The organism is Rhizobium sp. 21-4511-3d, assembly GCF_053522545.1.
Genome location: NZ_JBNWCF010000004.1, coordinates 336,211 through 393,710, shown reverse-complemented (window position 1 = coordinate 393,710; position 57,500 = coordinate 336,211). Strand labels below are relative to the sequence as shown.

The window sequence follows — 57,500 nt, the reverse complement described above, 5'->3', positions numbered from 1 at the left end:
AATCAGATGCTCGAGTCCTTCCCACTACAGAAGCCAGCTCGCGCGAGACCTGGGCTGCCTGCTCGACGTTGACGAAGAAGTCGTCGCCTGGTGCTGCCGGCCCTACGGCATGGATGACGTACTCCTTGATATCGGCTGGAAGGGGCCTCCTCCAGATTTCCTGGCGACATACAGGGATGGCCGAGAGGAATTCTTGCATGCGGCGGAGGGAGCCGGAGATCCGGAAGTCACCGAAGCGGCGGCGTGCCGCAGGATGCGGCACCGTTTCGTCACAATGTCCGAGATCCGGCAGGGCTACCGGCTGCAGAATGCCAAGGATCTCCTGCGGTACTCTTCATACCAGACTCCTTTAGGTGATCGAATTCGGCTCCTCGCGGCTTTGGAGCAGGAGGGCTCTGCCACGGTGGCGGAATGCCTGCCAATCTTCAGAGAGGTCAGCCCGGTCGCGGGTCTCTCGTCACTCGTCCTGCACCGTTGGATCACGGTGGACCTAGATGCCGAGCCGATCGCCCCGCACACAGTCGTCAAGCCGGCGAGGAGCAGATCATGAGCCGAAATCCTCGAGCAATGTCGGAGGTCGCTGCCTCGGCGACCGCACTGGCTAGAACCGCATGTGTGCTTGCTCTTCGCGAAACCTTGTTTAATCACCCGCCTGTCTTCTCCGGTCGGCCCTTTACGCTCGCGCTCGTGGTGCCAGCGGATCTTAGAAAGGATCTTCAGAGCGCCTACCTCACGTTGATCCGCGACGAGCCTGTGTTGCACGACGTGGACTTGGCCGAGCCTGTGACGCGGACCAGGGGCGGGCCGGATTACTCGCCAGTTCAGGTCTATTTGCGAACAAGCAGGAGGTTGATTATTTTGCTTGATCGTCCCGAGACCGTGCCCCCATTCGTCGTCGCGGCGGCTGATGCCGTTATCCCGATCCGGCGGATCGACGCGAATGTTCTGACCCTCGCGTTTCGAATTGTCGAGAGAGAGGAGCTTGCGCTGAAAGACGCCAATTCCATGGCGTCGTATCCCATCGCGGACGTGCTGGCAGCAGCGCGGCCGGGCCGGTCGGCCAAAGACGTCCTCCTCAGGTTGGCGGCCGCGCATGAAGCCAAAATCGATCGAGGCGTCCCGCCGGTCGAAGCGCTCGCGGGATATGGAGACGCAGCCGCCTGGGCGGGAACTCTCGTCGCCGAACTTGCCGCATGGAAGAGAGGCGAACTCCCTTGGACGGATCTCGACGCGGCCGCGCTGCTCAGTGGGCCGCCTGGGGTGGGCAAGACGTTGTTCGCACGTGCCTTGGCGAAAAGCTGTGGCTGCACCTTCATAGATGCATCTCTGGCGCAGTGGCAGTCGACGGGACACCTTGGCGATCTGCTCTCTGCGATGCGTGCATCTTTTAAGAAGGCAACCGACCGGGCCCCCGCTGTCCTCCTGATCGACGAATTCGACAGCATCGGTGACCGATCCAAGTTCTCAGGCCCGAACGCGCAGTACACCACCGAAGTCGTCGCGGGCCTTTTGGAATGCCTCGATGGCGCACACCGGCGCGAAGGCGTCGTGGTCGTAGGTGCCTGCAACAACCCTGAAAGGATCGATAGCGCGCTGCTGCGCCCTGGGCGACTTGGCCGCCACTTCAGACTATCGCTCCCCGACGCCGCCGCCCGCAAGGGAATAATCCGGTTCCACATAGGCGACGCATTAGACGAAACTGGCACCGACCGTATTGTCGCGGCGACGGCCGGGTGTACCGGAGCGGACATCGGACAGCTAGCGGCCGACGCCCGGCGCAGGTCGCGAACGAGCGACCGTCCCCTTCGGCTGGAAGACGTCTTGTCTTGCCTGCCGCAGGCCGAACGGATCGCGGGAGAAATGCGGAGGAGGGTCTGCGTCCACGAAGCCGGTCACGCCGCCGCGATCCTGGCATTGGACGTTGGACGCCTGAGCGGTGTGGTCGTCATGGACGAGGTGCCGGCAAGGCTTCGCATCGGAGGCGGTGCAATCTTCGAGCGGGAGGCGCGCCTTCCTACGAGCGAGTTCTACAGGAACAGCATTGTCGTCCAGCTCGCCGGCATGGCAGCAGAGGTCGAAGTCTTCGGCACGCATCTGGAAGGCGCCGGGGGAGGCCGGGGCACGGACCTGAACAGAGCTGCCGACATCGCCACGACCATGATCGCCCAGCTCGGTATGGGGGGACTCAACTATTTAGATGCCGGGGACGAGATGGATCTCGAGCAGATCAGACGCTCCATGCCTGACGTAAATCGGCGGGTCGAGGAAATGCTGACGCAGCAGTTCGAGCGCGCTAAAGCAGTGATACGCAACAACTTGTCCTTCATCGACCAGCTCGCCGGCTTGCTCGATGTGGAGGGACGGCTCGCGGGCGAGCGCGTGGCCGCGATGTTCGCACAGAGGAGCACGGTCCATGCGGAGTAGATGGAGCAAGGACCTGAGCCTCCTACGGAAGCTTCCCCACGAAGACAGAGGTACGGCGTTTCGCGCCTTCATTTCGAAGGAATGTGGTCAGGCACTCAATGTGCGCGAAGCCAGGTCCAGACTGTTCATGATCACCTGCGGCGCATTGGAGGGAAGACCCAGTCTGATAGCGGTGGACGACGCCCAAGCTATCTTGATGTCCTTGGCAGACCTGCAGGCAGTTCTCCTGGACATTTCGCTAGCCGGTTTCTTGGAAGGACTCCAGAGGCTGCCGAAACGGCGAGTGAACAACCGTTAACCTGAAAAGGCCGCAGGAGCGAGCGATCTCGTTATGGGTTCGGTCGGTCCAAATCTGGGACTAGCAGATGTCAACGGCAGATTTCATGTTTTCCAAGCGTCAGCAGAAGATGCTGGCTGCATTGCTACTACATCCGGATCGGTGGTACGGCACCAACGAACTTGTCTCAATCGGAGGAAATGGGACCGGAGCCGGGCGCCGGGTGATCGAAGGACTCAAAAGCTCGGGTATTGTGCGAAGATCCGTCCGCGGAAATCAGGTGGTCTACAGGATAGATCCGGACAACCCGATCTTCGTCGAGCTGCATTCCATCTGCGTAAAGACGTTTGGAATCGCGGAGGTCGTTCGCGAAGAACTCGCCGCGCATCGTGATCGTATAACCGTGGCCTTCATCTTTGGTTCGATAGCTGCGGGACGGGAACGAGCCAACAGCGATGTTGATCTCATCGTTGTCGGAGATATGGACATTTTCGAGCTGGGCGAACCGATACAGCGGATGCAGCAGGCATTTGGCAGGGTCGTCGATCTGAATCTTTACACTGCCTTGGAGTGGGAGCGCCTGGAGGATAACCGAGTTGTTGACGCAATCATGAAGGCGCCACGGATCGTGATCTGGGATAAATCTTAAGGTACCTGGGCAGCCTGTGATTCTGCTTGAGCTGCATCGATCTTCCCCGCGTTTTCTTCTTTAGAAAAGTGTGCCAACTTGCGAATATCATAGGCTTATTTGTTAATGTTCTGTGCCAGGGAACATTAATGTGTTCGTTGAGGTTTTACCCCGGCAGGCTTGTCATTCATGCCTACGACAGCAAGCTCGGGTCTTTGACCATATTAATTCAAGCCCGGCCAATCGCTCTCGAAAGAACCGGGTGTCTTCTCCTCTGGACGCAGGCCCGAACAAAGGTCTCAACGATCCAAACGAGAAACCCTGACCATTTCACATGTCGCCATCGGACCCGCGATCCTTTACCTCGGTACGCCCGTTGTGCTGATCAGCACCGTTAACGAAGACCGCACGTTCAACATCGCTCCATTGTCTTCCGCATGGTGGCTCGGCTGGCGCTGCATGCTCAGGCTTCAGACTCTGTCGCTGACACCGCAGAATATGATCCGGACGGGCCAATGCGTGCTGAACCTACGGTCGGGCTCGGTCGCGTCTTCGGTCGCCGGCCAACTGGTATGCTTTTTCATTTTCGTTTGCATCTTGGAGCTAATGCCCGCGATGCCCTATTGTTAAATCCTCGGCGTCATTATCGGTTCGCTGCTATCTGGGGCCGCGGCCGCAGGTGCATGCATCCTTTACAAGTCCCTTTAATATGCCGCGAGTTTATAGAGGGGCGGCCCGCAAGCTTGGTAGCCTCTTCCCGGCGAGCGGAACTGGCTGCATCACGTTAACGCGTACCCGTTGTCCAGGCGACGGAGCAGGGACTACATCGCTAGATCGCGGGCCTGCGCCGATGCCTGGATCAGCCCCGCGTCGACTGTCTTTGCTTTCGCCGCCGATGCCTTTAACCGGGTAAGATTCAAGTAAGAACGTTCCTCATCAGAATCATCTCGGGAATACATTGCCGGGTGGGATAACCTTCTATTCACCAGCCCTGTTTAGTAGTGCGCTGAACGGCCTCCGGGCCTCTTAGCGCGACCGGGCGAAAATGGAACTTGATCACCTTACGGTAGACGAACTGCACCAACGGGTTGTTGGTGATGACAACGTTCAATACGTTGCGGAAGCCGTACGGTGCTACCACGCGAAGGCATACCGGGCCTGCATTATCATGTCGTCCAACGCGGTTCACGATACCCTACGAAGGCTCGTTGCGGATCTCTCTGAAATCTCGTCCGTGGCGAAAGGCATTACGAAAACGGTCGAGGAACTCCGCGATAAAAACAAGGGGTATGAAACCCGTCTCGTGGATGAGCTTATCGAAAATAAACTCCTGGACCGCGATCGCTTGAACGCGCTAGCCCGCATTTCGACCTTCCGTCATCAAGCGGCACACCCTACCGAGGTCAATCCATCCGAGGCCGACGCTAAGTACATTCTTCGCACGGCAGTTGAGCATTTCCTAGCCGCGCAACTTGCTCCTGCCGATATGGCGATTACGAGATTGATGGCGGCCTTGGGCCACGACAACTTCTTTCCGGCTTCGGATAGCCTTGCGGTTGCTGAAATCGTGGGAGAGGAATTTCTGCTGGTCGAGCAGCCGGGGTGGCCACGTTTGATCGACAATCTTGTCAAGGCCGCGGAAAATCAGGCGTCCGACAACCGAACTCAGGCGGCTAATGCTAGAGCTTTCCTATGCGGTCTGGTGGCAAATCATCCAGGTGAAATTATTGAGCTGGTTTTCAAGAAGGCCATGGAACGTCCGAAGGTTTTTGATGCCAGACACTACTATTTGTTGCAGTTGATCGCTTCAAACGCCGAGATCACGCGATCATCGTCCGATGCGACCCTGAAGCGCCTGGACGCCGCGCTCGCGGCGGCCATAGAAAATGCACCCGCGGTTGATGATAGGAGCCCACTCCATCCGCAATGGTTCCTTAGAGGGCTGACGAATGAATTTGGCCGGGATGAAATACGCGATGCAGAAGATGCTTTCAAATTAACAATCCGGGCTATCGTCCACAAGTTCTGGTATCACGACGTGATACCGCAATCGAATGCCGCCGGGATCTACCGGCCAATTCTCGATATGATTGCTAGCAAGATCGATACCGCGGTCGATATGGAGGAAGATCGCTTGGCAGCACTTCTTATAAAAGGCGATCACCTATTTCAGCGCGGGATCAATGAACGAGACGCCTACAAGCTTCTTGTGGCTATGCAAACCGGCCCCTTCAAAGGGCCGATACGCGAGTTGGTATCTAGCGGCTTTGTGAAGATTCCCCGCCTCGCCGCGATGGCAAGGCGTCACGCGCGCCATTGCGAGATTGCAGATCCCACGTCTACGAGGTCTACAGCGGCATGACCTTTGAGATTCAAAATTAACGCCAACCGAGGGCGGGCAGCCCCGGCGACATTAGCTTGTCTAGCTCCTCTTCGCTCGTGACGCATTCGTACTCGGCACTTTCGAAAATGAACCGAAGCATTGCCTGGTACTCGGCTGTAGTGAAGCCTATCCTCTCGATGTCCGATAACGAGAAGAACCCGACGCCCTCTTCGGCGATCGTGCGCTCAGAGACCCAAGTCTCATTGGTCTCGACATCTCTCATCAAGTAATGACTGTTGAATCGATCATTGACAAAGTCGACGGGTTCTCCGGCATCGTTTAGCCAAGCCACGAATTCCATGCATTTGTAGAAGTCGGTTCGAGCGTTTCTCATGAGCGGTTCCTCCTGGATGTACTCCAAGCATGTCTGCAGGAACTGCAAGTGAGAAATGCCTGTTCGGACCGCCGGCGAGCCTCTCGCCTTGGCTCACATTTAAAATGGGCGCCTTAATCATGGGACTGCGAAGTTGGCTGAAATTTTCGGTCGTCCATCAACTGGTCAGCTACTATGGTTCTTCTCCAAGGCGACGAGCCGTTTCCAAATGACTGGCTTCCGGTGTCAGGCGCCTCGAGCGCCCGAGGCTCCAACCAATCTGTATACCAGACCTCCCCAAGATTGATCCTGCCACTCGCTAGCTGAATCTCCTTTGTTTGGAAATCGTCGCGGCGACGCGGGCCCTCACGGATGAAGAGCAGATGGTGCAAACAACGTGTGGAATCGAACCTCATGGAGATCGGCATCATTCGAGTAGGGCGAGGATCGATCCGCAGACCAATCGCTTGGGTCAGGTCTACTAAACCTCAGCCTTGGAACCACGCCTCCCGAATGCTGATCGTCCCGCTCGCCAGATCGTGTCCGCGACCCAACGCATCGTTGATCAAGTCCAGACGATCATCTTCTGCGAAAACCTGCGCACGGGTAATCTGTGCGGTCACGGCATCCCATAACTTTTGTGGCCGAATGTCTGGTCCATGAAGGTGAACGTCGCTCAGCGTGCCTGCGCAGACATTATCAAAGGCGATCACCGTCAGTGTATCGACCAAGGCATGAGGCGGTAAAGCGCTCAACTCGGGACGCCCTCCCATCATCTCGATGATTGCTTCTCTCCTCGATCGGACTGCATCAAAGACTCCGATTGGATTGGTTTTCATGCTGACGTCTTCGTTATTCATCGCGCTCTCCTGTCACCTCAAAATGCTCGGTCCATTGTTAGGGTTGGTCAAGAGCTTCGTGTTGCTGGTGATCAGCATCCGAGCGTGGTCCCTGTCAACAGCGAACTTGCCGGCCGCGTGGTGGTGTTCTCCCGCTTTGCACCCGTGGATGCGGCGATCGCCTGAGGTCGATCTCATTGTCCGATCGCTGGTCTGGGGACGCTTCAGAGGCAAAGTGCGGGATAAGTTCCGATCAAGAAGGTGCGCACACTTAGGCTTGAAGCGGAAGCTACTTGAGTGGCAAGGGGCAAAAATGTCGTCTTTAGTGTCGCAGTGTCAAGTCGAGTGTCGCCCTATATAGGTCGCCGAATTATTCGAGGCGGTCTCCTCAAGCACCTCTTCCGGGATATCGTCAAAGGAAGCGTAGTTAAGATTGTAGAGCCGCGAATAGAGCTTGCCGTTCTTCATCAGCTGATTGTGATTGCCGCTCTCGATCAGCTCGCCGTTCTGCAGCACGATGATGCGGTCGGCTTCGCGGATGGTGGCAAGGCGGTGGGCGATGACGAGGCCGGTGCGGTTTTCGAGAAGCTTTACCAGCGCCTTCTGGATCAGCATCTCGGTATAGCTGTCGATATTCGCTGTGGCTTCGTCGAGAACGAGGATCTTCGCGTCCGCCACCAGCGCGCGGGCGAAGGAGAGCAGTTGGCGCTGCCCAAGCGACAGGTTGCCGCCGCGTTCGCCGAGCATGCTGTCATAGCCCTGCGGCAGCCGCATGATGAAATCATGCGCGCCGACGGCCTTGGCCGCCTCGATCACTTGCTCGCGCGTCGCCTTGGTCTTGTGATAGCGGATGTTTTCGAAGACGGTGCCGGTGAAGAGGAACGGCTCCTGCAGCACCATGGCGATCTGGTCGCCGAGCGAATCCTGCGTCAGCTCGCGCACATCATGGCCGCCGACGACGACCTGGCCTTGCTGCACATCGTAGAAACGGTGGATGAGCGACATGCAGCTGGATTTGCCGGAGCCGGTCGGCCCGACCAGCGCGACAGTCTCGCCCGGGTTTACCCGGAAGCTGACGTGTTTCAGCACCGGATGCTTCGGATTGTAGCCGAAGACGACGTCGCGGAACTCGACCGAACCGTCCATGTCCTTCGACAGCACCTTGGCGTCAGGCGCATCCTTGATATCGACAGGCACGTCGAGAACTTCGGTCAGCCGCTGGCCGGATGCCATGGCGCGCTGCATGACGGAATATTGCAGCGTCAGCGAGCGGATCGGGTCGAAGAAGCGCTGGATATAGAAGAGGAAGGCGACGAGCACGCCGACGTCGAGCGCCTGGTTGAGCACCCGCGCACCGCCGACGACGATGACCAGCGCCATGGCGACACCCGTCAGGCTATCGACGATCGGCACCATGACCTGCGCATAGCGCGCTGCCGTCAGGTGGGTCAGCAGGTTGGCATGCGCCTTGTCGTCGTAGAGGGTGAAGTTGACGCCCTGGCGGTCCATGCTCTGGACGGCGCGGACACCATGAATGGCTTCGGCGAGCGCACCGGCCGCCACCGAGTTCGTCTCGTGCGCGGCCATGAAGGATTTGCGGGCGAGCGGCAGCCAGAACAGGCGCACGACAAAGAGCACGGGGAGGACGGAGAGCGTCAGCAGGCCGAGCTTGAAGTCGAGATAGAGCATCACGAAGACGATGCCGAAGAGCAGGGCGATGTCGCCGACCGAGAGAACCGAGGTTTCCAGGAATTCCTGCATCGAGTTGACGTCGCCCTGCAGGCGCGACATCAGGCGGCCGACTTCCGTCTTGTCCATGAAGGAGAGCGAGACGCGCTGCAGATGCGAGAACATCGCCTTGCGCATGTCGAAGAGCACGTTTTCGGCGACGCCGCCGACCAGCGTTTCCTGCGCATAGCTTGCGGCATAGTTGACGAGGATGGCGCAGAGGAAGGCGACGATCGCCCAGGTCAGCGCCGAGGAATTGCTGCCCGGCTGCATGCCGTGGTCGATGGCATAGCGGATGATCAGCGGGATTGTCAGCTGCATTGCCGTGAAGGTGAGCACGGCGACGACAGACCAGACGATCTTGTCGCGATAGGGATGAACGAAAGCCCAGATGCGCTTGACGATATTGCCGTCGAAGGCCTTGCCGAACATCTCTTCCTCGACACGATGCGACCCGACCACCGCCCGCGGCGGCCGCCTGCCGTCTTCGCGCGGATCCGGACGCTCGGTTTCCATCTCCTCGGCCATGCCATTCCTCCCGCGGCCATTTCTTGTAGTGGCCGGCATTTCGTTTTATTTCCTTTCTCCCCGCTGGGGAGAAGGAACTTCATGCACTCAGCGCCTCATCACCCGGCCGGATCTGCAGGTCGTAAAGCGCCTTGTAGCGCCCTCCGAGGGCCAGCAGCTCCGCATGCGTGCCGCGCTCGACGATCCGGCCTTCCTCGACGAAGAGAATCTGGTCGGCATGCATCAGCGAGCTCAGGCGGTGGGCGACGATGAGGGTGACGCGGTCGGCGGCATATTTGCGCATGGCGGCGCGGATGCGCTGCTCGGTCGCCGCATCGATCGCCGCCGTGGAATCGTCGAAGACCATCACGGCCGGCCGCAGCATCAGGGCGCGGGCGATCGACAGGCGCTGACGCTGGCCGCCGGAGAGCGACACGCCGCGTTCGCCGACGACAGTGTCATAGCCCGTCGGCAGGCCCAGCACGTAATTATGCAGTTGGGCGCTTTCGGCGGCGCGCTCGATGCGCTGTTCCTTCGCCCATGGGTCGCCATAGGCGATGTTGTTCTCGATCGAGGTGGTGAACAGGAAGGAATCCTGCTGGACGACGGCGACCGAACGGCGCAGCGACTGCAACGTCGCCTGGCGGATATCCTGTCCGTCGATGGTGATCTTGCCGCGGGTCACGTCGTAGAAGCGCGGGATCAGATGCGCGATCGTCGACTTGCCGCTGCCGGGCGGGCCGACGATGCCGACAGTCTCGCCGCGCTTCGCCTCAAAGCTGATATCGTAGAGCACCTGATGCATGTCCGAGCTCGGATAGGCGAACTCGACATGCTCGAAGCGCAGCGTGCCCTCGGTGACCTTCAGCTCTTTCGCGTCGGGCGCATCGCGCACCGCGATCTCAAGATCGAGCAGGTTGAACAGTCGGGTTCCGCAGGTGGAGGCGCGGGCAAAGGCATTGACCATCAGACCGAGCTGGCGCACCGGCATCTGCAGAATGGTCATGAAGGTCAGGAACGAGGCGAGCGTCCCGACGGTGATCTCGCCGGACATGACCTTGCCGCCGCCGACCCAGAGCACCAGGCCCATCGAGGCGAAGAAGGAGAAGGTCATGGCGCTGGTATTGGCAACGCGGATGCCGACGCGCTCATGGGCAAGCTCGACGGCATTGGTCGAGGCAGCCTCGAACTTCGCCATCTCGTGATCCTGCGCCGCGAAGGCGCGCACGACGCGGATACCGCCGAGATTTTCTTCCATGATGCGGGTGAGAACCGAGAGCCGTTCCTGCAGCTCCAGCCAGGTGGCACGCAGCTTCAGCTGCGTCACCGAGGACCGCCAGCCGACGAAGGGCACGAAGGACAGCGCCAGAAGCCCGAGCACCACATCCGTCGAGATCAGCATATAGGCACCGATGCCGATCAGCATCGACAGCAGGAAGACACGCACGAGCGCCGTCGAGAAATACATGCGCACGCCTTCGAGATCGAGAAGGCCGACAGTGATCAGATCGCCGGAATGGACGGTGTCGTGAAAGCTGAAGGAGAGGCGCTGGATCTTCTCGTAGCAGGCGAGCCGCAGCTCGTAGCCCATATGGTGGCCGACGCTCTCGGAATAGTAGTTCTGGATCATCGTGAAGATGCCGCGCAACACGCTGGCACCGAGCAGCATGAGTGCGGTCGTCAATAGCGCATCCTGCGCCATCTGGCCCGCCGTCCCGCCGCTCAATGCAACCTGCGTGTGGTCCACGGCCTGGCCGAGAAGCCGGGGAATCAGCAGCTGAAACGTCGATGCGACAAGCGTCGCACCGATCGCAAAACCTGACTGCCAGGGATGACGGAAGGCCATGACGGTAATGCGGACCAGCGTAAAGAGGCCCTTACCCCAGCCCGCCGCAGTCGCTTTCGCCAGCGAAGCCGAAGGCTTCGTGACGCTCATAGACGCATCGCTGCTCACGGTAATGATTCCAAATAGATGTGTGTGTCCGGACGGTGGCCCGAAAAGACGGCAATTCCATGAAGGGATTGATAGTACGCTTACTTTTGCCGATTCCATTCGGCCGTTCAAGTAAAGAATTCACCAACTGGTTATTTTATCGTGAGGGGAAGATCCGGCGGCGGGCGCGCGTGAAAGACAGCTGGCTTTCCGTTCGCCTTCTGGTGGAAATCGCTGTTGTCTTGGCGGTGTGCCGGAAAAAGGGAAAGTCCGCATCGGGATCAACGGGTTAGCATGTCGCGTGAGGGCTTCGTGGGCGAGGGGGTTGCCAGCCGCATCATTTTCCGCTCTCATACACGACCAGTTTGATAGACTATGGACGGCAGCGATTGCTCCCCTAGTTCTTCCTCCGGCGCGTGCCGGACAACCGCTTGTATGGCGGCGCGAACCCTGGCCGACGCAGCGCGATTTTTCTGCGTCGATACCCTGATCGAGACACGGATGCGGCGATGACCGCGAGGAGTTGAGATGACGGTTCAAGGACTTTTCTCTGCGAAGGCCGCGGCGGCGGCGAAGCCTTCCGCCATTCCGCGCATCGCCATTGTCGGGCGCGGCTTTTCCGGGATGATGACGGCGATTGCGCTGATGAAGACGGTTCGCACACCGTTCCATCTGCAGCTCTTCGATCCCAATTCCTCCGTCAGCGGCGGGCAGGCGCTGTCCTCGGCCCGGCGCTCGGCGATCCTCAACACCCGCGTTCGCGATCTCTCTGTCTCGACCGGGGATGCCGATGATTTCAACGACTGGCTCTGTAGCAACGCGGAGTTCCGCGCTGCGGTGCCCGCGGCGATCCCGGGATTCCGCCAGATCTTCGTGCCCAAGGAAATTTTCAGCGATTACGTTTACCAGCGCTTTTCCGAAGCGCTCGCCACCCGCAAGGACATCACCGTCCAGGTCAGCCACGAACCCGTCGTGGCGATCCGCAGGAGCCACGGCCACCGCTTCCTTCTCGAACATGCCGGTCCTGCCAATCCGCTCTTCGATACCGTTTTCCTGGCGACCGGCTACGGGCTCCCGCAGGCCGATCTGCTCTCCGGCGAAGGTGCGCCCGTGCGCGCCCAGCGCCTCGTTGGCCGCCCGCATACGATTCTTCTCGGCAGCGGCATCCGCGTCGTCGACCAATTGCTGCAGCTGCGCGACGAAGGCTATGGTGGTCAGATCACCATCGTCTCCAAACACGGCTTCCTGCCGCAGAGCCATACGCCGAACTCCGCCGAGCCGGTTTTCCCTGCAGAAGAACTGCCGAAGGATCTGCCTGACATCCTGCGCTTTATCCGCAATGCCTGCCGTGAGGCGGAGGAGGCGGGGCGCAGCTGGCAGTCGGTGATGAACGGCTTGCGCAAACATGCCCGCTCGCTCTGGCGGGCGCTGCCGGGGCGCCAGAAGCAGCAGTTTAACCGGCATCTGCGCGCCATCTATGACAGCCACCGCAATCGTTTGCCCGAAGCCATGTATCTGCGTCTGAAGCGCGAGCTCGCCGGTGGCAATACCGTGCTTCGCCGCGGCATTGCCGGGCGGCAGGGACTGAGCGGCATCTTCTTTACGCCGGCGGGATCGGCCGCTGAGGAAGTGATCCATGCAGAGCGGGTCATCGATTGCCGCTGCCGCGCGGCGGATCTTGAGGCGCCCCTGCTGCAGAGCCTCTTTGCTGCAGGGCTCGCGATGCCTGACGAGCTCGGTCTCGGCATTGCCGTGAACCAGAGGGGCGAGCCCTATCTTGAGGATGGTTCGGCGGTGGATGGCATCTTTGCGATTGGTCCGCTCGGTCTCGGCAGCCTGCCGGATATCGATCTGGTGCCGGAGATCGTCAGCCAAGCCTATGCCGCGGCGGAAGAGGTCGCGGCCCGCGCCTTCCCGCAATGCCGGGCGATGTGATTAGCGGCGGCGCAGCTCGTTGCGGATGACGACGGCGAGCAGCCCGGCCATCATGATCGCCATGGCGAACCAGGTGATCGCGTAGCTTAGGTGACTGTTCGGGAAGACGACGCGGGTCAGCCCGCCGACCGGCGAACCGCCGGGATTGGGCGTCGCATCGGCATCGATGAAATAGGGCTCTGCCTTCGCGACGCTCTTGTCGGCGGTGATCGCCGCGACGTCGCGCGAATACCACCGTCCCGTCGCGGGATTGTTGGATTGCAGCAGCGAGCCTTTCGGCTCGGTCGGCCGCAGCAGGCCGGTGATGGTCACCGTGCCGGAGAGCTGCCCTTCGGCGCGGGTCTTGGGATCGCGCTTTTCGGAGGGTACGAAGCCGCGGTTGATCAGGATGGCATTGCCATCCGCCAGCATCAGCGGCGTCATCACCCAATAGCCGGGGCCGAGTTCCGTCGAGGTATAGACGAAGGTTTCCTTGCTGTTATCCAGCGTGCCGGTTGCCTTGACGCGCAGATATTCGTCTTCGGCGGGATTGATGTTGCGCCCTTCTGGTGCCGCGACCGGTTCGGCATGGATGCGCTGGTCGACGCGGGCGATCAGGTCGAGCTTCCAGTAAAGCCGCTCGATCTGCCAGATGCCGAGGGCTACAAATGCGGCCATGGCAACGAAGATCAGGCCGCAGAGCGCAAAGAGCTTAACGGGCGAACGGCGGCTGTCGGGCTTGGTGTCGGAAAGATCGGTCATGGCAAAAAGAGCGGGCGGCTCATCGCCGCCCGCGTCATGCTCAGGGCATGTTCTTCATCATTTCGGGGCTCATCGGCATCATGTTGGTGTTCAGATGATGCATGACCCAGAAGGTACCGGCGAGGGCGATGGCGACGATGACGATCGTGAAGATCAGCGCCATGATGGTCCAACCGCCTTCAGAACGCGTGTTCATATGCAGGAAGTAGATCATGTGGACAACGATCTGGATCGCGCCGAGGATCATCACGGCGGTTGCCGTGACAAGCGGGTTTTCGAAGACGCCGGCCATGACGAGCCAGAAGGGGATTGCCGTCAGGATGACCGACAGGACGAACCCGATCATGTAGCTCTTGAACGAGCCGTGATCGGCCTCGTGACCGCCGTGACCGTGGCCGCCATGGCCATGGTCGTGATGTGCGTCGTGGGCGTGAGTGTTCGAGCTCATCCGAGAACTCCCAGCAGATAGACCAAGGAAAAGACGCCGATCCAGACGACATCGAGGAAGTGCCAAAACATCGACAGGCACATCAGGCGGCGCTTGTTGGCTTCGATCAGGCCGTGCATCGAGACCTGGATCATCAGCGTGATCAGCCAAATGATACCGAAGGTGACGTGCAGACCGTGGGTGCCGACCAGCGTGAAGAAGGCCGACAGGAAGGCGCTGCGCGTCGGGCCTGCGCCCTCATGGATCAGATGCGCGAACTCATAGAGTTCGAGGCCGATGAAGGCTGCGCCGAACAGGCCGGTGACGGCCAGCCAGAACAGCACGCCGGCCTTGTAGCCACGCATCATCTGCAGCATCGCAAAGCCGTAGGTGATCGAGGACAGCAGCAGCATGGAGGTGTTGATTGCCACCAGCGGCAGATCGAACAGATCCTTCGGCGACGGGCCGGCCGCATAGTTGCGGCCGAGCACGCCATAGGTGGCGAAGAGCACTGCGAACATCAGGCAGTCGCTCATCAGGTAGAGCCAGAAACCGAGATTGGTGCTGCTCTCCGGATGATGCTCCTCGGTGAGGTAGAAAACGGGCTTCTCGGCCGTGTCGATTGTGTGATCGGTCATGGTCGTCATCCCTGCGCCGCGGCAAGCTGCTGCGTGCGCTTGTCTTCCGTATTGGTGACTTCTTCCACGGGAATGTAGAAGTCACGCTTGTAGTTGAATGTGTGGACGATCGACACGAGGACGATCGCGGCGAAGGACAGGATCGCCAGCCACCACATGTACCAGATCAGGCCGAAGGCGAGGCCGATGCTGAGCGCCGAGAGGATCGCGCCAGTGCCGGTGTTCTTCGGCATGTGGATCGGCTTGAAGCCCTCGAGCGGACGGACATAGCCGCGCTTCTTCATGTCGTACCAGCTGTCGTGATCGTGGACGACCGGCGTGAACGCGAAGTTGTAATCCGGCGGCGGCGAAGAGGTCGCCCATTCCAGCGTACGGCCATCCCACGGGTCGCCGGTCTCGTCCTTCAGCGCTTCGCGCTTGCGGAAGCTGACGAAGATCTGGATGAGGAACGAGGCGATGCCGATGGCGATCAGGCCGGCGCCGAAGGCGGCGATGATGAACCAGATCTGCAGCGACGGATCTTCGAACTGCGAGACGCGGCGCGTGACACCCATCAGGCCGAGCACGTAGAGCGGCATGAAGGCGAAGAAGAAGCCGATCTGCCAGAACCAGAAGCTCATCTTGCCCCAGAACGGGTCGAGCTTGAAGCCGAAGGCCTTCGGGAACCAGTAGTTGACGCCTGCGAAGAGGCCGAACAGCACGCCGCCGATGATCACATTATGGAAGTGGGCGATCAGGAACAGCGAGTTGTGCAGCACGAAGTCGGCCGGCGGGATGGCGAGCATGACGCCGGTCATACCACCGATGACGAAGGTCACCATGAAGCCGACGGTCCAGAGCATCGGCACTTCGTAGCGGATGCGGCCGCGATACATCGTGAACAGCCAGTTGAACATCTTGGCCCCTGTCGGGATCGAGATGATCATCGTAGTTATGCCGAAGAACGAGTTGACGCTGGCGCCCGAACCCATCGTGAAGAAGTGGTGCAGCCACACGAGGTAGGAGAGGATCATGATGACGCAGGTGGCGTAAACCATCGAGGCGTAGCCGAAGAGGCGCTTGCCCGAGAAAGTGGCGACCACTTCCGAGAAGATGCCGAAGGCGGGCAGTACGAGGATGTAGACTTCCGGGTGGCCCCAGATCCAGATGAGGTTCACATACATCATCGGGTTACCGCCGAGATCGTTCGTGAAGAAGTTCGTGCCGGCATAGCGGTCGAGCGACAGCAGAACGAGGGTCGCGGTTAGGATCGGGAAAGAGGCGACGATCAGCACGTTGGTGCAGAGCGAGGTCCAGGTGAAGACCGGCATCTTCATGAACGTCATGCCGGGCGCGCGCATCTTGACGATTGTCGCGATCAGGTTGATCCCCGACAGCGTCGTGCCGACGCCGGCGACCTGCAGGCCCCAGATATAATAGTCGACACCGACGCCGGGACTGTAGTCCGCGCCCGAAAGCGGCGGATAGGCAAGCCAGCCGGTCCGTGCGAATTCACCGATGAAGAGCGAGATCATGATGATGATCGCGCCGGCGGTGGTCATCCAGAACGAGAAGTTGTTGAGGAACGGGAAGGAGACGTCGCGGGCGCCGATCTGCAGCGGCACGACGAAGTTCATCAGGCCGGTGACGAAGGGCATCGCCACGAAGAAGATCATGATGACGCCATGCGCCGTGAAGATCTGGTCGTAGTGATGTGGCGGCAGATAGCCTTCCGAACCATTGAAGGCGATCGCCTGCTGGATACGCATCAGGATGGCGTCGGAAAAGCCGCGCAGCAGCATGATGACGGCGAGGATCACATACATGATGCCGATCTTCTTGTGATCGACGCTGGTGATCCAGTCGCGCCAGAGCGGTCCCCAGAACTTGAAATAGGTGATGAGCCCCACGACGGCGATGCCGCCGATCGCAACGCCGATGAAGGTGAAGATCAGGATCGGCTCGTGATAGGGGATCGCATCGAGGGTCAACCGGCCGAAGATGAACTTCAGGAGGTCAGGATTGGAAAACATGGAGTAACCCGTTCATTGGTGTCTTAGCGACGCAAAGCGCCAGGTTTAATTGTTGCTCGGCTGGGCTGGTGCCGGATCGCCGCTGCCGTGGTTCATGCCCGGCATCGAATGGCCGTCGTGGCCGCTGCCGCTCATGTCCATACCGGGCATGTTCTGCATGTCCTGCTGATTGCCGTTTGCAGCATCTGCCGGCTTCTGATCGCTGGAAGCAGGCGTAGCGGCCGCGGGGACTGCTTCGGCTTCTGCGCCATGGCCTTCGCCGACGTGGCGGTTGTCATACTCCAGCTTTTCGCGGTTCTCGGCGCTTTCCTTGCCGCCGCCACCCATCATGTCGATATGCATCATATCGCTCATGCACATCTTGCCCGGCGTGGCGCAGAGGTTGAGGATCGCCTGGTAGAGGTCCTTGTCGGCGGTCGCGTAGTAGCGGACCGGCTCGCGCTCGGACGGCTTTTCAAGCTTGAGATAGGCGTCACGGTTCAGCGCCGTGCCCTGGCTCTTCACCTTGGCGACCCAATCGTCGAAGCCCCGCTGGTTCAGGCCATGGAACTTGAAGCGCATATGCGAGAAGCCTTCGCCGCTGTAATTGGCGGAAAAGCCCTCATACTCGCCTTCCTTGTTGATGACGGCATGAAGCTGCGTCTGCATGCCGGGCATCGCGTAGATCTGGCCGGCAAGTGCGGGAATGTAGAAGGAGTTCATGACCGAGGATGCGGTGATCCTGAAATTGATCGGCACATCGACCGGCGCCGCCAGCTCATTGACCGTCGCAATGCCGAGCTCCGGATAGAAGAACAGCCACTTCCAATCGAGCGCGACGACTTCGACAGTCATCGGCTTGACGTTCTCAGGGATGCTGCGCTCGGCATCGATGCGATCGAGCGGACGGTAGGGATCGAGCTTGTGAGTCGAAATCCAGGTGATGGCGCCAAGGGCGATGATGATGGCCAGCGGTGCCGACCAGATAACCACTTCCAGCCGTGTCGAGTGATGCCATTCCGGATCATAGGTCGCTGCCGTATTCGAACGCCGGTAACGCCAGGCGAAGAAGAACGTCAGGAACAGGACCGGCACGATGATCAGCAGCATCAGGAAGGTGGAGACCAGAATGAGGTCTGCCTGCTGACTTGCGATATCGCCCGACGGCGACATCACGACCATATTGCATCCTGCCAGCATCATCAGCGGCAACACGGATAGAAGGCGGGAAAACTTCACGAGTTTTTGCACGTCTCTAAGCTCTTGTTGTTTCGTCCAAACCGCGACTAAAGCACTGAACCTGATGGCAACATGAGGTGTTTGGTCGCACTGCAGCAAACATGCCGCAGCGCGGCAAAGAATGTAAGGCGCTACGGCGTTGAAATCCTGATAAGTTTCGGAAGGATTTGGCCCCAGCGCATGCTTTTGTGCGGCATAATATATCCGCGAAAACGAAAACGGCCACTTGAAAGGCCGCGAATCGGGCGATCACGCTCAATTTCTCATCCACATCTAATTTTGAGAATGGATGATGAACTATTTACGTCCGTCAGACTTGATAACCTTGCAGGTTTGATCAAGATCGTCTTGAGGCGCTTTGCCGCAAGCGTCTCGACGAGGGAGGCGTTTAATGACTGCAGCACACTATGGACCATCGTCCACGACACTCGAACGTGACGCAAGACAGATTCATGCCGGCGAAAAGGTTTCGCCTGGAAGTATTGCTCTTGGCGTCATCATCGGGCGAATGTCCGAATTCTTCGATTTCTTTGTTTATGGCCTGGCCTCTGTCCTGGTCTTCCCGCAGCTGATCTTTCCCTTTGCACCGGACAGGCTGACGGGGACGCTCTATTCGTTCGCGATCTTTTCGCTGGCCTTCTTGGCGCGTCCGGTCGGCTCCGTCGTCTTCATGACGATCGACCGATTCTATGGCCGCGGCACGAAGCTGACGATCGCGCTGTTCCTGCTCGGCGGCTCGACCGCTTCGATCGCGTTCCTGCCCGGTTATAACGAGATTGGCTATTGGGCGATCGCGCTTCTGGCGCTCTTCCGGCTCGGCCAGGGCTTCGCGCTCGGCGGCGCCTGGGATGGTCTCGCCTCGCTTCTGGCGCTGAACGCGCCGCAGAACAAGCGCGGCTGGTACGCGATGATCCCGCAGCTCGGTGCGCCGATCGGCTTCGCGCTGGCGAGCACTATCTTCGGCTTCTTCATTGCCAATCTCTCCAACGAGGATTTCCTCTCCTGGGGCTGGCGCTATCCGTTCTTCGTCGCTTTCGCGATCAACGTCGTGGCGCTCTTTGCGCGCCTGCGTCTGGTCATGACGCAGGAGTTCGGCACGCTTCTGGAACAGCACGAACTTGAAGCCGCGCCGATCGGCAAGGTTTTGAAAATCCACGGCCGCGATATCCTGATCGGCGCCTTCGTGCCGCTCGCGAGCTTCGCGATGTTCCACCTCGTCACCATCTTCCCGCTCGGCTGGATGAGCCTCTACGGCACGCAGCCGCTCGACACTTTCATGGTGGTGCAGATCATCGGCGCGCTTGTCGGCATCGTTGCGATCATCGCGTCGGGCCTGATCGCCGACCGAATCGGCCGCCGTGCTCAGCTGGCCGTCTGTGCGGTGCTGATCGCGATCTTCTCCTTCGTTGGTCCGATGCTGATCGCTTCGGGTGATGCCGGTCAGGATGCCTTCGTCATCATCGGCTTCGGCGTGCTCGGCCTGTCCTTCGGCCAGGCGACCGGCTCGATCTCCTCGCGCTTCGGCCGTGGCTACCGCTACACAGGCGCTGCCTTCACGTCCGACCTCGCCTGGCTCGTCGGCGCCGGTTTTGCGCCGTTGGTGGCGCTCAGCCTCTCCAGCAGCTTCGGCCTGACCTTCGTTGGCTACTACCTGCTCTCAGGTGCCATCTGCACGCTGGCAGCGCTCGCCTTCAGCAGGGCGCTGGAGCAGCGGGAATAGGTTAGGGGCCGCGCCAGGTCGATTCGAAAAGCCCGGTTTCGACCGGGCTTTTTATTGATCGATGCGTTGCAAATTATAATTGATTGCATATCCTTCTCTACGAAGGAGATGCCGCCATGACCCGTTCCACGATCGACCATGCAACGCTCGCCCAACTGGCCGGCGCCGGTGCCATCGAAAAGACGCTTGTCGTCGGCCAGACAGGCGGCTGGTCCATCGTCGTGCGCTACGGAAAGAGCGAGCATCCGCTTGCGGCGCAGCGCAGCCGTCAGGTCAGGCTCTTCAAGAAGATGGAGACGCTGGTGTCTTATCTCCGGGACGTCGGCATCTCCCAGTTCGACGTCGACGCCAGCGATTATGCCGCCGAGCCCGCCAAGCGTCCCGATCGCGCCGACGCTCTGAAGCGCGCGCATGAGGCGGCCGAGCATGACCGGTGGTTTCGCGAGCAGGTCCAGATCGGTCTTCGCGAAGCGGACGATCCGAATACGGTCTGGATCAGCGATGAAGAGGCCAACAAGGAAATGGACGAGTTGCTGACTAGCCTGAGGTCGCGCTTGCCAGGTGATCAGCAGTGATCGTCAGATGGCTGCCGCGCGCTCTGAACGATCGCCGAAACCAAGTGTCTTATATATTCCAACGAAACCCTCAGGCAGCAGTCCGTTTGGAAACGCTTGTACGCAGCCAGAGCGACCTCCTGCGCAGTTACCCTCTCGCTGGCCGAATTGGTCGCCAGAAAGGCACGCGGGAGCTCGTTGTTCCCAACAGCTCCTACGTCATCATCTATCGTATCGACGAGAAAGCCCAGCAGGTACACATCCTGCGCCTGCTTCACGGCGCCCAGCAATGGCCGCCGGAAGAGGAGTGAGGCTGGTTAGCGAGCGACGGCTTCCGGCTGCTTGGCGCGGGCGGCGGTCAGTTCGGCGGTCGTGTGGTTAAGGCGGTCGGCCAGCACGCGCATGATCTCGACGGCCATTTCAGGGAAGTCGCTCAGGAGCTTCAGGAAGTGTTCCTTGCTGATGCGCAGGACTTCGAGGCCCGAGGTGGCGCGCACGGTTGCCGTACGCGAGACGTCGCAGAGAATGGCGATTTCGCCGACGATGGAATTGAGCTCGACATCGGCGACCTTGATGTCGCCGGCGGGCGAGTGGACGAGAATATCGGCCGTGCCCGAGAGGATCACATAGGCTGCGTCGCCCGGGTCGCCCTGGTGGAAGAGGTTCTGACCGGCCTTGTAGGTCATCCGGTCGGAGGTGAACGCCAAAAGCTTGAGTTTCGCCGGAGCGATCCTGGAAAAGATCGGCACCCGTCGCAGCATTTCGACTTCATCTCTCAACAGCATGAGCGTTTTACCCCCTGCCGCGCCTCCTCGCCAAAGGAGATCGCGCTTTTTAAAACTCTACCAGGCATTCCCTCGCAAGAATGCCGTCTCAGCCGCCCCAATAGATTATTACGATAACAGTTCCTTGAACATAGTGTTTTTCTCCGAAAGTTCCGGATAGCCACCGGCTTCGGCAAGGCCGCCGCGCTCGAACAGCAGAATCCGGTCGAAGATTTCCGCCAGCCGGGCATTGGAGAGCACGAAGATGATTGCGGGCCGCTTGCCCTCTTCATGGAGCCCGGTCACGACGTTGCGAATGATCTGGTCCTGGACGCGCTGGTCGAGTGCCAGCAGCGGCCGGTTGAAGATGAAATAGTCCGAGCGCTTCAAGAGCGTACGGGCCATGTTGACCTTCTGGCGCTGGACCATCGTCAGGCGCTTGCCGCCGGAACCGACGTCGAATTCCATGCCGATTGACAGCACGTCGTCATAGAGATCGAGCTGATCGAACAGCTCGCCCATGATCAACCGGATTTGGTCGGAGGCATCGGCCTGCTGATAGGCGATGCGGCCGAAGAGCACGTTGTCCATCAGGCTTGCCGATGCGGTGAAGCGTTCTGGATCGTAGCGCTCGATCAGGGCCGAGAGGTCATCGGGAATATGCTCGTGGAACTGCTTGCGGGCCGAAACGATCTTCGCCATCAGCTCGTCGGTCAGCAGACCGAAACGGTGGCGGGGTTCGATATAGGCAAAGCTCAGCCGGATGATGCTCGAGCGCTCTTCCGCCGTCGCATCCTCGAATTTCCGGCTCGTCAGTTTCTGGAGCAGCGCCTGATAGGTCGGAATGTCATCCGCCGTCATGAAGGTCAGCTGCTGGAAGAACGGGTGGTCCGGCGGCAGGTCATGGAAGAGTTCGACGGCGTTTTCCGCGATCTCGAGACCCATGGCGTAGAGATCGTTGCTGAGGCCTGTGTCGCGGAACAGCTGCTGGAAATAGGGATGCGCCGCCAGCCGGCGGTTGGTCATCATCGGCCGCTTCATCGTGCCGAACAGCAGATTTTCGCCGACGGTCGCCTGTGGATTGTAGGCGTCGAAATCGAAGGGAACGACGATCGTATCGAGGTTCTCTTCCTTGAGGCGGTCACGCAGTGCGAGGCGCAGATCGACGATGCGGTCAGCCAGGACGACATGCACGGATGTATCGACCGAGGAGCGCAGGGCGAGGTCGAGGATATCCTGTGAGATCATCACCGCGTCGAGAACCGGGCGGATCGCCTTCAGCAGGTCTTCGGGCCCGTTGGCACCTGCGGCATTGTAATCCACCCAGTCGCTGTTCAGGTCGAATGTCGGATTGCCGGCGCGCAGCGCCTCGGCATTGCGCCACTTGAGTTCGAGCGCCTTCTGCGAGTCGTAGCCTGGATCGGTCAGCGGCGCGTGCTTGAGCCCGTAAAGCAGGTTGTCGCGCAGCGTGCCGTGGAAGAAATAGGTGTCCGACGAAGCATAGGAGATGCGCCGTCCTGTTACCGATTCCGGCATGTCGAGAAGGTCGCGCCCGTCGATGCTGATGCGGCCGGAATCCGGCCAGACGATGCGCCCGAGCGCTTCGGCAAAGGCTTCCGCGCCGCTGCCGTTCGGCCCGACGATGGCGACCGTTTCGTTCGGCTTGATCTCGACCGAGACGTGATCGACGAGACGCGCGCCGCTGTCGTCGCTGACGGCGAGATTGGTGACGACGAGAGCCGCGGTCAGCGGGCCGACGACGTCGCCCGGAATTTCCTGGATCTTGCTGTCGATCAGCGGCTCGACGTTGAACTGTTCGTAGACCTGCTGGTACTTGACCTGCACGTCCTGACGCATCTGGTCCCAGTCGATCAGTTCCTTCAGCGGGCCGGGCAGGTCCTTGTAGGCCGAGATGACGGCGACGAGCTGACCGATATCGAGCCGTCCCTGCAGCGCCAGATAACCGCCGATCGCGTAGAACAGGAAGGGCGTGACCTGGGCCAGGAAGTTGTTCAGGAATTTGACCAGGAACTTCCACTGATAGAGGTCGTAGCGGATCTTGAAGATCAGCCCGAGGCGCGACGCGATGTCGGCGCGCTCGAGATTCGACGTATCGTTGCCATGGATCGTGCCGATGCCATCGACGATTTCGCCGACGCGGCCGGAGAGTTCGCGGGCGGTCAGCTGGCGCTGGCGGCCGAGATCCAGAAGCCGCTTTCTCATCCGCGGAATAACGATGGCCTGCACGCCGACGATACCGGCGGCGATCATGCCGAGCCAGAAATTCTGGACGATGATGAAGGCGAGCGCCGTCAGCGCCTGGCCGCCGAGCAGCGCCGGGGAAACGAAGGCGTCGCCGGTAAAGCCGCCCATCGGCTCCACCTCGTCCTTGATCATCGTCGCGATTTCGGCCGACTTCACCTTCTTGAAGTGCGACGGTGGGAAACGCAGGACGCGGTCGATCAGCTGGAAGCGGATACGGCGCAGCATGCGCTCGCCGAGGCGGCCCTTGTAGGTGTTGATATAGAACTTGAAGAGGCCGTTCAGCACCACCAGCGCCAGGAATACCAGGCTCAGCGCCATCAGCATCTGTAGGCGGTTCAGCTGGATGCCCTGGAAGAGCTCAACATGCCCGATCAGCGGCAGGTCGTAGGACAGGTGCATGAAGGTCTGCGTCGCATTGGCATTGTCGAAGCCGTCACCCTGGATCGGTCCGTTGACGATCTGCTTCGGCAGATCGAAGGACAGGAAGTAGGGGATCATCGACGCCGCAACGACCGCCAGAATCCAGAGCTGCTGGAGGCGGGTGTTCGACCAGATATAGCGGGCGAGGCTCTTTTCCATTGCTAACCGTCAGCCTGATGGGAGGGTCCGGAGACGTTCGAGGAGGGAGATTCGGGAAACAGGATCATGCCGCCGGACCGCCGGATATCGTAACGAAAACAAGGCGAAGCGGACTGCCGTCGAAAAGCCGATTCTGCCGGAAACTCGTTTATATCACAGGACTTTCATAAAGTGCGAGCAATTCAGCCGAGCATCGTGCGAATGATCGCAGCTGTGGTCTCCGCGCCAGCCAAATCCAGTGTGGCCGCTTTGCGCGGCGGCGCATCCATCGCTTCGGCAACGGCTGCGGCGACATGCGCTGCGGTCAATCCGGTTTCCGGCAAGATGCCCGCGAGCCCCATCGCCTTCAGCCGCTCGGCCCTTACCGTCTGTTCGGTTTCTCCACCTGCGACGAAGGGGATGAGGATCGCCCGGCAATCGGTGCGCAGGAGGTCGCCGACGGTGTTATAGCCCGCCTGCGAGATCGAGACCTTGGCGCCCTTCAGCAGCGAAGGGAAATCCTTGCGGAAGCGCACGAGGGTGACATTGGCGGGCGCATCGTCCTGCAGAGACTGAAAATCGGCCTCCGGCAGGTTGGGTCCCGATATCAGCAGCCAGCGGTATTCTGCGGGCAGGGAGTGCGCCGCATCCCGGGCCGCGCGGATCAGCTCGAGCCCGACGGCGCCGCCGCCTGCGGAGGCGATGATATCGAAGCGTTCGGCCGGATCGGCCGCCGGTGGCGGCGCGACCATGCCGGTATAGCGGACCTTGCCGGCGATCTCCGGTGTCAGCGGAAACGTGTCTTCGAGGCGGACGAAATCGGGATCGCCGTGAACGAGCACGGCATCGAAATGCTCCTGCACCAGCTTCACGGTTTCCTCATCGCGGCCAGCCTTGCGATTTTCCTGCAGGATGTCGCGCACCGAGCTGAAGAGTTTCGGCCGCGGATTGGCTGCAGCGATGGCATCGAGCAGCGGCAACAGTTCGAAGCGCATCTGGCGGCGGCCGAAGGGGAAGGCCTCGATGATGACGGCGTCGGGCTTGGCGTTCGCGAATGCGGCGAGCAGCTGGTCGCGGCGCGCATTGAGGAAATCTTCCGTTGCCGGATTGCCGTTGGCATCCGCGAGGCCGGAGAAACCGGCATTGCTGGCAACGACCGCCGGCAAGGCGATGGTCTTCAGGCCCTCGGCCGGGAAGCCGGGCACCGGCAGGCCGCCGGTCACCACAGTGACGTCGAAGCCATCCTTCGCCATCGCATTGGCGATACGGCTGGCGCGAGCGATATGACCGATGCCGAGCAGATGCTGGACGTAGAAGAAAACGCGTTTGGCGCTCATGGGTCTTTCCGCCATTCGTCTTCGAAAAGCTGTGTCAGCTGCGCGATGCTGGAGTGATAGTCAAATTGGGTCCGCACCCGCTGCTCGGCGGCATCGCCCAGCCGCTTGCGCAGCACTGGATCGCGGATCGCCTTCTCAAGTGCTGCGGCAAGCGCCTGCGGGTCCTCAGGCGGAACGACGAGGCCGTTCTCGCCATCCGTCAGCAGCTCGGGCACGCCGGAAATATTGGTGGAGAGGCAGGCGAGCCGCTGGCTCGATGCCTCGACGAGGACATTCGGCAGGCCATCGCGGTCGCCATTGGCGGCGATGCGGCAGGCGAGTACGAAGAGATCGGCGCGGCGGTAGTGGTCCAGCACGTCTTCCTGGGCGAGCGCGCCTTTCCAGGCGATACGCTTGCCGAGACCGAGCTCATTGGCGAGGGACTTCAGCTTCGACAGCTCCTCGCCGCCGCCAATATGATCCAGCCGCCAGTTGAGCTCCGGTGGCAGAAGCGCAAGTGCCCGCAGCAGGATGTCGTAGCCCTTCTTCTCGACAGCGCGGCCGACGCTGAGCAGGAAAACCGGATCATCGGCCGACGAGCCGTCCCGCAGCGAACGTTCGCCGGAGAAATGGCCGAAGCGGGCGAGGTCTAGCCCGTGATAGCTGAGATGCACCACATCCGGGCGGCTGGTCAGCGTGCGCATATGCTCGTAGCCTGTGCGCGTGCACGTCACCGCCCAGCGGGCGCTCGAGAGCTTCTCGTTCAACTCCCAGTCCGGCGACGTCCAGATATCCTTGGCATGCGCTGAAACCGTCCAGGGCGTGCCTGTCAGGATGCTTGCATATTCCGTGACGGATGCCGGAGTGTGGATGAAATGGGCATGCAGCCAGCGGCCGTTGTCGGGCCATTCGCGGGCGAGCACCAGCGCCTGGCCGAGACGGCGAAAGCGGTTGCGGGAGATATCGCGCGGCAGGTCGGCCATGAAGCGCTTCATCAACGCGCCGAAACCTGCCTTGCCGAAACCGGCAAACAGGCCCTTCAGAACGCGGAGCGGCTCTTCATGCAGATATTCCGGCAGGTAGACGACGCGAGCCTTGATCTCGTCGTGGACAGGATGCCGCTTCTTGTCGGTCGGCCGGCGCATGGAAATCAGCGTCAGGTCGAAACCGGCCTTCTCGAGGCCGAGCAATTCCTGCGCGATGAAGGTTTCCGAAAGGCGTGGATAGCCCTTCAGCACGACGAGGATCTTCCGGCGTTCTGGCAAGGCTGTTATCTTCACTCTGCGCCGACGAGGGAAAGGTGGCCGCCGCGGTTGTCGAGCCAGTGGCCGACCGTCTCCGAGATGTGATCAAGGCCTTCGAGGCGCATGTTGCAGCCGCTTTTCGACGGCGGCAGGCGGCTCGGAAGGCGCTTCAGCGCCTCAGCCATCACAGCCGGATTGGCTGACTGGTCCGGCAGCAGCATATCGACGAGGCCGAGTTCGCTAGCGCGCTGGGCGCGCAGCAGCTGCTCTTCGCGCGGCTTGACGCGCGGCACGATCAGTGCCGGCTTGTCGAAGGACAGGATCTCGCAATAGGTGTTGTAGCCGCCCATGGCGACGACGGCCGTGGCGCCTGCGATCAGCTCTTCCATGTGATTGTCGAATTCGATGACCTCGATCGCCGCGATCTTCTCACCCTTCTTGACGAGCTTGGTCCGCTCCGCCGCGGGCATATAGGGGCCGAGGACGACGAGGGCCTTCTGCTGCAGTGTTTGGTCCTGTTCGTAGGCGTTCATCACGTCATGGACGAGATCTGAGCCATCGCCGCCGCCGCCGGTGGTCACCAGGATATAGTTGTCCTTAGGCGTGTTCAGCGACTTCTTGCTCTTGGAGACGCTGCGCTGCAGGAAGCCGACGAAATCCATCTTGCGGCGGACATTGGCGGGAACGTCGAGACCAACGAGCGGGTCGTAGAAATCAGGCGGGCCATAGACCCAGACGCTGTCGTAATACTGATCGATCTTCTGCATGATGCCGTTGCGCTTCCACTCGGCGTCGAGCAGATGCGGGGCGTCCATGATTTCGCGCAGGCCAAGCACCAGCGTCGTGCCGCGGGCCTTGAGATAGGCGAGCGTATCCTCGACTTCGCCCTTCAGGCCCATGGGCTCCTTGTCGACGATGAAGATATCCGGCTGGAAGGTTTCCGCCGTGTGGCGGATGCTCGATTCGCGCATCTTCAGCGTATCCTGAAGATCGATATGGCTCGCCATCGACGTATATTCGCCGTTGCGAAGCTTGATGACGCTCGGGATCTTCACGAAATCGACGCGGGCGCGGTAATCGAAGGCGCCGGCGATCGTGGCGCCGGAGATGATCAGGATGTTCAGGCCGCGATAATCCTCGACCAGCGCGTGGGCGATGGTCCGGCAGCGGCGCAGGTGGCCGAGACCGAACGTATCGTGGCTGTACATCAGGATGCGCGCGTCTTCGACACGTCTGGCCATGGGCAATACCTCTGGGGCGAACGACATTATCGCCCCCGCTTTCCGGAGGCCGCGCGACAGCGGATCAGACAGCCGCCGGGCGCCCTGTTATTTGTAGGGGTCTGCTGCATCGCGCAAGCCGTCTCCCAGAAAGTTGAAGGCTAGAATGACGAGAACCACCGGAATAATCGGAAAAAGCAGCCAAGGGTAGAAGGCAATCACACTTACGCTTTTTGCTTCCGTGAGCAAGATGCCCCAGCTGGTGATCGGCGGGCGCAGACCGAGGCCGAGGAAGGAGAGGGCCGTCTCGCCGAGGATCATGCCGGGAATGGAAATGGTAGCCGACGCAATGAGATGCGACATGAAACCGGGCACCAGATGGCGGCCGATGATACGCGGGGTGCTGGCGCCCATCAGTTGCGCCGCCTGCACGTAATCTTCCTCGCGCAGCGCCAGAAGCTTGGATCGCACCGCGCGCGCCAGTCCTGTCCAGTCGATGATGCCGAGAATGACCGTGATGCCGAAATAGATGACGATCGGGCTCCAGGTCACCGGCATGATGGCGGCGAGCGCCATCCAGAGCGGCAGGCTCGGCAGCGATTGCAGCACCTCGATCATGCGCTGGACGATGAGGTCGAAGACACCGCCGCGATAGCCGGCCAGACCGCCGATGACGATACCGAGCACGAAGCTGATGGTGATGCCGATCAGGCCGATCGTCAGCGAGATACGGGCGCCGTAGAGGATGCGCGAGAGCACGTCGCGGCCGAGACGGTCGGTGCCGAGCAGATACATCTGGCCGCCTTCGGCCGGGCAGACGAGGTGCAGGTTGGAATCCACCAGACCCCAGAAACGATAGGCATCGCCGCGGCAAAAGAAGCGGATCGGCTGAATATCGTTGGGCTTCTCGGTATAGATGCGGCGCAGCGTATCGATATCGAGCTGCATCGAGCGGCCATAGACGAACGGGCCGACGAACTCGCCCTTGTCGAAGAAATGTACCCGCTGCGGCGGCGAATGAATGTAATCGACATTGCGGCTATGCAGGCCATAGGGTGCCAGGAATTCGACGATCAGGATCGCGAAATAGACGATGGCGAGGAAGATGCCGGAGACCAGCGCCAGGCGGTGCTGCTTGAACTTCCACCACATCAGTTGCTTCTGCGAAGCAAGGTGGATGCGCGACTGCGCAGAGGTCATCGTCTCCTGCGCATGCGGATCGAACGGCGTGGTCGAGACAAAATGCTCCAGGGGCGCGCCGGGCGGCGGCAAGGGCGACATTATTTGGTGCTCCTGCCTTGCAAGCGGATGCGGGGATCGAGGAAGCCGAGCGCGATATCCGAAATCAGCACGCCGATGACGTTCAGGAAGGCGAGGAACATCAGGAACGAACCGGCGAGATACATGTCCTGGCTCTGCAGCGCCTTGACCAGCATCGGTCCTGTCGTCTCGAGCGAGAGGACGATCGCGACGATTTCGGCACCCGAGATGATCGATGGCAGGATCGAGCCGATATCGGCGACGAAGAAGTTCAGCGCCATGCGCAGCGGATATTTGATCAACGCCCGGGTCGGGTGCAGGCCCTTGGCGCGCGCTGTCGTCACATACTGTTTCTGCATCTCGTCGAGTAGATTGGCGCGCAGGCGGCGGATCATGCCCGCGGTTCCGGCGGTGCCGACGATGATGACGGGAATCCACAGATGCGCGAGGATCGACTTCGCCTTCTCCCAGCTCATCGGCTCGTTCAGATATTGCTGATCCATCAGGTGGCCGATCGACAGCCCGAACCAGACATTGGCGAAATACATCAGGATCAGCGCCAGCATGAAATTCGGAATGGCGATGCCGAGCAGGCCGAAGAAGGTCAGCCCGTAGTCGCCCCAGCTATACTGATGCGTGGCCGAGTAGATGCCGATCGGGAAGGCGATCAGCCAGGTAACGAGGATCGTCGTGAAGGAAACCAGGATCGTCAGCCACAGGCGGTCGCCGACCACTTCGGAGACCGGAAGCTGGTATTCGAACGAATAGCCGAAGTCGCCGTGCAGCATGCCGCCGACCCAGTAGAAGTAACGGACGATCTCCGGCTTGTCGAAGCCGTATTGCTTCCGGAGTTCCTCGATTTCCTGCAGGTTGGCGGTCTCGCCCTGGGCTCGCAGTTCGGCGATCTGGCTTTCGAAGAAGTCGCCCGGCGGCAGTTCGATAATGGTGAAGACCAGCGCCGAGATCACGAAGAGCGTCGGCACCATGGCGGCGATGCGCCAGAGAATATATCTCAGCATCTCACGTCTCCTTCAGCCAGAATGCATCGGGCATGTAGATGCCGAGGAAGGAGGTCGGGTCGAAGCCGTAGAGCGCGCGCTCGGGCACGTTCTGCATCTTCTTCGAGATCAGGATCGGCTGCAGCGCGCCGTTGATCAGGCCGATCGAATAGACCTGCTGGGTATAGAGTGCCAGCATCTTGTGCCAGATCGCTTCGCGTTCCTTGAAGTCGGCGGTCGCGCCCCACTGGTTGAGGAGATCGACGAGATCGACGACTTCAGGAATGTCAGGCGCTTTGCCTTCCTGCCCAGCGGAGAGATAGTACATGCCCCAGATCGGCCATTGCAGCTGGTCGTCGACGGTGGGCGCCAGCTGGGTCGGGGCCATATCGGCGGTCGGCACGCCGTTTTCGATACCGAACCAGATCGCCATCATGATCGAGCCGCTCATGGCGCGGTTGCGGAAGATGTCGCGCTGCGAGGTGCGGGTATAGAGCGCAATGCCGATGGTGCGGAAGTGATCGCGCACCAGCTCCAGCACGTCGGTATCAAGCGTGCTTTCGCCCGGTGTTTCGACGGTGATCTCGGCGCGCCGGCCGTCCGGCAGCAGGCGAATATCCTCGTCGTCGCGATTGGCAAGACCCAGCTCGTCGAGCAGCTTGTTGGCCTGATCCACGTCGTGCTGGATATAGGCGTCGGCATATTCCTGCTTGAAGAGCGGGCTGTCCGGCAAAACGGTATCTGCGCTCGGTGTGCCGAGCCCGTAGAAGGCGACCATATTGATCTCGTGGCGATCGATTGCCATCGACAGCGCACGGCGGAAACGGACGTCGCGGAAGAGATTGCGCCAGACATCGTCGGCACAGTTGAGATTGGGCAGCAGCGCAAGGCGGGAGCCGCGCGCCTGCTTCCAGAGATTGACCTTCACCGGGAAACGCTGCTCGGCTTCCTTCAGGAAGGTATAGTCGTTGAAGTCGATGCCGGTCGCCTGCAGGTCGGATTCGCCGGCACCTGCCTTGGCGGCGATGATCGACGACGAGCTGACGTTCAGGATAAAGCGGTCGATATAGGGCAGCTGCACGCCGTTTTCGTCGACGCGGTGGAAGAAGGCGTTGCGGTCGAAGATGAACTGGTCGGCCGGCGGCTTGGTCATCACCTTCCAGGGATCGAGCGTCGGCAGATCTGGATTTTCAGGGCGCGAGGCGCGCGACATCTTGATGTGCAGGTCGGCCCACTTCTTGACCCGGTTTTCCTTCATCAGCGCCGAGAGGCGGAAGTCGTCTTGATACTTCTTGTGGAACTGCTTCAGGTAGTGCGCCGGCCCGAAGATGACGAGCGGCAGCGGGCCCGCGAGTGCCGGCAGGAAGGTCGGGTTCGGCTTTTCCCAAGTGTAGCGGACAATGAGCTCGTCGAGCACCTCGAACTTCGGCAGGTCGCCATGCGGACGCAGCTCGAGAGCGCCGCCGCCCGGCGTCGCTTCCTTGTTGAGGATGATGTCTTCCCACCAGTAGCGGAAGTCATCGACCGTAAACGGCTTGCCATCCGACCACTTGTGGCCCTCGCGCAGGTGGAAGGTGAAGATGCGGTCTTCTTCGCTCGTGTAGCCGCCGAGAATATCTGGCTGGAACTGCAGATGCTTGTCGTAGCCGATCAGCCGCGAATAGCCGTAGACGGTCATGTAGCGAACGTCGCGCGGGCCGCCGATGATCGTGCGTACATTGCCTCCATAAGTGCCGGGCGTCAGCCCTGCTTCCTTCATGTTGACGATGCGCGGATGCTTCGGCAGGCGTTGCGGCATCGGCGGAATGGCGTCGGCGCGCAGCAGGTCGCGCAGGAACTCCGGCTCGATGTCGCGATCATCGGAAGCGGCCTGCACGAAGCCGGGTGCCATGGTCGCGCCGATCATGCCGCCGAGGAAAGTGCGACGCGTTACCATGCCCGCAACTCCTTGACATCGGCGCCCTTGCGGGCGCGCACGAAATGCCCGTCGCCGAGATCGGCATAGGCAAGCTCGGAAGCGTCGTCATGCTCGGCGGTGAAGGTCAGCCCCCAGTTCTGCTTGTCGGCTGCGCCATTCTTGCGCAGCGCCTCGAAATCGAGCGGCCGGTCTAGATCGGGGAAGGGGACGGCCGCAAGCAGTGATTTCGTATAGGGATGCACAGGGTCGCGCAGGATGATTTCGCGCGGCGCGATCTCGACGATGCGCCCCTTGCACATGACGGCGATGCGATCGGCCATGTAATCGACGACGGCCAGATTGTGCGAAATGAAGAGGTAGGTCAGCCCTAGCTCTTTCTGCAGATCCTTCAGCAGGTTGAGAATCTGTGCCTGAACCGAGACGTCGAGCGCCGAGACCGGCTCGTCGAGAATGACGAGCTTGGGCCCGAGCGCGAGCGCGCGGGCAATGCCGATGCGCTGGCGCTGGCCACCAGAGAAACTGTGCGGGTACCGGCTGAGATAGCGGCGATCGAGACCGATCGCGCCCATCAGCGCCTCGACCTTGCGCTTGCGCTCCTCGCTGTCGCCGCGGTCGTGGATTTCCAGCGGTTCGCTCAGGATGTTGCGCACCGTCATGCGCGGAGAGAGAGACGAGACCGGATCCTGGAAGACCATCTGGATCTTGGTGCGCAGCTCCTGCAGCGCGTCGCCCTTGACCGAGAGGACGTCGATGACTTCCTTGCCGTCGTTGAAAACAACCGAACCGGTGTCCGGCGTGATCGCCCGCATCAGGATCTTGCTGACCGTCGTCTTGCCACAACCGGATTCGCCGACGAGGCCGAGGCACTCGCCGCGCTTGATATCGAAGCTCACGTCATCGACGGCGCGCAGCACCGACCTTTCACCCTGGCCGAAAAGGCTGCGCTTGCGCGTCGTATAGGTCTTGGAGAGATTGTTGACCGAAAGCAGCACCTGCGGGGCATCCGCTTCGACGGTCTTCTTCTTGCCGATCAGCGATTCCAGATTGACCGGAACATCACGCAACGCCTTCAGCCGCTCGCCGGGCTTCATGTCGAAATGCGGAACCGCCGCCATCAGTCCCTTCAGATAGGGATGCTGCGGGTTGCGGAAGATCTCCTTGACCGGCCCGGCTTCCATGATTTCGCCGTGATAGATGACGACGACTTCGTCGGCCATGTTGGCGACGACGCCGAGGTCATGGGTGATCAGCAGCATCGCCATGCCGAGCTTGTGCTGCAGGTCGCGCAGGAGTTCGAGGATCTGCGCCTGGATGGTGACGTCGAGCGCCGTCGTCGGCTCGTCGGCGATCAGCAGCGCTGGCCGGCAGATCAGTGCCATGGCGATCATCGCGCGCTGGCGCATGCCGCCCGACAGCTCGAACGGATACATGTCGTAGGTGCGCTTCGGATTGGCAAAGCCGACGAGACCGAGCATTTCCTCGGTTTTCTCGCGCGCCAGCTTCTTGTCGGCATCGGTATGGATCAGCAAGGACTCGCTGATCTGGTTGCCGACCGTATGGAGTGGCGAGAGCGAGGTCATCGGCTCCTGGAAGATCGTCGCCATGCGCTTGCCGCGCAGGTCGCGCATCTCTTCGCTGTCGCGGCCATATTGCAGGATGTCGGTGGTCTTGCCGTCGAGGGGATCGGTGAACAGGATCTTGCCCGTCGCCTTGGCCGGCGTCGGCAAAATGCCCATGATCGATTGGCTGATAACGGATTTTCCTGAGCCGGACTCACCGACAAGCGCGGTGACTTTACCCGGAAGGATACGAAGCCCGGCGTTTCTTACGACACGCAGCTTGTCCCCGAAAACCGAGAATGACACGTCGAGATTCTCGATACGCAACAAGTCGGACGCGGACGCCATACCAATGATATTCCCCAGTCTTTTAGTCTGTTCCCGTTAAGGCACACTATCGTACCGCAGGCGGGGTGTCCAGTTTATGACAGGCTGGGGAAAACTGGCGCGTTCCTGCTGATTTTCAAGGATAATCCGATGTTTCAGGTTCGCCTTACTGAACGAACCTCTCAACCATCGGACGCTTCTCCTGCTTCTTCGCGTCGCGGTGAAGCAGGATGACCTGTTCGGCCTCGGACAGCCCGTTCTGGGCGACCTCCGGGAAGCTTGCGCCATCGGGCAGCGCCGGCGGCGTGATGCGCGGCTGCAGCACCGTGACCTTCTGGCGGATGCCGCGCAGCTTTTCCTCGCCGAGCGTCGTCCACTCGCCGCCGCAATAGCCGGCGAAGGCCTGACTCGCGACCACTTCCCGATTGTATTTCTTGGTCAGCGACTGCAGGCGCTGCACTTCGTTGACCGCGGAGCCGAAGGCCGAGAAAGTCAACCGGTCCTTGAGGCCGACATTGCCGAACATGACATTGCCGATATGCAGGCCGATGCCGTAGCGGATGGCGTTCAGGCCCTTTTCGGCGCGCTCGCCGTTCAGTTCGGCGACGCGGGTCTGCGCCTGATGGACGGCCGAGAGAGCGGCCTGCGTGGCGATCTTCGACGGATCTTTGTGGCGGCCGCACGGATAGACGGCGAGGAAGCCGTCGCCGAGGAAGCTCAGGATTTCGCCGCCATTGCGGTTGAACGGTGCAGCGATCGCGTCGAAAAACTCGTTCAGCGTATCGATATAGGCCTGGCGGCCTTCCTTCTCGGCAAACATCGTCGACTGGCGCATGTCGCCCATGACGAGGGCGGCGCGGATCGTCTCGCCGTCGCCGCGGCGGATCTGGCCGTTCAGCACGCGCTTGCCGGCATCGCCGCCGAGATAGGTCGTCAGCATGTTGTTGGCGAGCTTGCCGAGCACGGCCATCTTGGCAGCGACCGCCAGGTGGTTCTGCATGCGCAGCAGCGCCTCGATCATATCGTCGGAAAAGCCGGAACGCGAGTCCGTCGACCACGAACCCATCATGCCCTGGACCGAACCGTCGCCGAAAGGCTGCACGAAGGCGAGGTAGTCGGTGATCTTTTCCTTGCGCAGGTCGTCGAAGATCGGAAATTCCGCCGGTCCTTCCTGGCTCATCCGGCGGCGGATGTGCTGCAGGTTGTTGTCCAGCAGGTAATAGTAGGGGCTCTGCAGGAAACGGTCCGGCTTGGCGCCGGCAGAATGCCGGTAGCCCTCGATCGTCACGCCGCTGGCGCGCCGCCAGGTAAAGCTCAGCGCGTCATAGAGCGGATGCAGCATCGAAAAGGTCAGGTGGACGCGGGCGATCGGCAGACCGGCAGCGGCAATGCGCTCGCAGAAACCGCGAACGATATTTTCCAGATCGTCCCCGGCCAGCGAAGAATTCGTCAGCCATTCAGCGACGCGGTCCAGAAGAATCGAGGACACGCTGGATTCGATCGTGCTCATCTTTGGTATTATCCTCATCAAGCACGTCCATTCCCGAAGCGACGAAAAACCTGCCTGCAGCACGGTCGCGCGCAGGGCGGGGGTCAAGATGGACGAGCGGTATTATTGTGTCAACGATCTGCCGAAGACCCGGCAAACCTACCTTTCAGAGCCCGAAAAGAGCGAGGACGGATGTCCTTTCTGGTGGTTCATTATCCTATTCAAATAGGCATATGATCGATCCGAAACAATGCTATCCGGATAATTTTCTGCCTTCGGTTTCGATGTCTGCGCCAAGCGAGTCATTTCGGCCACAGTCAGCGCCAGTTGCCGGGCGATTGAGGCGGCTATCGGGCAAAATCGATCACGATCGCTTCACCGATGCGTCAGCGCCAAGGCGGGTTTAAATCCTTGCGATCTTGCATTATCTCACGAGGACTTTCCTCTTTCGAAGAGACCCGTCTTGGCCAGCTCGCAGACTTCAATCGCCCTTTCCGCAAAGATCAAAGACCGCACCGCCCGCGCCGGCATCATCGGCCTCGGCTATGTCGGCCTGCCGCTTGCCATGGCGATTGCCCGCAGTGGCTTTCCGGTCACCGGCTTCGACATCGATCCGAAGAAGATCGTCGCCCTCGATGCGCGCAAATCCTATATCGACGCGGTCACCGACGAGGCGCTGAGTGCGGAGATCACCGCCGGCCGCTTTGGCGCGACGACCGAGTTTGCCGGGCTGAAGCAATGCGATGTCATCGTCATCTGCGTGCCGACGCCGTTGACCAAACATCGCGATCCCGACCTATCTTATGTCGAAGCGACCTCGCGGGCGATCGCCGAGCATCTGCGCCCCGGCCAGCTCGTCGTGCTGGAATCGACCACCTATCCCGGGACGACCGACGATGTCGTCAAGGTTATCCTGGAGAAGACCGGCCTGAAATCCGGCACCGATTTCTTCATCGGCTTTTCGCCGGAGCGCGAGGATCCGGGCAACCAGCATTACAACACGGCGACCATCCCGAAGGTCGTTGCCGGCGACGGTCCCGATGCGCTGGAGCTGATGACGGATTTCTACGGCGCGGCCGTCAAGACGGTGGTGCCTGTGTCGTCGAACGCGACGGCTGAAGCCGTTAAGCTCACCGAGAACATCTTCCGTTCGGTCAATATCGCCCTCGTCAACGAACTGAAGACCGTCTACGCCGCGATGGGCATCGACGTATGGGAAGTGATAGATGCGGCGAAGACCAAGCCCTTCGGCTACATGCCCTTCTATCCCGGCCCCGGTCTCGGGGGACACTGCATTCCGATCGATCCCTTTTATCTCACCTGGAAATCCCGCGAGTACGAACTGCCGACGCGCTTCATCGAACTTGCCGGGGAGATCAATTCGGCGATGCCGCGTTATGTCGTCGGCAAGCTTGCCGAAGCGCTCGACATCCGGGCCGGCAAGGCGCTGAGCCGCAGCAAGGTGCTTGTGCTCGGCCTCGCCTACAAGAAGAACGTCGCCGATATCCGCGAGAGCCCGTCGCTGCGGCTGATTGAGATCATCGAGGAGCGCGGCGGCAAGGCCGATTACAGCGATCCCTTCGTTTCAGAAATTCCGCCGACGCGCGAATATCAGGCGCTCAAGGGCCGAAAGTCGGTCGAGATCAGCGCTGCGACGCTGGCAAATTACGATGCGGTCCTGATCGCCACCGATCACGATGCGGTCGATTACGCAGCGCTTTCAAAGCGTGCACCGCTGATCGTCGATACGCGCAACGTCTTCACGCGCCTCGGCCTCACCGGCGATCACATCATCAAGGCGTGACGCTGACCGCACCGAGCTTCTTGCCGGTCAGCTTGCTGGCGGCGACGGCATAGCCGCCGCTGGCGCCATCGATGAAATGCATGTGGTCGCGTGACAGCGGCGTCGGCACGAAGCAGGTCATCAGCGCCGATTCCTGCCGGTGCAGGCCGTAGCGGGCGATGCCGTTCCGCTGCGCGTCCTCGAGCAGCGCCTCGATGCGCTCGAACCGCGCGCGGTCGACATCGATCGTCATCTTCAATCCGTCGTCGAACTTGCGGAAATCGGAATTACCCGCGACATCCCGCTTGTAGCGCCGGGCGTCGAATGGGCCGAAGGGAATGCCGAGCCTGTAGAACAGCGTTGTCAGGGCAAGCTGCATGATGATCATGAGCTTCTGGCGCAGCCTGTGGCCGGGCGCGGTCGCCTTCGCCTCGCGGTCGATGCCTTTCATCGAGAAGGAAAGCTTCGGTCCGTCGAACGGTACCGGATGGCCGCCACGGCCCTGTTCGGAGGAGATCGCCACGATCTTGGTGACCAGCGACTGGAATTCCGGGCCGGAGCCTGCTGCGCCGGGTACGGCGATGATCGAGACGATCTCGCCATTCTCGGCGGCAATCGGGTTCCACCGGCAGGAGAGGCCTTCAAGATCCGGGCGCGTGCCAGGCGATGCAGGATCGATGGCATACTTGCCGTCCTTCATCTGCCGCTCAGCCCAGCTGTTGCCGCCGCCGGCAAACATCGCATAGGTCACGTAGGGGCTCGCCGAGTAGCGCGCCACGCGGACATCGAGACCTTCCTGGCGGATATCGGCTACCGGAACGATGGCGGCGCGCAGCGTCAGATCGAGATCTTCCTTCACCCAGGCCTGAACGGCGGCAAGCGCCTGCCGGGCGGCGTCCTCCTGCGAGGCGGGAAGCGCAATCAGTGCGCCGTCGCCACCGAAGACGAAGGGATAGTCGCCCTTTCCGACCGCGTTCAGAACGGCCGAGATGACCGAGGCGCCGGCCATGTTGACGTCCTTGTAGCGGCCGTCTTCGATCGCCTGCGTCGATCCCACGATATCGGCAAGGGCGAGAATCCAGCCCTCGGGGAGGGGGCGGTAGTTGCCGGTATTGGCCACGCCTTCGAATTCCGCGAAGACGGGTACCGAGGCAAAGAACTGATCATTCGAAACGGCGCTCATGACCCCGACCTTATCACAGACAGTTGTTGCGGCGGCAACGCCATTTCCTCAGTTACGGCAATCGACTTCTGACAGTTTCGTGTGATAGCACCGGAAGATAAAAATGAATGACGGACAAGGACATAGATGAGCCGCCTCGACAGCTTCATCCGCCGCCTGACGGCTCAGCGCGATATCCTCAATTCCATCGTCGACCTGGTTGGCCCGCTTGAGGGACCGGTGATCGAATTCGGTCTCGGCAACGGCCGCACCTACGATCATCTGCGCGAAATCTTCGCGGGACGCCGCATTATCGCCTTCGACCGCGAGGTCCGTTCCTATTCGACGTCGACGCCGCCCGCCGAAGACATGGTCACGGGCGACATCAAGAAGACCGGCCAGGCTTTCATCGGCATCGATGCGGCGCTTGCCCATGCCGATATCGGCACCGGTCACGATGAGATCGATGCGATCACCCTGACATGGCTGCCGCAGCTGATGGTCGGCGTGCTCCGCCAGGGCGGCATCGCCGTCTCCGGTCTGCCGCTCGACCGGCCGGAGCTCGAGCAGCTGCCGCTTCCCGAAGGCATCAAGTCCGGCCGTTATTTCCTCTACCGCCGCAAGTAATCAGTCGTTGCAGATCGCCGGTACAGGTCCGCTCGTGGAAAGCCGCGCATAGCGGCGTTCGAAATCGGCTGCGAGATCGCCGAGCGTCACGGATTTCAGCCGGGCGAGGATCAGCGCCTCGGCCTCGCGCAGCGCATCGCCGACGGCATCGTTGACCGCCTGTTCCACGAGACATTCCGGATGGTCCGAGGCGGGGCCGATCGCAAACAGCTCCGGCTCACCGATCGCCTGATAGACGTCGAGCAGGGCGATCTCCGCCAGCGGCTTGACCAGCGTCCATCCGCCGTGATGGCCTTTTTCCGAGCGCACATAGCCCTGATCTCTCAGCCCCGCCATCGTGCGGCGCACGACCACGGGATTGGTGTTCAGCATTCTGGCGATCATCTCCGATGTCGCGGATTTCTGATGCCGCTCCATGTGGATCAGCACATGCAGCATGCGGGAGAGGCGGCTGTCGCTTCTCATCGTGGGTCCTCATATTCCTGTCGCCGATCTATCTCATGTCTATCGTAACAACACAAGTGACATGAGGCTTGACTGCGCCATTTCATGTAACTTATGTAGGTGCGTGATCATCGATATGGAGTAAGGTCATGCACTATGAAGCGATCGTCATCGGCGGCAATTTTGCCGGTCTCTCGGCTGCCATGCAGCTCGCCCGCGCCCGCCGCAAGATTCTGCTGATCGACGCGCAGAAGCCGCGAAACCGGTTCTCGCAAGCTTCCCACGGTTTCCTGGGGCAGGACGGCGTAGCGCCGGCCGCGATCATTGCGGAGGGAAAGCGCCAGCTCGCCGCCTATCCGACGGTTGCCTTTGCCGATGGCGAAGCGATCTCGGCATCAAAGACCGGCGACAAGTTCTCGGTTGCCCTGAAAGATGGCCGCGAATTCACCGCGAGCCGCCTGATCCTCGCGACCGGCGTGAAGGACACGCTGCCCGAGATCCCCGGCCTGTCCGAACGATGGGGCCGCACCGCGCTGCATTGCCCCTATTGCCACGGCTACGAAGTGCGCGACCGCGCGCTCGGCATTCTCGGCAGCCATCCCTTCTCGGTGCATGCGGCGCTGCTTCTGCCCGATTGGGGACCGGCCACCTATTTCTCGCAAGGGCTCTTCGAGGCTGATGCCGACCAGCACGCGCAGCTGGCCGCCCGCGGCGTCACCATCGAAAATACGCCGATCGCGGAATTTATGGGGACAGCCCCGGAGCTAGAAGCCGTGCGTCTTCAGGATGGGCGCGTCCTGCCGCTTTCTGCGATCTTCGTCGCGCCGAAGGTCTCGATGGCAAGCCCGCTCGCCGAGCAACTGGGATGCGCATTCGATGAGGCTCCACTCGGCCCGGTCATCCGCCTCGATGACCGCAAGGAGACGACGGTGAAGGGCGTCTATGCCGCGGGTGACGCCACGAACCCGATGCATAACGCGACGCTCGCCTCGGCCTCGGGTGTTCTTGCTGGGGTGCATTGCCACCAGTCGCTGGCGCTGCCGGTCCTGCACTAAGGCAGGAAGAGTACGTCGTACTGATCGATAGAGCCGGGCAGATCGCGGACCTTCATCTGCTGCTCGCCTTCCTCGAAAAAAACGAGGCAATCCTCGTAATGGGAGGCGAGCGTCATGATGAAGTCGCGGGTCTGCTCCGGGCCGTAGAAGAGCGGCGTGAACTCCATGTAGAGAGGCACGCGGCGGCCCATCAGCTCAGTCATCGACCGGCACGCGACGGGCTCGTAGCCCTCGATGTCCATCCAGACGAGACCGACGGCACTCTGGTCGAGCCCGAGATCGCCGAGAATGGCGGCAACGGGCCTGACGGGTACGCTGATCCTGATGTCCGTCGGGCTTTGCCGGATGGCACTGCTCTTGCCGTGATTGGCGGCATTCATGAAGAAATCGATCTCACCGGATGCCTCGCCTGCGGCGCAATTGACCGGAGTGACCGTCGTCTCCAGCCCGTTCTGCTCGATATTGGTCTTCAGCAGCGGGAAGTTGCGGGGATCGGGCTCAACGCTGACGATGCGCGAATACGCACCGCTCAGTGCGAAATAGACGGTCTGCGTGCCGATATTGCCGCCGAGCTCGAGGAGCAAGCTGTCCTTGCGCAGCAGGCCGCGTTCGCGCAGCACGGCAAGCAGCCGGTCGACATTCTCACGCTCGAAATGGCCCTTCCGGAACACCTTGCGGCCGATATAGTCCGATGGCGAGAAGGTCATCCGGTGGTCGCCGGCATCGACGGTCATCGTCAGAACGCGCGGCCCGATGTTCTCGATCAACAGGCGGCGGCCGAAGCGGGTATCGAAGAAGCGCGTCGCGGCCGCATTGCGCAGCTTCCGGATCCGCTTCATCCAGTATTTCTTCGTCAGCAGCGGATTTGCGGCCATCAGGCTTTTCCTTGAAGCGGCTGCGCCGCCTTGTCCTTGGAGATCACGTAGACCTTGAGCGGCAGCGCCCGGCCGCGAACGCTGATCTCATGGCTCTCGATACCTTCCATATCGGCACCCGCGAGTTCCGCAACCGGCTCCGAAATGACGATCGCCGCGTCGAATTCCTTGGCCGCGTGTTCGAGGCGGCTCGCGACATTCACGGTGTCGCCGACGGCCGTCAGGCTGCGCACGCGCCCGTAACCCATCGTACCGACGACGGCGGGGCCAGTGTGGATGCCGATGGCGATATGCAGTGGTATCGAAAGCTCATGCGCCAGTTCCTCTCCGAGCTTCTCGATCTCTTCGGCGATCGTCGCGGCAGCGCGCAAAGCTTGGCGGCAGCCTTCTTCCGGCGAGGTGTTGATGCCGAACAGCGCCATCGCGCCGTCACCGATGAACTTGTCGACGCGTCCACCCGCCTGTTCGACGGCCTTGCCGACCAACGCGAAATAGCGGTTCAGCAGGAAGACGATATCGAAAGGCAGGCGCGGTTCGGTCAGCGTCGTGAAGTTGCGCATATCGCAGAAGAGCACGGCAATATCGCGTTCCCGCCCAGGGCTCGTTTCCTGGGTATTGGCGGGCAGGGCGGCTTCCGTCGCCGGGATCAGGAGCGGTACGACGGTCAGATCGTGGTTGGGGCGCAGCTGGCAGGCGAGGCGTACGTCGGGTGCGGCATTGATGCGCTTCAGCGTCGTCTGTTCCATCTTGTCGGGCGGCGGTAGGCTTTCGTAATCGCTGAGGATCTGCACGCGGCAGGTGGAACATTGCCCCTTGCCGCCGCAGACCGAATAATGCGGCACACCGCCAAGGCGGCTTGCTTCCAGCACGGTGAAGCCGCGCGGCACCTTGATCGTTTCGCCCGCAGGATAGTGGACCGCGATCTGGTCGGTGGCTTCCTTCCACCGGCGGCGGCTGCGGGCAAGCACGACAGTCAGGAGAGCCAGTGAAAATCCGCCGTAGAGCCCGGCCCGGATCATGGCGATCTGGCGCTGCGCATCGGGATCGGAATAGTAACGGCTGTTGAGATTTTCCTGGTAGCGGCCGGTATCGACGAGGCCTTCATAATCGGGCTCGGCGATCGTCCGGCCCATCTCGACGAAGCCGAGCAATGCCAGCACCGGCAACAGGATTGCCAGTGCCAGCAGCAGCGGCGAGAAGGCCTGATACCAAGGGCGGTAGCGCAGCCAGTAATGCAGGCCGATACAGCCATGCGTCCAGACGATTACGACTGCGAGAGCCTGACGGACGCCGTTACCCGGCGAGGTGATCCACAGCAGCCGGACGATCGTCTCGTAATTATCGACGTAATTATAAAGCTCGTGGACGACGCGCGTGCCGATCACGTGATCCATGATGATCAGCGGGATGGCGAGACCAAGCGCGATCTGCGCCAGCTCACCCTTCGGCATCACAAGGCTGCGCCGGATATAGAGCGAGCGCAGCGCCAGCGCCATGTGGATGAAGATCGCAGTATAGAGCACCACCGTGCCGACGGGATTGCGCCAGGGAATCATGAACAGGCGGCGGGCATCGTCAGCGGCGTTGACCGAAATCAGCCCGACCGCGTGATTGGAGAGGTGCAGCGTCACGAAAACAAACATCACGAGTCCGGCGCCGAGGCGCGCGCGCCGGATGTTCCGTTCCGTAAAAAAGCCTGTGTCTGCGACCGCCATTCATTCCCGTTCTTGAAGATCGAATCTCTTATGAAATAGAGATGTTCGAAGAGAAGCGGAATGCCGCCTTCTTCAACTGCGATCACATTCTATATGTTCACCGGTAACTCTTAAGGAAGCAGACCATAGCGCAGAATTTCGCCGCCGGCCGGACCGGGAATTGGAAACGGTGCGTCTCCGGAGGCGTCCACTGATGCGCATTGCATTCTACGCTCCGCTGAAGTCCCCGGATCATCCCGTACCATCGGGTGATCGGCTGATGGCGCGGCTCCTGATGCAGGCGCTCGAGCTTGCCGGTCACGAGGTCGAGCTCGTCTCGTCGTTCAGAAATTTCGCGGCTTCGCCGGAGGCGGCTGCAGCGCTCGAAGAGGGACGTCAGGCCGAACTCTTACGGCTGAGGCAGAAATTCGTGGCGGGCAGCAGGCCCGATCTCTGGTTCTGCTATCACCCCTATTACAAGTCGCCCGATCCGTTCGGCCCGGCACTCGCCGCCGAGTTCGGCTTCGCCTATGTCACGGCCGAAACCTCCTATTCGCCAAAGCGCGATCATGGCCCCTGGCAGCCATATCAGGTGCTCGTCGCCGAGAGCATCCGGACGGCCGCGGTCAATATCGCAATGACGGAGCGCGACCGGCTGGGTGTTGTGAGCGCAATCCCCGAAGCACGCGTGGCTTCGCTTGCGCCGTTCATCGACCCGAAGCTCTTTGCAGCTCCGCCTGCAGGAGAGAATCCGAAGCGCCTGATCGCGGTAGCGATGATGCGTCCCGGCGACAAGATGCAGAGCTATGAGCGGCTTGCCGCCGCACTCGGCAAGATCGAGTCCGCCGACTGGATGCTGTCGATCGTCGGCGACGGACCCGAGAGGGCGGCTGTCGAAGCCCTGTTTGCCAGGTTCGAGCCCGAGCGGATCGAATGGCATGGCGAGCGTAGCGCCGAAAAGGTTGCGGCGTTGCTCGGCCAATCCGGCATCTATGTCTGGCCGGGATGCGGTGAGGCCTATGGTGTTGCCTATCTCGAGGCGCAGGCCGCGGGCCTCCCCGCCGTCGCGGAAAATACGGCCGGTGTGCCGGCAGTGATCGAAAACGGCCGCAGCGGCGTATTGACAGCAGAGGGCGATATCGCCGCTTATGGTCAGGCCATCCGCGATCTCCTGGAGCAGCCGGAGAGACGTCGGACGATGGGAGAGGCGGCGCGCCGCTTCGTGCTGGAAGAGCGCTCGATCGCGACAGCGGCCAAGGCGCTCGACGGCATATTGAAACAACATGCAGGAGTGAAGTGATGAGCGGCAACGAAGCCTGGGAACCTCTTCACAACGAGTTGGCACGCTGGCAGGAGGCCGGCCGCACCGCCGTTTTCTGGTGGCGCGATGACGACGCCTTCGAGCCGACGGTCGCCCTCGATACGCTGCTCGATCTCGCCAATCGCTACGAGGTACCGGTGACGCTCGCCGTCGTTCCGGCGAAGGCCGGTCAGCCGCTCGCGCGCCGTCTCGCGGGTGAGCGTCACGCCGCCGTCGCCGTCCATGGCTGGGCGCATCACAATCATGCCAGCGAGAGCGAAAAGAAGCAGGAGCTTGGGCATCACCGGCTGGCCGAGGCCGTGCTCGGCGAGCTCTACCATGGCTTCCTGCACCTGAAGCAGCTGCACGAGACCTCCTTCGTGCCGATGCTGGTGCCGCCGTGGAACCGCATCGACCCGCTGCTGATCCCCAAGCTCTCGGCGCTCGGCTTCGAAAATCTCTCGACCTATGGCCCTGCCGCCGACGAAGAGCCGATCGGTATTCTCAATACCCATGTCGACATCATCGACTGGCACGGCACCCGTGGAGGCCGGCCGGATGAGGAGCTGATCGCGGAATTGGTGGCGGAGCTGCAGACCCGCTTCGACGGCAGCGACGAGCCGATTGGCCTGCTGACCCATCACCTCGACCATGATGTTCAGGCCTGGGGCTTCTGCGAACGCCTGTTCAATGCAACGGCAGGCAATAAGGCCGTCGCCTGGAAGCCGGCGGCGGCGCTGATGAAAGCTTAGATTTCGACGACCTGATTGTCGCGGGCGGCAAAGGAGCCGGGGAATACGGCCTGCGCGTCGAGCTCCATCTGGGCGAGCTGCGTGTCGGTGCGCGAGGGCGCATGGTGGAAGAGCGCGAAACGCTTGGTGCCCGCCATCTTTGCCAGCTCGGTGCCGTGCTGCCAGGTGGAATGGCCGAAGCCCTTGAAGCGCTGCATCTCGTCTTCGTTATAGGTGCAGTCATAGACCGCCAGATCGGCGCCCTTCATCATCTCCAGCGATACGGGATCGTAGGAGCCGGGGATGTGTTCGACGTCGAAGACCAGTGCCAGCGACCGCCCGCCATATTCGATGCGGTAGCCGATCGCGCCGCCCGGGTGGTTCAGCATGTAGGTCTTGATCCTGACGCCTTCGCGCGGCTTCAGGATTTCGCCGGCATGGAAGTCGCGGAAATTCATCGTCGCCTGGCAGATATCCGTCTTCACGGGGAACCACGGCGGGCTGATGAACTGGTTGACCATCTCCTTGGTGCTCATCTTTCCGTCCAGATGACCCGACCAGATATTCAGGTGGATCGACGGATAATAGATGGCCTTGAAGAAGGGCAGGCCGATGATGTGGTCGTAATGGCAGTGGCTGAAAAACAGATCGACATCGCTGACGCTCTCATTGAGCATCGCGAGACCGGCTTCGCGCAGGCCGGAGCCCGCGTCGAAAATCATACGGTGGGCGCCGCAGCGGACTTCGATACAGGAGGTGTTGCCCCCGTAGTGATCGAATTCGGGTCCCGAAACCGGGATGCTGCCCCGTACGCCCCAAAACTTTACCTGAAACAGTTCTTTGCTCATTCTTTCGTCAAGCGGACCGTGCCGAGGCTGCAATCGTAACCACAATCTGATCGGGTTGCGAAGTGCGCAGTTCTACGGACAAGCCGTTTCCTTACCAATCCGCCTACCGCTACAGGCAGAACAAGTAGATTTTCCTAAGCAAGCGGTTTTCGCCTTGGATTGCAACTGCATATGGTTTGTTTTCCGTAAACGGAAGCGGCTGGGCCATCAAACGGCGGAGAATGCATCCGTTTCTCTCGACATTAGATGGGTTCTAATGTCGCAAATTGCAAACTCGGTTGTCAGCCGGGATGTAAAGGCAATGTCACAAAACTGAAATCCAACTGTCGCAAAGCTGTCATGTGGCCTGCCTAAATGTCGCCTTACTTTTTGCAGCGACATCGGTCCATCCCATGAGTGCCCCCGAAAATTCACCGATTTCCGCCGTTTCCGCGGCCGGGCTCGAATTGAGCTATGGGGATACCCGCATCCTCAAGGGCATCGACTTCATTCTCGATCGCGGGCAGACGCTGGCGCTTCTCGGCCCTTCGGGCTGCGGCAAGACCACGCTGCTGCGGCTTGTTGCCGGTCTGCTGGTGCCGACCAAGGGCTCTGTCGCCATTGCTGGGCAGACGGTTGCGGCTCAGAATGTGTTCGTTCCGCCGGAGCGCCGCGGTCTCGGCATGGTCTTCCAGGACTATGCGCTCTGGCCACATCTGACGGTCGGCGGCAACGTTTCCTTCCCGCTTGAAATGCGCGGCGTCGGCAAAGCCGAGCGCCAGGAACGGACGATGCGGGCGCTCGACAAGGTCGGACTTGCGGCCTACGCCGACCGGCGCCCGAGCGATCTTTCCGGCGGCCAGCAGCAGCGCGTCGCAATCGCCCGCGCCATCGTTGCCGAACCGCAGCTGATCCTCTTCGACGAGCCGCTTTCGAACCTCGATCGCGAGCTGCGCGAAAACATGGTCGGCGAGCTCGCTGATCTGATTGCGACATTGGGCCTGACGGCGATCTACGTGACCCACGATCACAGCGAAGCGCTCACGCTTGCCGATCACGTTGCGGTGATGCGCGGCGGCTTGATCGAGCAGCTTGCATCGCCCGACATGCTGATCGAACGCCCGGCCACGCCCGAGGTTGCCGACTTTTTGCGGCTTGGCTGTCTCGCCGGGATCGAGCGCCGCGGCGCGATCTGGTTCTTCAAGGGCAGCGACGTGGCGCTGATGCCGGCGGAAGACGGCGCGGCGCGGTCTGCCCGCATCCTGATCCCGACCGCCGGTATTTCGGCGGGCGAGGATACGCCGGAGCGGCTGAGCGCCGAAGTGCTGCGCTCGCAGTTTCGCGGCGACGGTCATCTGGCGACGGTTGCGCTTGCCGGTCTGCCTTCCGTCGAGCTGCAGGTGCTGAGCCGCCTGAAGTTGCGCCCCGGCGAACGCATCGGCCTTGCCGTCGATGCAGCACAGATCCGCTGGTTTCAAGAGACTGCCGATAATTCAAAACAGGAGAGACTAGAAAATGTTTAAGTCTTTGAAGAGCATCACTTTTGGCGTTGTTGCCGCCGCGCTGATGGCCGGCGTCGCCCACGCTGACGTTACCGTTTACACCGCTGGCCCACAGAGCCTGATCGACAAGCTGTCGGCTGGCTTCACCAAGCAGACCGGCGTCAAGGTCAATGTTTTCCAGGCAACGACCGGCAAGGTCATGGCCCGTATCGAAGCCGAAGCCGCCAATCCGGTTGTCGACGTCGTCATCTCGGCTTCCTGGGACACGGCAAACGATTTCGCCAAGCGCGGCTGGCTCGTCAACTATTCCAGCCCGAACGCTGCCAAGGTTCCCGACTTCCTGAAGTCCGAAGGCGCCGTCGCGCAGGGCATCTCGGCTCTCGGCATCGTCTGGAACTCCAAGAGCGGCACGCCGAAGCCTTCCGAATGGGCCGACCTGACGAAGCCGGAATACAAGGACCTCGTCAACATTCCGGATCCGGCCCAGTCCGGCTCCTCCTTCGAGCTGACGGCGGCTCTCGCCGGCCAGGACAGCTGGAAGCTCTTCAAGGATCTGAAGGCCAACGGCGCGATCATCGCCGGTGCCAATGCCGACGCCCTGAACCCGGTTCTCCAGGGTGCCAAGGCCGTCGTCTTCGGCGCGGTCGACTACATCGCTCTCGCCGCCCAGAAGAAGGGCGAGAACATCGAAGTCGTCTTCCCGGCATCCGGCACCGTCATCGCGCCGCGCCCGGCCATGATCATGAACTGGTCCAAGAACCAGGACGACGCCAAGAAGTTCATCGACTACATGCTGTCCGATGAAGGCCAGGCTCTCGTTGCCGGCGAAATGCTGATGCCATCGCGCACCGACGTTGCCGCCAGCCGTCCGCTGATCAGCGACCTGAAGCTGCTGAAGTACGATTCGGCTGCCGTCTACGGCAAGCGCAAGGAAACGCTGAAGACCTTCGCCGATCTCTACGGCGCCAAGTAAGCAGGGCAGGCAGATGAAAGCGAACGGCATCGGCGGCACGGCTCCGGCCGCCTGGCTGGCAACAGCGGGTCTCATCCTCGTCGTTGCCGTTCCCTTCGTCGCCGTGGTGCTGCAGGGCATCTTCCCCGAACTCGGACAGGGCTCGTTTGCGAGCCCTTTCTCATCGCTCTACGCGACGCTGGCCGATAGCTCGCTGATCCGCATGGGCGGCAATACCATCCTGCTCGGCGCCTGCGTCGTTCTCGCCTCCGCGCTCGTCGCCGTGCCGCTCGGCGTCTTCCGCGCACTCTACCGCATTCCCTTCGCGACTTTCTGGGATGTGGTGCTGCTCGTGCCCTTCATGATCCCGCCCTATATCGCCACGCTCGGCTGGATCATGACGCTGCAGCCGCGCGGCTATCTCGAGCAGCTCGCCGGCTTCAACCTGGCACCCTACCTCTTCTCGCTGTTCGGCATGACCGTCGTCATGGCCTTCAATACATTTCCGGTCATCTATTTTGCCGTGTCGCGCACCGTCGAGGCCGTCGGCGCCCGCTATGCCGATGTCGGCCGTGTCTTCGGCGCGAGCCCGGCGCGTGCCTTCTGGCGCATCACGCTGCCTCTCTCGGCGCCCGGCCTCACCGCGAGCCTCATGTTGGTCTTCGCCGCCGCGATCGAGGAATACGGCACGCCCGCAGCACTCGGCCGCCGGGCCGGCTTCCAGGTGCTGGTGACCGGTATCGACCTTCGCGTCACCGACTGGCCGATCGATCTTCCGGGGGCGGCGATCCTGTCGCTGGTGCTGGTCGGCATGTCGCTCGCCACCTTCCTGCTGCAGCGTTGGATCCTGGCGCGCCGCTCCTACCAGACCGTCGGCGGCAAGCCGATGGCGAAGGACAAGCGCCCGCTCGGCGCGATGAAAGTCCCCGTCATGATCGGCTTTGCTGTCGTCGCTTTCCTGGCGACCGGCGTGCCGCTCCTGGCGATCCTGGCGACGGCGCTGGCGCGGACGATCTCCGGCGGTCTGGCAATGGACAATGTCAGCCTCGACAATTTCATCGCGGTCTTCAGCAATAGTGCAGGCGCGGTGACAGCGCTGATCAACAGCTTCTCGCTCGGCATCGGCACCGCGGTCATCACCGGCCTCGTCGGCGTTACCGCCGCCTATACGGTCGTGAAGACGAAGATGCATGGGCGGATGGTAATCGACATCATGACCATCCTGCCGAATGCGCTTCCGGGGATCGTCGTCGCGGTCGGCCTCATCCTCGCCTGGAACATGCCGGGCCTGCCGTTCACGCCTTACAATACCGCTTTCATCCTGCTGCTCGCCTATTGCTGCATCCTGCTGCCGCAGCCGGTGCGCTACACGACGGCGGCCTTCCAGCAGATCGGCGACAATCTGGAAGCGGCCGCGCGCGTCTGCGGCGCCAGCGGTGTTACGGCTTTCCGCCGCATCCTCCTGCCGCTGGTTTTCCCGAGCCTCGCGTCTTCTATGCTGCTGGTCTTCGCGCTGGCTTCGCGCGAGCTCGTGGCCTCCGTCGTCGTCGCCCCTGTCGGCATGCAGACGATCGCCACCTTCATCTGGCGTCAGTTCGAACAGGGCTCGATCGGTCTCGGCATGGCCATGGCCTTCATCGCCATCTGCATCACGACGCTTTTGCCGCTGATCCTTATGCGGCTGATGCGGCGGGGAAATATCGTCGCCGATTAAAGGCTGGTGGTAATCCCGCCATCGACCATCAGCATATGGCCGTTCACGAAGGACGATGCCTCGGAGGCCAGGAACACGGCCGCGCCGACCAGTTCCTCGACATTGCCCCAGCGCCCAGCCGGCGTGCGGCCTTCCAGCCAGGCCGAAAACTTGGGGTCATCGACCAGCGCCTGGTTCAGCGGCGTCTTGAAATAGCCGGGCGCGATCGCGTTCACCTGCAGCCCGTGTTTCGCCCAATCCGTTGCCATGCCGCGCGTCAGGTTCTTCACCGCGCCCTTGGTCGCCGTATAGGGCGCAATGCTCGGGCGGGCGAGCTCGGCCTGGACCGAGGCGATGTTGATGATCTTGCCGCGCCCGCGGCCGATCATCGCCTTGGCGACCGGCTGGCTGACATAGAAGATGCTGGAGACATTGGTCTTGAATAGCTCGTCCCACTTCTCGACCGGAAAGTCTTCGAGCGGCGTGCGGAACTGCATCCCGGCATTGTTGACGAGGATATCGATCGGGCCGATCTCGGCTTCGATATAGGCGATGCCGCTCAACGCAGCCTTCGCATCGGTTACGTCAAAGGCCGCGCTCAGCGCATGATGGCCCTTGGCCCGGATCGTCTCCGCCGCTTCCGAAGCCTTGGCGGCATTGCGCCCATTGATGACGACGGAGGCGCCATGTTCGGCAAGGCCGAGCGCCAGCGCATAGCCGATCCCCTGGCTGGAGCCGGTGATCAGCGCGCGTTTTCCGGTAAGGTCGAATAGCGGGAAGGACAAGCGAAGCACTCCTCTTTGATGGCGCGATCAAAGAGGAGAAGGAGGTTCAATGCAAGCCACCGACGCCGAGCAGCCGTTCGACAGCGTCGTGATCGGCCGAGAGCGCTTCCGGTGTGCCGCTCCAGGCGAGGCGGCCGCGTTCGAGGATGATCACCTGGTCGGCGAAATCGAGGGCGCTCTGGATGCGCTGTTCGACGAGCAGGATCGTCATGTCGCCGGTCTTGGCGAGTTCGGCGAAGGCCGCCATCAGCTCTTCGCAGATGACAGGCGCCAGGCCTTCCAGCGGCTCGTCGAGCAGGAGCACGGAGGGGCGGCCGAGGATGCTGCGGGCGGTCGAAAGCATCTGCTGTTCGCCGCCGGAGAGCTGATTGCCGAGATTGCGGCGGCGCTCCTTCAGGCGCGGGAACATCTGATAGGCTTCCTCGATCGCTGTCTTCGGGCGGCCCTTCAGGCCGACGAAGAGGTTTTCCTCGACCGTCAGCGTCGGGAAGATGCAGCGGGCCTGCGGCACGTATCCGAGGCCCTGATGGGCGCGGGCGGCACTCGGCATCGCCGTGACGTCGGCGGAGCCGAGCCGGACCTGGCCGTCATAGCGCTTCGTCTGTCCGGCGAGCGTCGCGAGCAGCGTCGTCTTGCCCATGCCGTTGCGGCCGAGCACGGCGAGGCGGGCGCCTGCCGGAACCGAGAAGGAGACGCCTTCGAGAACGCGCGTCGGCCCGTAACCGGCCGACAGGTTTTCCACCTCAAGCGGCGTGGCTGGCATTGGCATAGCTCCCGAGATAGGCCTCGCGCACGCGGGCATCCTTGGTGACGTCGGCGGGCGAACCGTCGAAGATGATGGCGCCGGCGGCAAGCACGATGACGCGCTTGGCGAAGCGGAAGACGAGGTCCATGTCGTGCTCGATCATCAGCACAGCGAGATCGGCAGGCAGATCGGCGAGCGCCTGCTCGATGCGGCCGGTATCGCTCTGCGGCACGCCGGCGGCGGGTTCGTCGAGCAGCAGCACTTTCGGCTTCAGCGCCATGGCGACGGCGATCTCGAGGAGGCGCTGCTGGCCATAGGCGATCTCGCTGACCTTTCGATGCATGAGAGCACTGAGGCCGAGCGTATCGAGGAGGCCGGTGGCTTCAGTCATGACATCGGGCATCGACAGGAAGTTGCCGAACATGCGGCCCGAACGGCCGTTGCGCTGCAGGACGGCGAGCGCGACATGTTCGGCGGGCGTCATGTCCTGGAACAGACGGGTGACCTGGAAGGAGCGCACCAGCCCGCGCTTCACGCGGCCGGCGGCATCGATCTTCGTCACCGTCTCGCCGCCGAGGCGGACTTCGCCGGAATCGGGGGCCAGATTGCCGGTGACGAGATTGACGAAGGTGGTCTTGCCCGCACCGTTCGGCCCGATCAGCGCGACGCGGTCGCCCGGCGCCATGGAGATCGAGACGTCGTTGGTGACGGCGAGGCCGCCGAAGGACTTCTTGAGGTTGACGACTTCGAATACGGCGCTCATTCGCCTGCCTCCTTGCGGCGCGCGAAGAAGGCTGCGGCCGTGCCATAGAGACCCTTCGGTGCGAAGAGTACGACGGCGATCAACAGCGCGCCGACCATCGTCAGCCAGTGGAACGGATTGGCGGCCGAGACATAGTCTTCGAACAGCATGAAGATGACGGTGCCCGAAAGCGCGCCGAACAGCGAGCCGGTGCCGCCGAGAACCAGCATCACGAGGCTCTCGGCCGAGAGTGTGAAGGAGAGGCTGTCGAGGCCGACGACCTGCGTCGAGATCGCCGTCAGCGCGCCGCCGATGCCTGCGACGGCACCCGAGATCACGTAGAGCTTCATCAGCGCCGCCTTGGGCGATGCGCCCATCGCCTTGATGCGCAACGGATCTTCCTTGATGCCGCGGCAGAGCATGCCGAAGGGCGAGCGCACCATCAGGCGCAGCAGCACGAAGACGGCGAGCAGCAGAATGACGCCGAAGAAATAGGCGGTGTGGCCGTAGAGATCGAACTCGAAATAGCCGAAGATCGGGTCGGCCGAGATGCCGGAAAGGCCATCGCTGCCGCCGGTCCAGGACGATGCCTTGTTGGCGAATTCGTGGAACAGGTTGATCAGCGCGATCGACAGCACCAACTGCGGCAGCCCGTGGGCGCGCAGGATGATCGCGCCGCAGATGAGACCGGCCAACGCGCCGCCGATGATGCCGGCAAGCGTCATCAGCAGCGGATCGGTGATGCCGTAATGCGCCGAGACGATGCCGGCCGCATAGGCGCCGGAGCCGAACAGCGCCGCATGGCCGAGCGTTGCGATGCCGCCGTAGCCAGTGACCAGATCGAGCGAGAGCACGAGGAGCGCGATGGCGATGATGCGGGTCAGCAGCGCCAGATTATCGGGGAAGAGCACGTAGCCGATCGCCGCGAGGACGATGATCGCGCCGATGCCTGCGAGGTCGCGTCCGGCGGAGCGGTGACGGCGCGCGGAGGCTACGGCTATTGTTGTCGTGTCGGTGTTCATGGCAAGCGTCATCCTATTTCGCCCTTCCGGCAAAGCCGCGCGGGAAGATGCAGATGATGGCGATAACCGCGAGGTAGAAGAAGAACTCGCCGAACTCGGGCATCAGGTAGCGGCCTGTCGTATCGATGCCGCCAAGCACCAGACAGGCAATCAGCGCACCGGGAATGGACCCTGCGCCGCCGACGGAGACGACGACCAGGAACGTCACCATATATCGCAGCGCATAGTAGGGCTCGACCGGCAGCAGCTCGGCGCCGACAACACCACCGAAGGCGGCAAGGCCGACGGCAACCGCGAAGCTGAGCGCATAGATGATCTCGGTGCGCACACCGAGCGCCGCGGCCATCGCGGCATTATCGACAGAGGCGCGCAGCTTCACGCCGAAGCTCGTCCGCTCGATGGTGAACCAGAGGGCGACGGCGACCACGAGGCCGCAGGCAATCGCGAAAAGGCGGTGAACCGGAATGGTGCGGAAGCCGAGATTGGCGGAACCCTGCAACCCCTCAGCCAGCGGAATGGTCTTCAGCGTCGGACCCATCACATAGTTGGCTATGCCGATGATGCAGAAGGTGATGCCGATGGTCATCAGCACCTGCGTGAGCTCCGGCGCGCCGTAGATGCGGCGGTAGAGGAATCGCTCCATGGGTATGGCGATGATGATCGTGCCGACGACGGCGGCGATGACGCCGATGCCGTAACCGAGGCCGAGATCGCGCACCGCGTAGGAGGCGATATAGCCGCCGATCATCGCGAAGGCGCCGTGCGCGAGGTTGACGACCCGCATCAGGCCCATGGTCACCGAAAGGCCGATCGAGATGACGAACAGCACCATGCCATAGGCGAGCGCATCGACGGCTATGCTGAAGACAGTTTGCATGGGCTTGGTGTGGTCCTTGTTCTACGCGAGGGCAGCGATTTGCAGGCCTTGTGCCGCTGGCCCCCTCATCCGGCCCTACGGGCCACCTTCTCCCCGCTGGGGAGAAGGGAGTGCCGCACCACGGTCACTTCCCCTCTCCCCGGCGGGGAGAAGGTAGGGTGAGGGGGCTCACGGCACAACGTCTACGGTGGAAATCCTTACTTCACAGCAGCAAGGCCCGGATCGCCCTGCTTCTCAAAGGTCTGGATTTCCTTGTTGATGAACTTGCCGTCGGCATCCTTGGCGACTTCGCGCAGGTAGATGTTCTGCGTGATGTGGCGGCTTTCCGGGTCGATGGAGACAGGGCCGCGCGGGCTCGTCCAGGCGAGGCCTTTGACGGCTTCGACAGCCTTGGCCGCGTCCTGCTTGCCGCCGGTCGCCTCGATCATTTTGTAGATGACATGCATGCCGTCATAGGCGCCGACAGCCGGGAAAGTCAGTTCGGCCGGGTTGCCGATCGCCTTGTCGGCGGCTGCTACGAAGGCCTTGTTTTCGGGCGAGTCGTGCGAGACGGCGTAGTGGAAGGTGGTCAGCATGCCGAGCGCGGCGTCGCCAAGCGCCGGAAGGTCGGATTCCTGCGTCAGGTCGCCGGGGGCGAAGAGCTGGATGTTGGCGCCCTTCAGGCCGTTTTCGTTATAGGCCTTGACGAAGCCGAGCGTGGTCGGGCCCGAAGGCAGGAAGGCGAAGACGCCCTGGGCGCCCGAATCCTTGATGCGCTGCATGATCGGGCTGAAATCGTTGGTGGCGAGCGGCATGCGGATCGCTTCCACGACTTCGCCGCCGGCCTTCTCGAAACCAGCCTTGAAGGCGTTCTCGGCATCGACACCCGGGCCGTAGTCGCTGACGACGGAGATGACCTTCTTGACGCCCTTGTCGAAGGCGACCTGCGCCATCGGCGTCGAAGTCTGCCATGTGGTGAAGGAGGTGCGCACCACGAGCGGGCTCTTGGTGACGATCGCCGAGGTCGCGGCGTTCATGATCACCAGCGGCGTATTCGCCTGCTTCAGGATCGGGGTGACAGCCATGGCGTCAGGGGTGAAGTAGAAGCCAGCCAGATACTGGACCTTTTCCTTGACGACGAGCTCCTGGGCGAGCGCCTTGGACTGAGCCGGGTCGGCTGCCGGGAGGTCGCGATAGATGACCTCGACCGTGTGATCGCCGACCTTGGCGCCGTTGGTCGCCATATAGGCGTCGATCCCGGCCTTGAAATTCTTGCCCTGCAGGGCAAACGGACCGGAAAACGGTCCGACGACACCGACCTTGATCGTGTCGGCATAGGCGCTCGTGCCCATGACGATGGCCGCAGCGGCGGCCAAAAGCAGCTTCTTCATTCTTCTCTCTCCCTTTGTCGGCGTACTCCAGCGCCGTATTAGCTCGCAGCTAGAACTTTTCACGCTAGTGTGTCATGCGAAACGGTAATGTAAAATGAAATAAATGCCAGAATGCATGTTGGAATGGTTATGGATTGGCGGCGCCAAGCCGATTTATGTTGTTCGCCAGCTCGCGCGCAAGGCGTAGTGCGGCTCCCGTGGCGATCGCCATCTGTGGCAGCACCAGCCATTCAAGCGTCCAGGCCGCACCCGAGCGTTCCTGCTCGTGGATCATCGACTGGTGGATCGCCGAAATCTGCGTGGCGTTGAAGCGTGCCAGAGCCACCAGGGTTTCCGCTGCGACCGGGTTCTGCTTGTGCGCCATGGCGGACGAGCCGCCGCCGCCGCTGAGCGCGATCTCGTCGCCCGCCTGCGCCATCAGCGCGATGTCCTGGCCGAATTTGCCGAGACTGCCGGAGATCAATGCGAGAAGATTGGCAAATTCGGCAATGATGCCCCGCTGGCTCTGCCATTGCGGCAGGTCGGCAAGGCCGAGTTCCTGCGCCAGCGAATTGCGCACTGCGGCCGCCTTGTCCGCGAACTTCTCGAGCGTTCCGGCGGCACCGCCGAACTGCAGCGGGAAGCGCAGCTCGGTCAGCTTCTCGCGGTAGCCATCGAAGGGGTTACGCCAGGCACGCAGCCGGTCGGCGACGGTGATCGGGATTGCCGCCTGCATCCGCGTGCGGCCCATCAGCGGCCGGCTGCCAAAGGTCTGGTGCAGTTCGGCGAGACGGACCTCGATTGCGGTCAGATGGCCCGCGAAAACGAAGGCGACCGGCTTCAGGCGAAGCATCAGGCTGGTGTCGATCACGTCTTGGCTGGTAGCGCCGATATGAACCTGCGTGCCAGCCTCTCCCGCGGCTGCGCGCAGCTGGCGCACGAGTTCCGGGATGACGACACCGTCGCGCGCCGTGGCCGTGCGCAGGCTGCCGATATCGGGCGCGAAACCTGCGCAGGCGGCTGAGATGGTTTCGGCGGCGCTGAGCGGAATGATGTCATGCGCGGCCTGCGCCCGCGCGAGCGCAGCCTCGAATTGCAGCATGGCGCGGATATCCGCTTCGGCGCTGAAATAGGCTGCGGTCTCCTCATCGCCGAGGAGACCGGAGAGGAAGGGGTGGTCGAAGGCAATTGCGCTCACTGTTCGTCTCTTCTTGGCTTGCCGGCTTCCTGCCGCCTTGAAGCGGCAGAAAGCCTTGTGCCTGTCGAGACGTCAAGTGCGGGAAGGCGCGATGCCTATGCCTTGGCTGGCTTCTCGACCGGCAAGATTGTCGTATCGGGGTTTTCGTCGACGCCGCGCGCCTTGGCGACGAAGGAGAACTTCTTGCGCATGCCAAGAATGGGTTTCTCGATCATGTGCCAGGAAATCACCGCAACCGTCATCGCCGCGCAGATGCCGATCGCATAGAGCGCAAGCGCGCCAACCTTCGGCGCCAGGAAGATGCCGGGGGCGAGGCCGATCAGGATCTGCAGGAAGGGGTCGTGATAGAGATAGACGCCGTAGGAATAGTCGCCCTTGTGAAACACCGAAGGCAGCGGCACCGGCGTCAGGCCGATGAAGACGGTGATGTAGACGAGCGCCGGGATGACGATGATCCGGTTGGGAACGGTCTCGATCGACGGGCTGCTGAGGACGAATATCGCAGCGATCGCGATCACCGCACTGATGGCGAGAAGCACGCGGCTGTGCGGGATCACCTCACGCAGTTGATAGGCCAGGATGCCGAGCGAGAAGGCGAAGACCAGCTGGGCGCCGCGGCTGACGAAGAAGGTGCTGAGCACGAGATTGACGCGGTAGGGCAGGTGATGCCCGTACAGCTGCACGACAATGCCCATGACGATGAAGGCTGCCGTCAGCGCCGCGGTCTTCTGCCAGGATTTGACGATCGAGGTGATCATCAGGCCGGACATGATGATGTAGCAGAAGATTTCCCAGGGAACCGTCCACAGCGCGCCGTTGACCCGGTGCGTCGGGTTGTTCTCGAAGACACCCGGCAGGCTGTAGTGGATCCAGCCGACGATGTTCAGGAAATATTTGAAGAAATCGGCGCTGCCGAAATAGTAACTCAGCGCCACCGGCGTC

Annotated in this window: 48 protein-coding genes (2 of these 48 only partly in view); 16 read left to right on the top strand and 32 right to left on the bottom strand. The window is 61.6% G+C overall.

Going from position 1 to position 57,500, the window contains the following annotated elements; all coding sequences use genetic code 11:
- The 4 genes from ACQZ5H_RS12640 to ACQZ5H_RS12625 form a co-directional block, all read left to right on the top strand.
- A protein-coding gene (locus tag ACQZ5H_RS12640; RefSeq protein ID WP_449097909.1) for a hypothetical protein crosses the window boundary here: on the top strand, positions 1-550 show its 3' portion. It extends 80 nt beyond the left edge of the window; only the last 550 of its 630 coding nucleotides appear in the window; its start codon lies off the left edge, out of view; its stop codon occupies positions 548-550.
- A complete protein-coding gene (locus ACQZ5H_RS12635; RefSeq protein WP_449097908.1) occupies positions 547-2,424 on the top strand; it encodes an AAA family ATPase in 1,878 nt (625 codons plus the stop codon). The genes ACQZ5H_RS12640 and ACQZ5H_RS12635 overlap by 4 nt, the downstream gene beginning before the upstream one ends.
- A 365-nt stretch (positions 2,425-2,789) precedes the next feature.
- Entirely contained in the window at positions 2,790-3,350 is a 561-nt protein-coding gene (locus tag ACQZ5H_RS12630) for a nucleotidyltransferase domain-containing protein (RefSeq protein WP_449097907.1), read from the top strand.
- Positions 3,351-4,374: 1,024 nt separating this feature from the next.
- Positions 4,375-5,691, top strand: a complete 1,317-nt coding sequence (locus ACQZ5H_RS12625) for a hypothetical protein (protein ID WP_449097906.1) — start codon at positions 4,375-4,377, stop codon at positions 5,689-5,691.
- 16 nt (positions 5,692-5,707) lie between these two features.
- Here the strand turns inward: ACQZ5H_RS12625 and ACQZ5H_RS12620 are convergent, their stop codons facing one another.
- The 4 genes from ACQZ5H_RS12620 to ACQZ5H_RS12605 form a co-directional block, all read right to left on the bottom strand.
- On the bottom strand, positions 5,708-6,073 hold the full coding sequence (locus ACQZ5H_RS12620) for a hypothetical protein (RefSeq protein WP_449097905.1): 366 nt from the start codon (positions 6,071-6,073) through the stop codon (positions 5,708-5,710).
- 440 nt (positions 6,074-6,513) lie between these two features.
- Positions 6,514-6,885 carry a hypothetical protein gene (locus ACQZ5H_RS12615; RefSeq protein WP_449097904.1) on the bottom strand — a complete coding sequence of 124 codons (372 nt, stop codon included), beginning with the start codon at positions 6,883-6,885 and terminating at the stop codon, positions 6,514-6,516.
- Between the two features lie 315 nt (positions 6,886-7,200).
- Complete coding sequence (locus tag ACQZ5H_RS12610) at positions 7,201-9,120, bottom strand: ABC transporter ATP-binding protein (protein ID WP_449097903.1); 1,920 nt, start codon at positions 9,118-9,120, stop codon at positions 7,201-7,203.
- 79 nt (positions 9,121-9,199) lie between these two features.
- On the bottom strand, positions 9,200-11,164 hold the full coding sequence (locus ACQZ5H_RS12605; RefSeq protein WP_449097902.1) for an ABC transporter ATP-binding protein: 1,965 nt from the start codon (positions 11,162-11,164) through the stop codon (positions 9,200-9,202).
- A gap of 396 nt (positions 11,165-11,560) precedes the next feature.
- Between ACQZ5H_RS12605 and ACQZ5H_RS12600 the strand changes: the two genes are divergently transcribed.
- Complete coding sequence (locus ACQZ5H_RS12600; RefSeq protein ID WP_449097901.1) at positions 11,561-12,967, top strand: FAD/NAD(P)-binding protein; 1,407 nt, start codon at positions 11,561-11,563, stop codon at positions 12,965-12,967.
- On the opposite strand, the gene ACQZ5H_RS12595 is transcribed toward ACQZ5H_RS12600, so the two are convergent.
- The 5 genes from ACQZ5H_RS12595 to cyoA are packed head-to-tail and all read right to left on the bottom strand — an operon-like array spanning position 12,968 to position 18,015.
- Positions 12,968-13,708, bottom strand: a complete 741-nt coding sequence (locus ACQZ5H_RS12595; RefSeq protein ID WP_449097900.1) for an SURF1 family protein — start codon at positions 13,706-13,708, stop codon at positions 12,968-12,970.
- Between the two features lie 40 nt (positions 13,709-13,748).
- Entirely contained in the window at positions 13,749-14,156 is a 408-nt protein-coding gene (gene cyoD, locus ACQZ5H_RS12590) for a cytochrome o ubiquinol oxidase subunit IV (RefSeq protein ID WP_112712356.1), read from the bottom strand.
- Positions 14,153-14,773, bottom strand: coding sequence for a cytochrome o ubiquinol oxidase subunit III (cyoC, locus tag ACQZ5H_RS12585; protein ID WP_112712657.1), 621 nt, complete (start codon positions 14,771-14,773; stop codon positions 14,153-14,155). Before cyoC ends, cyoD begins: the two co-directional genes overlap by 4 nt.
- Positions 14,774-14,778: 5 nt before the next feature.
- Positions 14,779-16,785, bottom strand: a complete 2,007-nt coding sequence (gene cyoB, locus ACQZ5H_RS12580) for a cytochrome o ubiquinol oxidase subunit I (RefSeq protein WP_449097899.1) — start codon at positions 16,783-16,785, stop codon at positions 14,779-14,781.
- Between the two features lie 45 nt (positions 16,786-16,830).
- Positions 16,831-18,015: a ubiquinol oxidase subunit II gene (gene cyoA / locus ACQZ5H_RS12575; protein ID WP_449097898.1), complete on the bottom strand. Its 1,185-nt coding sequence runs from the start codon at positions 18,013-18,015 to the stop codon at positions 16,831-16,833.
- 379 nt (positions 18,016-18,394) lie between these two features.
- Here cyoA and ACQZ5H_RS12570 point away from each other — a divergent pair, with 379 nt between their 5' ends.
- The 3 genes from ACQZ5H_RS12570 to ACQZ5H_RS12560 all read left to right on the top strand — a co-directional run bounded on the left by ACQZ5H_RS12570 (position 18,395) and on the right by ACQZ5H_RS12560 (position 20,588).
- Entirely contained in the window at positions 18,395-19,723 is a 1,329-nt protein-coding gene (locus ACQZ5H_RS12570) for an MFS transporter (protein ID WP_112712350.1), read from the top strand.
- A 116-nt stretch (positions 19,724-19,839) separates the two neighbouring features.
- Entirely contained in the window at positions 19,840-20,298 is a 459-nt protein-coding gene (locus tag ACQZ5H_RS12565) for a hypothetical protein (protein ID WP_449097897.1), read from the top strand.
- Complete coding sequence (locus ACQZ5H_RS12560) at positions 20,295-20,588, top strand: type II toxin-antitoxin system RelE/ParE family toxin (protein ID WP_449097896.1); 294 nt, start codon at positions 20,295-20,297, stop codon at positions 20,586-20,588. Before ACQZ5H_RS12565 ends, ACQZ5H_RS12560 begins: the two co-directional genes overlap by 4 nt.
- A gap of 6 nt (positions 20,589-20,594) precedes the next feature.
- Here the strand turns inward: ACQZ5H_RS12560 and ACQZ5H_RS12555 are convergent, their stop codons facing one another.
- From ACQZ5H_RS12555 to ACQZ5H_RS12510, 10 genes are all read right to left on the bottom strand, one after another.
- The gene (locus ACQZ5H_RS12555; protein WP_112712346.1) at positions 20,595-21,062 is read right to left on the bottom strand and encodes a cyclic nucleotide-binding domain-containing protein; all 468 of its coding nucleotides are present in this window, start codon (positions 21,060-21,062) and stop codon (positions 20,595-20,597) included.
- A gap of 108 nt (positions 21,063-21,170) precedes the next feature.
- Positions 21,171-23,885: an ABC transporter transmembrane domain-containing protein gene (locus ACQZ5H_RS12550; RefSeq protein WP_449097895.1), complete on the bottom strand. Its 2,715-nt coding sequence runs from the start codon at positions 23,883-23,885 to the stop codon at positions 21,171-21,173.
- A gap of 182 nt (positions 23,886-24,067) precedes the next feature.
- Entirely contained in the window at positions 24,068-25,201 is a 1,134-nt protein-coding gene (locus tag ACQZ5H_RS12545; protein ID WP_449097894.1) for a glycosyltransferase family protein, read from the bottom strand.
- Positions 25,198-26,445, bottom strand: a complete 1,248-nt coding sequence (locus ACQZ5H_RS12540) for a glycosyltransferase family 4 protein (protein ID WP_449097893.1) — start codon at positions 26,443-26,445, stop codon at positions 25,198-25,200. Before ACQZ5H_RS12540 ends, ACQZ5H_RS12545 begins: the two co-directional genes overlap by 4 nt.
- A gap of 11 nt (positions 26,446-26,456) precedes the next feature.
- The gene (locus ACQZ5H_RS12535; RefSeq protein ID WP_112712338.1) at positions 26,457-27,665 is read right to left on the bottom strand and encodes a glycosyltransferase family protein; all 1,209 of its coding nucleotides are present in this window, start codon (positions 27,663-27,665) and stop codon (positions 26,457-26,459) included.
- Positions 27,666-27,752: 87 nt separating this feature from the next.
- Positions 27,753-28,925, bottom strand: coding sequence for an ABC transporter permease (locus ACQZ5H_RS12530; RefSeq protein WP_449097892.1), 1,173 nt, complete (start codon positions 28,923-28,925; stop codon positions 27,753-27,755).
- Positions 28,925-29,923 carry an ABC transporter permease gene (locus ACQZ5H_RS12525; RefSeq protein WP_203431083.1) on the bottom strand — a complete coding sequence of 333 codons (999 nt, stop codon included), beginning with the start codon at positions 29,921-29,923 and terminating at the stop codon, positions 28,925-28,927. Before ACQZ5H_RS12525 ends, ACQZ5H_RS12530 begins: the two co-directional genes overlap by 1 nt.
- Before the next feature lies 1 nt (position 29,924).
- Complete coding sequence (locus tag ACQZ5H_RS12520) at positions 29,925-31,838, bottom strand: ABC transporter substrate-binding protein (protein WP_449097891.1); 1,914 nt, start codon at positions 31,836-31,838, stop codon at positions 29,925-29,927.
- Complete coding sequence (locus ACQZ5H_RS12515) at positions 31,832-33,727, bottom strand: ABC transporter ATP-binding protein (protein ID WP_112712330.1); 1,896 nt, start codon at positions 33,725-33,727, stop codon at positions 31,832-31,834. Before ACQZ5H_RS12515 ends, ACQZ5H_RS12520 begins: the two co-directional genes overlap by 7 nt.
- Before the next feature lie 145 nt (positions 33,728-33,872).
- Entirely contained in the window at positions 33,873-35,216 is a 1,344-nt protein-coding gene (locus tag ACQZ5H_RS12510; protein ID WP_449097890.1) for an adenylate/guanylate cyclase domain-containing protein, read from the bottom strand.
- Positions 35,217-35,658: 442 nt separating this feature from the next.
- On the opposite strand from ACQZ5H_RS12510, the gene ACQZ5H_RS12505 reads away from it, so the two are divergent.
- The gene (locus tag ACQZ5H_RS12505; RefSeq protein WP_449097889.1) at positions 35,659-36,999 is read left to right on the top strand and encodes a nucleotide sugar dehydrogenase; all 1,341 of its coding nucleotides are present in this window, start codon (positions 35,659-35,661) and stop codon (positions 36,997-36,999) included.
- On the opposite strand, the gene ACQZ5H_RS12500 is transcribed toward ACQZ5H_RS12505, so the two are convergent.
- The gene (locus ACQZ5H_RS12500; protein ID WP_449097888.1) at positions 36,989-38,161 is read right to left on the bottom strand and encodes a DUF3095 domain-containing protein; all 1,173 of its coding nucleotides are present in this window, start codon (positions 38,159-38,161) and stop codon (positions 36,989-36,991) included. The genes ACQZ5H_RS12505 and ACQZ5H_RS12500 overlap by 11 nt on opposite strands.
- Before the next feature lie 126 nt (positions 38,162-38,287).
- Here ACQZ5H_RS12500 and ACQZ5H_RS12495 point away from each other — a divergent pair, with 126 nt between their 5' ends.
- Positions 38,288-38,767, top strand: coding sequence for a class I SAM-dependent methyltransferase (locus ACQZ5H_RS12495; RefSeq protein WP_449097887.1), 480 nt, complete (start codon positions 38,288-38,290; stop codon positions 38,765-38,767).
- On the opposite strand, the gene ACQZ5H_RS12490 is transcribed toward ACQZ5H_RS12495, so the two are convergent.
- Entirely contained in the window at positions 38,768-39,232 is a 465-nt protein-coding gene (locus ACQZ5H_RS12490; protein WP_199625418.1) for an Rrf2 family transcriptional regulator, read from the bottom strand. It lies immediately after the preceding gene.
- Positions 39,233-39,360: 128 nt separating this feature from the next.
- On the opposite strand from ACQZ5H_RS12490, the gene ACQZ5H_RS12485 reads away from it, so the two are divergent.
- A complete protein-coding gene (locus ACQZ5H_RS12485) occupies positions 39,361-40,266 on the top strand; it encodes an NAD(P)/FAD-dependent oxidoreductase (RefSeq protein ID WP_449097886.1) in 906 nt (301 codons plus the stop codon).
- Here ACQZ5H_RS12485 and ACQZ5H_RS12480 read toward each other — a convergent pair.
- Together ACQZ5H_RS12480 and ACQZ5H_RS12475 are read right to left on the bottom strand one after the other, a co-directional pair.
- Complete coding sequence (locus ACQZ5H_RS12480; protein ID WP_449097885.1) at positions 40,263-41,141, bottom strand: FkbM family methyltransferase; 879 nt, start codon at positions 41,139-41,141, stop codon at positions 40,263-40,265. The genes ACQZ5H_RS12485 and ACQZ5H_RS12480 overlap by 4 nt on opposite strands.
- Positions 41,141-42,856 (bottom strand): adenylate/guanylate cyclase domain-containing protein, encoded by a 1,716-nt coding sequence (locus tag ACQZ5H_RS12475; RefSeq protein WP_112712315.1) that lies wholly within the window; start codon positions 42,854-42,856, stop codon positions 41,141-41,143. Before ACQZ5H_RS12475 ends, ACQZ5H_RS12480 begins: the two co-directional genes overlap by 1 nt.
- A gap of 193 nt (positions 42,857-43,049) precedes the next feature.
- Between ACQZ5H_RS12475 and ACQZ5H_RS12470 the strand changes: the two genes are divergently transcribed.
- Both ACQZ5H_RS12470 and ACQZ5H_RS12465 read left to right on the top strand, forming a co-directional pair.
- Complete coding sequence (locus ACQZ5H_RS12470) at positions 43,050-44,135, top strand: glycosyltransferase family 4 protein (protein ID WP_449097884.1); 1,086 nt, start codon at positions 43,050-43,052, stop codon at positions 44,133-44,135.
- A complete protein-coding gene (locus ACQZ5H_RS12465; RefSeq protein WP_449097883.1) occupies positions 44,135-44,887 on the top strand; it encodes a polysaccharide deacetylase family protein in 753 nt (250 codons plus the stop codon). The genes ACQZ5H_RS12470 and ACQZ5H_RS12465 overlap by 1 nt, the downstream gene beginning before the upstream one ends.
- Here the strand turns inward: ACQZ5H_RS12465 and ACQZ5H_RS12460 are convergent.
- Positions 44,884-45,714, bottom strand: a complete 831-nt coding sequence (locus ACQZ5H_RS12460; protein ID WP_112712309.1) for an MBL fold metallo-hydrolase — start codon at positions 45,712-45,714, stop codon at positions 44,884-44,886. The genes ACQZ5H_RS12465 and ACQZ5H_RS12460 overlap by 4 nt on opposite strands.
- 392 nt (positions 45,715-46,106) lie before the next feature.
- Here ACQZ5H_RS12460 and ACQZ5H_RS12455 point away from each other — a divergent pair, with 392 nt between their 5' ends.
- From ACQZ5H_RS12455 to ACQZ5H_RS12445, 3 genes are read left to right on the top strand one after another with little or no spacing between them, the layout of a single operon-like run.
- Positions 46,107-47,216, top strand: coding sequence for an ABC transporter ATP-binding protein (locus tag ACQZ5H_RS12455; protein ID WP_449097882.1), 1,110 nt, complete (start codon positions 46,107-46,109; stop codon positions 47,214-47,216).
- Positions 47,209-48,168 (top strand): ABC transporter substrate-binding protein, encoded by a 960-nt coding sequence (locus ACQZ5H_RS12450; protein ID WP_112712305.1) that lies wholly within the window; start codon positions 47,209-47,211, stop codon positions 48,166-48,168. The genes ACQZ5H_RS12455 and ACQZ5H_RS12450 overlap by 8 nt, the downstream gene beginning before the upstream one ends.
- 13 nt (positions 48,169-48,181) lie before the next feature.
- Positions 48,182-49,861 (top strand): ABC transporter permease, encoded by a 1,680-nt coding sequence (locus ACQZ5H_RS12445; protein WP_449097881.1) that lies wholly within the window; start codon positions 48,182-48,184, stop codon positions 49,859-49,861.
- Here ACQZ5H_RS12445 and ACQZ5H_RS12440 read toward each other — a convergent pair.
- From ACQZ5H_RS12440 to ACQZ5H_RS12405, 8 genes are all read right to left on the bottom strand, one after another.
- Entirely contained in the window at positions 49,858-50,625 is a 768-nt protein-coding gene (locus ACQZ5H_RS12440) for an SDR family oxidoreductase (protein WP_199625410.1), read from the bottom strand. The two genes, ACQZ5H_RS12445 and ACQZ5H_RS12440, sit on opposite strands and share 4 nt — an antisense overlap.
- A gap of 46 nt (positions 50,626-50,671) precedes the next feature.
- The gene (locus ACQZ5H_RS12435) at positions 50,672-51,388 is read right to left on the bottom strand and encodes an ABC transporter ATP-binding protein (protein ID WP_449097880.1); all 717 of its coding nucleotides are present in this window, start codon (positions 51,386-51,388) and stop codon (positions 50,672-50,674) included.
- Positions 51,369-52,133 (bottom strand): ABC transporter ATP-binding protein, encoded by a 765-nt coding sequence (locus ACQZ5H_RS12430; protein ID WP_449097879.1) that lies wholly within the window; start codon positions 52,131-52,133, stop codon positions 51,369-51,371. The genes ACQZ5H_RS12435 and ACQZ5H_RS12430 overlap by 20 nt, the downstream gene beginning before the upstream one ends.
- A complete protein-coding gene (locus ACQZ5H_RS12425) occupies positions 52,130-53,146 on the bottom strand; it encodes a branched-chain amino acid ABC transporter permease (RefSeq protein ID WP_449097878.1) in 1,017 nt (338 codons plus the stop codon). Before ACQZ5H_RS12425 ends, ACQZ5H_RS12430 begins: the two co-directional genes overlap by 4 nt.
- A 1-nt stretch (position 53,147) precedes the next feature.
- Positions 53,148-54,011 (bottom strand): branched-chain amino acid ABC transporter permease, encoded by an 864-nt coding sequence (locus tag ACQZ5H_RS12420; RefSeq protein ID WP_449097877.1) that lies wholly within the window; start codon positions 54,009-54,011, stop codon positions 53,148-53,150.
- A 197-nt stretch (positions 54,012-54,208) separates the two neighbouring features.
- The gene (locus tag ACQZ5H_RS12415) at positions 54,209-55,381 is read right to left on the bottom strand and encodes an ABC transporter substrate-binding protein (RefSeq protein ID WP_112712295.1); all 1,173 of its coding nucleotides are present in this window, start codon (positions 55,379-55,381) and stop codon (positions 54,209-54,211) included.
- 127 nt (positions 55,382-55,508) lie between these two features.
- Entirely contained in the window at positions 55,509-56,558 is a 1,050-nt protein-coding gene (locus ACQZ5H_RS12410; protein ID WP_449097876.1) for a 3-carboxy-cis,cis-muconate cycloisomerase, read from the bottom strand.
- Between the two features lie 95 nt (positions 56,559-56,653).
- Positions 56,654-57,500, bottom strand: partial view of an acyltransferase family protein gene (locus ACQZ5H_RS12405; protein WP_449097875.1) — the 3' portion only. Its footprint extends 323 nt past the window's final position; 847 of the gene's 1,170 nt are visible here — the last part of the coding sequence; its start codon lies off the right edge, out of view; the stop codon is at positions 56,654-56,656.

Bases quoted from the DNA above. Each gene is read 5' to 3' on its own strand.
- ACQZ5H_RS12430 (WP_449097879.1), bottom strand. From the start codon at position 52,133: ATGAGCGCCGTATTCGAAGTCGTCAACCTCAAGAAGTCCTTCGGCGGC.
- ACQZ5H_RS12545 (WP_449097894.1), bottom strand. From the start codon at position 25,201: ATGAGCGCCAAACGCGTTTTCTTCTACGTCCAGCATCTGCTCGGCATC.
- ACQZ5H_RS12625 (WP_449097906.1), top strand. From the start codon at position 4,375: ATGGAACTTGATCACCTTACGGTAGACGAACTGCACCAACGGGTTGTT.
- ACQZ5H_RS12615 (WP_449097904.1), bottom strand. From the start codon at position 6,885: ATGAATAACGAAGACGTCAGCATGAAAACCAATCCAATCGGAGTCTTT.
- ACQZ5H_RS12555 (WP_112712346.1), bottom strand. From the start codon at position 21,062: ATGCTGTTGAGAGATGAAGTCGAAATGCTGCGACGGGTGCCGATCTTT.
- ACQZ5H_RS12415 (WP_112712295.1), bottom strand. From the start codon at position 55,381: ATGAAGAAGCTGCTTTTGGCCGCCGCTGCGGCCATCGTCATGGGCACG.
- ACQZ5H_RS12600 (WP_449097901.1), top strand. From the start codon at position 11,561: ATGACGGTTCAAGGACTTTTCTCTGCGAAGGCCGCGGCGGCGGCGAAG.
- ACQZ5H_RS12630 (WP_449097907.1), top strand. From the start codon at position 2,790: ATGTCAACGGCAGATTTCATGTTTTCCAAGCGTCAGCAGAAGATGCTG.
- ACQZ5H_RS12595 (WP_449097900.1), bottom strand. From the start codon at position 13,708: ATGACCGATCTTTCCGACACCAAGCCCGACAGCCGCCGTTCGCCCGTT.
- ACQZ5H_RS12565 (WP_449097897.1), top strand. From the start codon at position 19,840: ATGACCCGTTCCACGATCGACCATGCAACGCTCGCCCAACTGGCCGGC.
- ACQZ5H_RS12460 (WP_112712309.1), bottom strand. From the start codon at position 45,714: ATGAGCAAAGAACTGTTTCAGGTAAAGTTTTGGGGCGTACGGGGCAGC.
- ACQZ5H_RS12490 (WP_199625418.1), bottom strand. From the start codon at position 39,232: ATGAGAAGCGACAGCCGCCTCTCCCGCATGCTGCATGTGCTGATCCAC.
- ACQZ5H_RS12510 (WP_449097890.1), bottom strand. From the start codon at position 35,216: ATGAGCACGATCGAATCCAGCGTGTCCTCGATTCTTCTGGACCGCGTC.
- ACQZ5H_RS12495 (WP_449097887.1), top strand. From the start codon at position 38,288: ATGAGCCGCCTCGACAGCTTCATCCGCCGCCTGACGGCTCAGCGCGAT.
- ACQZ5H_RS12420 (WP_449097877.1), bottom strand. From the start codon at position 54,011: ATGCAAACTGTCTTCAGCATAGCCGTCGATGCGCTCGCCTATGGCATG.
- ACQZ5H_RS12500 (WP_449097888.1), bottom strand. From the start codon at position 38,161: ATGAGCGCCGTTTCGAATGATCAGTTCTTTGCCTCGGTACCCGTCTTC.
- cyoD (WP_112712356.1), bottom strand. From the start codon at position 14,156: ATGAGCTCGAACACTCACGCCCACGACGCACATCACGACCATGGCCAT.
- ACQZ5H_RS12515 (WP_112712330.1), bottom strand. From the start codon at position 33,727: ATGGCGTCCGCGTCCGACTTGTTGCGTATCGAGAATCTCGACGTGTCA.
- ACQZ5H_RS12525 (WP_203431083.1), bottom strand. From the start codon at position 29,923: ATGCTGAGATATATTCTCTGGCGCATCGCCGCCATGGTGCCGACGCTC.
- ACQZ5H_RS12445 (WP_449097881.1), top strand. From the start codon at position 48,182: ATGAAAGCGAACGGCATCGGCGGCACGGCTCCGGCCGCCTGGCTGGCA.
- ACQZ5H_RS12550 (WP_449097895.1), bottom strand. From the start codon at position 23,885: ATGGAAAAGAGCCTCGCCCGCTATATCTGGTCGAACACCCGCCTCCAG.
- ACQZ5H_RS12475 (WP_112712315.1), bottom strand. From the start codon at position 42,856: ATGGCGGTCGCAGACACAGGCTTTTTTACGGAACGGAACATCCGGCGC.
- cyoC (WP_112712657.1), bottom strand. From the start codon at position 14,773: ATGACCGATCACACAATCGACACGGCCGAGAAGCCCGTTTTCTACCTC.
- ACQZ5H_RS12570 (WP_112712350.1), top strand. From the start codon at position 18,395: ATGACTGCAGCACACTATGGACCATCGTCCACGACACTCGAACGTGAC.
- ACQZ5H_RS12425 (WP_449097878.1), bottom strand. From the start codon at position 53,146: ATGACGCTTGCCATGAACACCGACACGACAACAATAGCCGTAGCCTCC.
- ACQZ5H_RS12465 (WP_449097883.1), top strand. From the start codon at position 44,135: ATGAGCGGCAACGAAGCCTGGGAACCTCTTCACAACGAGTTGGCACGC.
- ACQZ5H_RS12535 (WP_112712338.1), bottom strand. From the start codon at position 27,665: ATGGCCAGACGTGTCGAAGACGCGCGCATCCTGATGTACAGCCACGAT.
- ACQZ5H_RS12635 (WP_449097908.1), top strand. From the start codon at position 547: ATGAGCCGAAATCCTCGAGCAATGTCGGAGGTCGCTGCCTCGGCGACC.
- ACQZ5H_RS12470 (WP_449097884.1), top strand. From the start codon at position 43,050: ATGCGCATTGCATTCTACGCTCCGCTGAAGTCCCCGGATCATCCCGTA.
- ACQZ5H_RS12450 (WP_112712305.1), top strand. From the start codon at position 47,209: ATGTTTAAGTCTTTGAAGAGCATCACTTTTGGCGTTGTTGCCGCCGCG.
- ACQZ5H_RS12520 (WP_449097891.1), bottom strand. From the start codon at position 31,838: ATGGTAACGCGTCGCACTTTCCTCGGCGGCATGATCGGCGCGACCATG.
- ACQZ5H_RS12480 (WP_449097885.1), bottom strand. From the start codon at position 41,141: ATGGCCGCAAATCCGCTGCTGACGAAGAAATACTGGATGAAGCGGATC.
- cyoB (WP_449097899.1), bottom strand. From the start codon at position 16,785: ATGTTTTCCAATCCTGACCTCCTGAAGTTCATCTTCGGCCGGTTGACC.
- ACQZ5H_RS12610 (WP_449097903.1), bottom strand. From the start codon at position 9,120: ATGGCCGAGGAGATGGAAACCGAGCGTCCGGATCCGCGCGAAGACGGC.
- ACQZ5H_RS12485 (WP_449097886.1), top strand. From the start codon at position 39,361: ATGCACTATGAAGCGATCGTCATCGGCGGCAATTTTGCCGGTCTCTCG.
- ACQZ5H_RS12455 (WP_449097882.1), top strand. From the start codon at position 46,107: ATGAGTGCCCCCGAAAATTCACCGATTTCCGCCGTTTCCGCGGCCGGG.
- ACQZ5H_RS12435 (WP_449097880.1), bottom strand. From the start codon at position 51,388: ATGCCAGCCACGCCGCTTGAGGTGGAAAACCTGTCGGCCGGTTACGGG.
- ACQZ5H_RS12530 (WP_449097892.1), bottom strand. From the start codon at position 28,925: ATGTCGCCCTTGCCGCCGCCCGGCGCGCCCCTGGAGCATTTTGTCTCG.